This window comes from Mesorhizobium sp. W016 (assembly GCF_054719485.1).
The window spans coordinates 5,527,164-5,581,045 of sequence record NZ_JBTTIF010000002.1 but is presented as its reverse complement, the minus strand read 5'-3'; the positions used below and the strand labels follow the sequence as shown (position 1 = coordinate 5,581,045).

The following is a 53,882-nucleotide window of genomic DNA, read 5'->3' as shown; positions in this document are numbered from 1 at the left end:
GCCAGCCTCGGCCTATCCGGCGCCACGGACCGTGCGGTCAATGCCGACAAGCGCAAGGGCAGGATGTCGGCCAAGGCGCTGTTTTTCTGGCGCACCGTGGTCGAGTTCATCCGCTACCGCTTCCAGGACGTCAGGATCACCGTCGACGATGGCACCCCGGTCGAGGCGCGCATGGCGCTGGTGGCGGTCGCCAACGGAAAGTTCTTCGGCGGCGGCATGATGATCGCCCCGGACGCCGAACTCGCCGACGGCCAGTTCGACATCGTCATCCTGCGCGCGGCCGGCAAGCTGAAGCTGATCTGGGATATTCGGCTGCTCTATGGCGGCCGGCACCGCAACCATCCGGCCATCACCATATTGCGTGGCCGGAAAGTGGTGGTCGAACCTATCGGCGATGTCGAGAAGAACGGCGCGCTGGTCGACATAGATGGCGAGTCGCCGGGGCGTATACCCGCGACGTTTGAGATCCTGCCCGGAGCGCTGACGCTGAGATATTGAATCAAGGCGTTGAGGGATTGATTCAGGTGGTTTGAGCGGCGATTCCGGCGAACCGGCCAAAGGCCTGAAATCGCAGGACATATTTACCCGGCTTAGCTTTCCAGCTTGGCTGGGAAACCGGGCGCGCGCAGATCCATGTCGACGGCATCCTCGAGCAGTTTGACGATCTGGGTCGACCAGGCGCCGCCGCCATATTCCTGTTTGCCCATCAGGAAAATCTCACTCACAAGCGGCGCCAGTTGGAGTGGCAGTCTGAACTCTCTGCCCATCGCAAGCGCAAAGCCGAGGTCCTTCAGTGCCAGGTCCATGGTGAAGCCAATGTCGTAGGAGCCGTTGAGGATGAGCTGGCTTTCGGTCTCATGGACGAAGCTGTTGCCGGAGGAGGCGACGATGGCGTGGTAGGATTGCGCGAGGTCGAGGCCGCCTTGCTTGGCCAACATCAGCGCCTCGCCGGCGGCGACGAGATGGATGAAGGCCAGCATGTTGGTGATCACCTTGATCACCGCCGCGGAGCCGACCGGACCCATCAGGAACGACTTTGCGCACATCGCTTCGATGGCCGGACGATGGCGCTCGTAAAGCGCAGCATCGCCGCCGACAAGCGCGGTGATCTTTCCGACCGCGGCCAGATGCACGCCGCCGGTGACCGGGCACTCCAGCGTCTCGATGCCTTTGGCCGCGGCGAGGGCGGCGAGGCGCAGGATCTCGTCGCGGCCGTTGGTCGACATCTCGATCCAGGAGCCGCCCCTGGGCAGACCCTCGAGCAGGCCGCCGGCATTAGCCAGCACCGCTTCGCTGACCTTGGGCGAGGGCAGGCAAGTGATGGCATTGCCGGCCTGTGCCGCCGCTTCGGCCGGGCTGGTCGCGGCCGTGGCGCCGAGCGCCACGAGGCGCTCGACGGCGGCGGGGTCGCGGTCGAAGACGATGACGACAAAACCGTTGCGCAACAGGCTGGCGGCAAGGTTGCCGCCGAGATGGCCAAGGCCGATGAAGGCGTAGCGTTCGCTCACGGCATCAGCGGCGTTTGCATCATCTGCAAATGCAGGTCCTTGCCGGTGTAGGGATGCGCGTCGCAGACCGCTTCGTCCAGCTCGACGCCGAGGCCCGGCTCCTTCGATGGAATGACATTGCCGTCCTGCCATTCGATCTTCTTCTTGAGCAGTGTCGCGTGGAAGCCGTCCCACTGCTTCAGCGATTCCAGGATGAGGAAATTGGGCAGCGTCACCGCCAGCTGGATGTTGGCGGCCCCAACGATCGGCCCACAATAGCAGTGCGGCGCGATCTGGATGTGGTATGCCTCGGCCATGGCGGCGATCTTCTTGGTTTCGAGAATGCCGCCGGAACGGCCAAGGTCCGGTTGCAGGATGGTGGCGGCGCGGTTCTCGATGATTCGGGCGAATTCGAACTTGGTCGTTAGCCGCTCGCCGGTGGCGATCGGGATCGACGTGCCTCGCGCCACCTGAGCCATCACTTCGGGCATGTCGGGCGGCACCGGCTCTTCGAACCACAAGGGATCGTAGGGCTCGATCGCGCGTGCCATCCGCAGCGCACCCGACGCGGTGAACTGGCCATGCGTGCCGAACAGAATATCGGCGCGGGTGCCGACCGCTTCGCGGATCGCCTTGACCATGCGGGTGGAGACATCGATGTCGATCAGGCGCGGCTGGTGGCCGTCGAAGGCGGTGTAGGGGCCTGCCGGGTCGAGCTTGACGGCGTTGAACCCCTGCTCGACATATTCGAGCGCGCAGGCGGCCGCCAATTCGGGGTCATTGTAGACGTTCCGGCCGTCCGGCGCGTCCTCCGAATGGACGCTGCCGGTGTGCGGATAGAGATAGGTGTAGGAGCGCAGCGTCTCGTGCACCTGGCCGCCGAGCAGTTTGTAGACCGGCTTGTCGGCTTCCTTGCCGACAATGTCCCAGCAGGCCATTTCCAGCGCCGAGAAACAGCCCATGCCGGTAACGTCGGGGCGCTGGGTAAATCCTGAGGAATAGGCGCGGCGGAAGAAGGTCTCGATGTCATGCGGATCGTGGCCGATCAGGTAACGCTCGGCCATGTCCTCGACCAGCTTCGCTGTTATGTGAGCCGAGAAGGTGGCGTTGTAGGCCTCGCCGTAACCGACGACGCCGCCATCGGTGGTCAGCTTGACGAAGATGAAATACTTGCCGCCGATGCCGGGCGGCGGGTTGCCGACTACCCAGGTCTTGACGTCGGTGATCTTCATTTTTGGTCCTCCAGAACCAGTTCGGCGCCCTTCCATCCGGTCATGACCGAGGCGGCGTTGGTGTTGCCGGTGATGTTGGCGGGAAAGATCGAGGCGTCGATTACGCGCAGACCTTCGAGCCCGTGCACTTTCAGGCGCGGGTCGACGACGGCGGCCCCGGCGTCCGGCCCCATGCGGCAGGTCGAGACCGGGTGATAGACGGTGCCTGAGCGCTTCCTGAAATCCTGGATCAGGTCGGCATCCGATTGGATCGATGGGCCTGGCAAAACCTCCTCAGTGATGATCTCGGCCATGGCGGGCATCGAGGCTATCTTGCGCACGAATTTCACCGCCGCCAGCATCTCGTCGACATCGGCGTTGGTGGAATAGGCGTTGGCGACGATCCTGGGATAGTCCAGCGGATTGCTGGAGCGGATCATGATCTCGCCGCGGCTGGACGGGCGGCAGTTGGAGAGGCCGATGGAAAAGCCCGGCCACGGATCTGGCGTCAGGATCGGCCGCTCGCCGCTCTTCGGAATGACGGTCGAGAAAGCCTGGAAATAAAGCTGCATGTTGGGGCGCGAAAACGCCGGGTCGGTTCGGAAGAAGCCGCCGCCATGGTTCATCGACAGCGACAGCGGGCCGGAGCGGGTGAGGATGTACTGCATGCCGACCAGCAGCTTGCCCCACCAGGGCCGCAGGATTTGGTTGAGCGTCGGCACGTTTCCCTTGAAGGTATAGTTGATGCCGACATGGTCCTGCAGATGCGCGCCGACATTTTCGTTGGCGTGGACGACCAGGATGCCAAGCCCCATGAGCAGTGACGAGGGGCCGACGCCGGAAAGTTGCAAGAGCTGCGGCGAGTTGATCGAGCCGGCGGACAGGATGACTTCGCGGCCGGCCCGCGCCGTCTTGGTCTCGCCGTTCTGCAGATATTCGATGCCGACGGCTCGCTTGCCCTCGAACAGGATCCTGCTCGCCAGCGCATTCGTCTCGACGCGGACGTTTTTGCGCTTCATCGCGGGGCGCAGGAAGGCGCGCACGGCCGACATGCGGCGGCCGTTTTTGGTGGAGATCTGGTAGGTGCCGACGCCTTCCTGGGCGGCGCCGTTGAAGTCAGGGTTGAGCGGCAGCCCAGCCTGCTGGCCGGCTGCGAGGTAGCGCCTGGTCAGCGGATGGACGGCGTTCGTCGTGTCGGTGATATGCAGCGGCCCGCCGGTGCCGCGCCATCTGTCGGCGCCGGCCTCATTGTCCTCAAGCGCCTTGAAGCCCGGCAACAGATCGTCATAACCCCAACCGGGATTGCCGGCATCGCGCCAGTCATCAAAATCCTCGCGCGCGCCTCGGATCCAGACCATGGCGTTGATCGAGCTTGAGCCGCCAAGCAGCTTGCCGCGCGGCCAATGGTCGACATTGCCGGCAAGGCCGGGGTCCGGCTCGGGCTTGTAGTTCCAGTTGACCGCGGGGTCGAAGAAAGTCTTGCCGTAGCCAAGCGGCATCTGGACATAGAAGCGGCGGTCGCTGCCGCCGGCTTCCAGCACCAGCACGGAGTAACGGCCGGAAGCCGACAGCCTGTCGGCGAGAACCGAGCCGGCTGAGCCGGAGCCGACGATGATGAAGTCATAGGTCTGCATGATTGGTGTCGGCGGCTCCGCAAAACTGGCTGCAGCCTATCCGCGACGGCTTGGCCGCGCCCCTGCGGCTTCCGGCATGGCTTGTGAAAAAAGCGACCGTGAGACGCCTGGTCGGAAAAGCCACCATGGAAGCGACATTGCGCCGGGAGCCTCGCCCGTCGCGTTGACCTCTTGGGTCCATGACGCTACGGGATCAAGGGCTATCGCTTCAGGGGAATCTCGGATGGTGCATTACGCGGACGGACGGCCGATCGGTGATCTGACCTTGCGTACGCTCGCCATGCCGGCCGATGCAAATGCGGCCGGCGACATCTTTGGCGGTTGGGTGATGGCGCAGATGGATCTTGCCTGCGGCATCCGTGCGGCCGAGCGGGCCAAGGGCCGCGTGGTGACGGCGGCTGTCAAGGAAATGTCCTTCGCCAAAGCGATGAAGATCGGCGACACGCTGTGCATCTACACCCATGTCGAGCGCGTCGGCCGCACCTCCATGACGCTCAAGGTCGAGGCGTGGGCGCAGCGCTACCTCTCCGACCTGATGGAGAAGGTCACCCACGCCGATTTCGTCATGGTGGCGCTGGATAGCGACGGCAAGCCGAAGCCGATTCCAACCGAAAGTTGACATCGTCGATTCTGCCAAGCTTGCGCTTATGTAACATCCCCCGCGCGGGCGACGCGCTACGCGACATCCAACGGTTGCCTTCACATCCGATTCTGCGGGCGGCGGAGGGAAGACAATGCGTCAACATATGCTGAACGTCTGGCTCGTGGCGGCCCTTGTTGCGGTGATCTGCCTGCTTGGCACGACCGCTTATACCGAGATCAGGAAAGAGCTTCCAGGCGTTGCCTGCACGCACGACCGGACCGTCGGCAACGAGCGGACTGCCCAGCGGTCTGCAAGAGTAGAGACGTGCGGCGCGATGTGTTGCAGCAACCCTGCGTCAAAGGCCTGAGGGCCCGTCAGCGGAAGACCTCGTCAGCCTCAAAATGATGATGCGCCGGCGAACGAAACGCTGCAGCTATGTCGCGATGGCGTGACCAACGATGCAAGGGCGGATCCAGTTAAACCCGGGTACGCGTCGTCGACGGCAAAATCCGTAAACTATCGCTGGGCAACGGTTTTCAGGCGTGCACGCCATCGAATCTTTCACGCGCCGCCTGGACCCGCGAGGTGTTTTTCCGCGCCCATTCGCCGAGCGCGCCGACCGGCACCAGCAGCTCATGGCCGAGCTCCGTCAGCTCATAGTCGACGCGTGGCGGGATGGTCGGGAACACGGTTCGGGTGACGAAGCCGTCGCGCTCAAGACCGCGCAAGGTGGTGGTCAGCATCTTCTGCGAAATGCCGCCGACAGCGGCGCGCAACTCATTGAAACGCAGCGGTCCGCCGCCCAGCTTGCCGACGACCAGAACGGTCCATTTGTCGCCGACGCGCTGCAGGATTTCCGAGACGGCGCGGCAGTCTTCGGTGTTGTGCGGGTGCCTCAGTAACATAACGGTGCCTCCTTGCGCTGCCATTTGTCAGTATCTCATATAGCGCCGGTATCCAAACGATACCAGCTTTTGCATATATGGAGAGCCCCATGTCCAAGCCCAAAATCGCCATCGTCGTCGGTTCGACACGCGCCGCGCGTTTCGCCGATGTGCCCGCCCAGTGGATCGCCAAGATCGCGAAATCTCATGCCGACATCGACGTCGAGACCGTCGACCTGCGCGACTGGCCGCTGCCCTTTTTCGACGAGGTCGCCTCGTCCGCCTGGGCGCCGTCGCAGAACGAAGTTGCCCAGCGCTGGCAAAAGAAGGTCGCCGAATTCGACGGCTTCATCTTCACCGCCGCCGAATACAATCATGGCCCGACGGCCGTGCTGAAGAACGCCATCGATTACGCCGCCAATGAATGGAACAAGAAGCCGGCCGGTTTCGTCGGCTATGGCAGCGTCGGCGGTTCGCGCGCTGTCGAACATTTGCGTCTTGCCGCGGTCGAATTGCAGATGGCGCCGGTCAAATCCGCCGTTCACATTGCCTGGAGCGATTTCCTGGCGGTGCGCCAGGGCGAGAAAAAGCTCGAGGAGATCGAGCATCTGAACCAGGCTGCCACGGCGCTGGTCAACGACGTTGCCTGGTGGGCCCGCGTGCTCAAGGCAGCGCGTCAGGCCGACGCGATTGCCGGCGAAGCCCAGGCGGCCTGAGCCTTATCCTCCCAAGGATCGATGATTTTTCCAAAGGGCGGCGTTTGCGCCGCCCTTTTTCATTCACGTGAAGAGGCGCTCTCGGCTCCCTTGGCCGGATGGTGGAGTCGGACCGGCAAGGTCGCGCTGATGCCTTGACGATCCCGCGCGAAGGATCGCCGCCTGTCACAGCCAACCGCCGGAAAACCCGGCCCGGCGCAGTCCTGTGGTGATGGCCGGCACGCGGCGCATCAATCGCCACAGGAAGTCGGACCGGTAGTTCTCGATCATCAGGGCGATCGGCCCCTGGTTGATGCCGACATGGTCCGGCGATACCCAACCGCAGGCGCGACCGTCGTCGGCAGCGATCGTCGGGTTGAAGCTCGCGGTGAAGCCGTAAGGGTTGCCGTCGCGCAGGTCCATCTCGTGGAAATGGCGCAGCGCCGGCAGCACGATTTCCGGCGCAAAAGGCAAGGAGGCGATTGCCGCCCATGGCGACAGCGTGCCGTCATCGGGGCCAAACGGTGCGCCGCGGGCGAGATAACCGAAGAAGCGGCGTCCATCGGCTCGCCGCGCGATCGGACCTGGGCCGTCGCTGGCGGTGACGCCCCAGCAATTCTCGCCATAGCCCGCGAACCCCCTCGGATTGCGGATTGCGTAATCGCGCTGCAGATACGTCGCCTGGCGGCTGTTTTCGAAATAGTCCCGGTCGTGATCGCGCATGAAGGCATCGCGGATGTCGCGAAAATCGATCCAGATATGCGAGAACTGGTGGATGAAAAGCGGGCCGGCATAGACCATCTCGCGGCCGTAGATGGTCTTCCATTTGTAAGTGGACAGCCAGGCCGCGTAGCTCTCGGGAGTTAGCGAGTGGGTCGGCGAACCGAGACCCAGGACGTACAGGATCAGCGCCTCGTCAAATCCTTCCCAGCGGTAGCGGAGAAAGCCTTTTCCAGGCCGCCAGCCATGGGTGACGGTGGCGCCGCCGTTCTGCGCCCAGCGCCAGTCGGCACGGCGGTAGAGCGCATCGGCAAGCTGGCGGATTTCCAGTTCGAGCTCATCGTCCTCGTCGAAATAAGCGCCGGCGGCCAGAACACCGGCAAGCAAAAGGGCGGTATCGATCGTGGACAGTTCGCAATTCCAGACGCGGCGGCCGGTCTTCATGTCGAGGAAATGATAGTAGAAAGCCCTGTAGCCGGTGGCATCGGGCTCCGGCCCGTGCGGGGCGTTCCAGAAGAAGCGAAGCGTGGCGAGCGTCCGCTCGATTGCGGCATCGCGCGTCATGAAACCGCGCTCGACACCGACGGGATAGGACGACAAAGCGAGCCCGACGGCGGCTATGCTGGCAGGCGACGCCTGCGTGTTGCGGTCGGCGACCAGGCCGTTGGCAGGGTTGGCCTCGTTGAGAAAATACTCGAAGGACAGGCGCTGGATATCTTGGAGAAGCTCGTCGTTTAGCGCGTGTTCGTTCGATGCATCCATGACAATCGATATAGAGGCTTTGGCTGCTTTTGCCATTCTTCCAGCGGATCAATCATGGGTGAGGGCAGGCTGGGGCCGATAGCGAAAGGCGCTGCCGACGCACCGAATTCAAATCGAGGGGCTGCGAAGATCGGTTGGACCGCCATATGCACGGCCCTGCCATCTGGCCTGGCCGTCCTCCCCTGATATATCCGGCTGCGATCCATCACATGAGCATGCCCCGTGAAGTCACCCAGCCTGTCAGGCGTCGTTTCCCCCATGACCCCGGTGCTGGTCTGTGCACTTGCGATCTTCCTTCTGTCCGCCATGGATGCGGCGATGAAAATCCTGGTGATCGCCGTCGGTGTCTACAACACGGTGCTATGGCGAAGCATGCTTGCGAGCGTGGTCGCGGGCACGGCTTGGGCGGCGGGGCCGCGTTCCCTTCCCACGCCTTCCGTGCTGCGGCTACACGCGTTGCGCGCCGTGGTCGTGGGCATCGTTCTGCTGTCGTTCTTCTGGGGCCTTGCCAGATTGCCGCTGGCGGATGGGATCGGGCTTAGTTTCGTCGCGCCGCTGTTCGCTCTCCTGCTGGCGGCGCTGCTTTTGGGCGAACGCATACAGCGCCAGGCGATCTGGGCGTCGCTGGCGGGCATCGCCGGCGTCGTCATCATCATGGCCGGACAGTTCGGGCAAGGGAATTATACCGGGGATGCCCTGCTTGGAACGGTGGCGGTGCTCGCATCGACGGTGTTCTACGCCTACAATCTGATCCTCTCGCGGCGGCAGGCGCTGGTGGCCAAGCCAGTCGAGATCATGCTGTTCCAGAACCTGTGCGTTGCCGCCGTCCTTCTCCCCGCCGCTCCCTGGCTCGCGGTTGCCCTGCCGGGCAATCTCTGGCTTCCGCTGGCCGGGGTGACGGCGCTGTCGCTCTCCGGGCAGTTCCTGATGAGCTGGTCCTACGCGCGGGCCGAAGCGCAATATCTGATCCCGACGGAGTATTCTGCCTTCATCTGGGCGATCGTGTTTGGCTGGCTGTTCTTCGACGAGGCGGCGACCTGGACCACGCTGGCTGGAGCGGCCCTGATCGTGGCCAGTTGCCTGATCGCCTCGCGCTCCAATCCGAAGCTTGCCGAACCGATCGAAGCCGCGGTCTGAGGGCGCTATTCGCTTTGACGGCAGAGTGTCAACGCACCACTTCGCGATGGCCGCTGGGCAGCCGGGTGGCGATCAGCTTGTCGATACGGCGGCCATCGAGGTCGACGACCTCGAAACGCCAGCCTTGCGCGTCGACGCATTCGCCGGTCGCCGGCAGATGGTGCATGTGCGACAGCACATAACCGGCGACGGTCTCGTAGTCGCGGTTTTCCGGCAGGTCGATACCGAGAACGTCAGCCATCTCGTCGGCTTGCATGTATCCCGCGAGCAGCCATGAGCCGTCCTCGCGCTTGACGGCGTTTTCCTCGTCGCCGGCATCAAGGTCGGCGCGGAAGACGCCGGTGATGGCCTCGAGAATGTCGGCAGGCGTGACGATCCCTTCGAAATGGCCGTATTCGTCATGCACCAGCGCCATCGGCACGTCGGATTCCTTCAGCTTCTGCAGCACATCCAGCGCGTCGGCCTGATCGTAGACGATGGGGGCGGCGCGCACATGCTTGCGCGGATCGAGTGCGCGGCCGGCGAGCAGGGCGGCCAGCACGTCGCGCGTCTGAACAACGCCAACCATGACGTCGACGCCGCCATCGCCGGCCGGCAGGCGCGAATGCTGGGTCTCCATCAAGAGCTTGCGGATGGCACCCTCATCGGACTGCAAATTGATCCAGTCGACCTCGGTGCGCGGCGTCATCACGGCGCGCACGGCGCGATCGCCGAGCCGCATGACGCCGGCGATCATGCGCCGCTCGTCGGATTCGATGGTGCCGTGGTGCTCGGCCTCGGCGACCAGCATCTTGATCTCTTCGTCGGTGACCTTTTCCTCGCTCTCGCCGCGCTGGCCAAGCAGCCACAATATGGCGCGGCCGGAAATGTCGAGCAGGAACACCAGCGGCGCGGAGACGGTGGCTAGGATGGTCATCGCAGGCGCCGCGCGGGCGGCAACACGCTCGGGATCGCGCAGCGCGATCTGCTTGGGCACCAGCTCGCCGACGATCAGCGAGAAATAGGTGATGATGGCGACGACGATCCCGACGCCGAGCGGGTCGGCGATGTTTTCGCGCATGCCGGTCGTGGCCAGGTACACCGAAAGCCTGTCGCCCAGCGTGGCGCCGGAGAAGGCGCCCGACAGCACGCCGACCAGAGTGATGCCGATCTGCACCGACGACAGGAATTTGCCGGGATTGGAGCCGAGCGTCAGCGCACGCCCGGCGCCATTGACGCCGCGGTCGATCATCGCCTTGAGCCGCGCCGGGCGCGACGACACGATGGCGAGCTCGGACATCGACAGAAGGCCGTTCACACAGATGAGGACGACCACGGTGGCGATTTCGACGTATAGCATCAGGGCTCAATAGCATTGCGGCGGGCCGCAGGAAAATAGTCCGCGATGATTTTTGGAAAATGACAGTGGTTCAGGGGAATTGCCTGAGCACCCCGACAACAGCCTTGCCGTCGGTGAAATAGGGATCGCCGCCGCCGTTGCGTCCGGTCCTGGTGGCGCCGATGCCCGGGATGTCGCTCGCCGAGGTCACCATGCCGGCCGCCGACAGGTCGTGGATCACGAGATCGCGCTCGGCGTCGATGTCAGGGGCGATATGGTGGGTGATGGCGCCGGTATCGTGGCTGAGACCAACGCCGCGGTCGAAGCTGGCCGAGCCCATCCAGAGCGTTCGGCCGTCGTCGCCGGTCGCATCGCTGCGCCAGAAGCGGACATGATGGCGCCGGTCGGCGCTGCCGCCGACCGGCTTTTCGAAGGCGAGATCCTGGGCGCGGCCTTCGAACAGCAGCCGGCTGACCGGGGCGTCAGGATAGGGATGGTCGAACAGCACGCTCTCACCGATTTCGATCGCGGTCTTTAGCGTCACGCCATCGGCCGTATCCCATCCGGCCATGGCGAAGGCATGGACCATCTCTTTTTCGGTACCGACAAGGCCGATATTGATCGGGTCGCCCGGAATGCCTTGCGGCGTGTGTGTCACCATCTCGAAAGTCTGCGTGCGAAAGCCGCGGTCGCGAACCGTCCAGAATTCCGGCGCAGCGACATAGGCGAGGGCCAGCCAGACCGCCAGAAGAGCGGCGAGCCAGGTCAATGCGCGTCGTTGCAGGCTTCGTCGGCTCATGAAAGCGGCTCGATCCGTGCGGTATCTGTGCCTGACGGACCCTGGAAATCAATGGCCAGCGGCGAGCAGCCGTTCTATCGTCGGCCATCGTTTTTGCGGGGGGTGAGCAGCAATGGGTAAGAAGCCGGTGGGTCGCAGCTCGATGGCATTGACCGCGGACCTTGTCGCAAGGGTCGAGCGTGTCGAACCGGATCCGGGTCCCGAGCCCGGAACAACCGAGCATACAGACGCGGAGTTCGATAGTCTTGTCGAGCAACTTCTGTCGGAGCATCGGCCTGAAGCGCTATGGGTCTTTGCCTACGGGTCGCTGATCTGGAACCCCGAATTTGCCCATGTCGAGCAGCGCCCGGCCACGGCGCCAGGATGGCACCGCTCGTTTTGCCTGACGCTGACCCGTTGGCGCGGAACCCGTGATTTGCCGGCGCTGATGCTGGCGCTCGATCGAGGCGGCAGCTGCAACGGCATCGTCTATCGGCTGCCCGCGGAAGACCATGTCGGGCAACTTGGCCAGTTGATGCGCCGCGAGATCGATGCCAATCCGCCGACTAACGTGCCATGCTGGATCAAGGTCAAGACCCAGGATGGGCCGTTGCGGGCCTTGGCTTTCGTCGCCGCGCCAGACGGCAGGGCCTATGCCGGCCGGCTGCCATTGGAGCAGGTTGCCGACACGCTGGCGCGGGCTGCCGGGCATTGGGGCTCGTCGGCTCAATACCTGTTCCGAACCGTCAGCAAGTTGGAAGAGAGCGGTATCCGCGACAGGAACCTTTGGCGCATCCAGGATCTGGTGGCCCAGCAAATCATCGCTTCCACCAGGAACGCCAATCCCGACTGATTTCTGAACGGTGAAACGCCTTAGCGGCAGGCGCGGTAGCCGCTTTTGCGGTTCTTGATGTCGAAATGGAAATGGTTGCGGTGATCGTAATTGTAGCCGGGACCGAGCACGGTGGTGAAATACTGGCAGCCGTCGGCACGCACATTGTTGAGGAAGCCGCGGGTGCGGAAGGCAAACAGGCCGGGCTTGCGCACGTCGATGTCGTCGCCGTTGTTGAGCTCGATGCTCATGACGTCGAGGGCGTTGCCCTTGCCGTGCTCGGACAGGACACCTTCGCCGGCGATGTTGCGGCAGGAATAGCTTGAGCCCTGGTGGATGGTCTTGACGCCCGAGAAATAGCGCCAGCGGGCGGAGGGAACCAGTTCGTTGCTGGTCCAGGCGGCGAAACTTGCGGCCATGTCGCAGGTCAATGTTGCGGCGGGCTTCATCTGGATGCCGCCGATGGCGGATACCTTGACCGGCCAGTCTATGCCGCACTGTCCCTCATGGATCGGCTGGACATCGGTGTAGACGACGCGAAGGCGCTTCAACTCGCCACGGCAATCGGTTTCGCTGGCCGGCATCTGCTGCGGCTCCGACTCCGACATCGGCTCGTCCATGCGCGGATAGGCGGCAGTCATATAGGGATTGGACGGGACGAGCTTCTGCATGCCTTCATATTGCGGCACGGCCGCGGTCTGCGAGCCGACATCGACGGCCGGCTGCAGCGACAGCACGCTGCCAGTGTTGCAAGCCGAAACGGCGGCCAGCGCAAGACCGGCGGCCAGTATCGCTGCGCTTTTTGCCTTCGCGGCGCGAAATATTGCGGCCATGGGCGGAATCCTGTCCTTGATCGGTGGGATTTTAACGATCAAGGGTAAAGGAAAACTCAGCGTCCCCGTTCATGCCTGCGGCCGAAATGCGGCAGCCAGACCATCACCGGCATGACGATCACTGGAGGGCCATCACTGGCAGAAAGTGCCACCATTCCGGCGCGGTTCGAGATCGAGATGGAAATGCAGGGAATGGTCCGGGTCCGCGCCCGGTCCAAGCACGGTCTTGAACGGTCCGCAGGCGGCCTTGCGCACCGCATTGAGGAATTTGCCGTCCTTCTCGGGCGGCGTTGGACCGACTTCGACCTTTCTGCCATCCGACAACGTGAAGCTGGCAATATCGAGCGCGTTGCCGAAGGCATGTTCCGACAGATGGCGCGTGCCGTTGCGCGGCCGGCAGACAAAGGCCGATGCCTGGTTGATCGATTTCAGGTCGGCTCCGAACTCGGCTTTCGCCGCCGGCTGTATGATTTCGGCGGCAAAGCGGGCTGCCGCTTCGGCCATCGGGCAGTTGAGTTCGGTCGCGGGGCCGATGGCGATGGATTTTCCGAGCGACTTCAGCACCAGGGGATAGGGGATCGAGCAGCCGATGTCGGGATTGCTTTCCGCCTTATGCTCCTCGAATTCGACACCAAGGGCCGTCAGCCGCTCGCGACAGGCGACTTCCGCCGCCGGCATTTTTGCATCGGGCACATCGGCCGAGCGCGCATCGGGCAGCATCTTCTTGTCGCCGGCATCGGGTTTTTCAGGTGGTTGCGGAGCAACGGCCAGCGGCTGAGCTTCAGGTTCCGAAGTGTCTGGCTTTTGTGTCGGAATCGGCACCGCGGCCGGCGGCTCGGGCTCGCTTTGCCTATCGGTCGACGGCTTCGGGGCTGACGGTCCGGGCCGCGCCTGCTTTTTAAAACGGGACTTTTCTTCGTTGAATCGATCGTCATTGGACCGGTTGGGCGCGCCAAGGGGGTTCGGACCTTCGGCCTTTTGCTTTTCGATCGGTGCCGCGCCGGTCTTCGGCGCCTCTGAAGGACGCGCCTCGGGCAGCGGGACAACGCGCGAGGGCTGCACCGGAACATCGGCGGGCGAGGGCTCTTTATCCGGGGTCTTTTGTTCCACCTGCTTTGGCGTGATGTGCCGCTGTGGCCTGGGCTTCTGGCGGTGTTTGCTGCGCGGCTTAGGATGCGAGTCGACCCGCGGTGAAAACAGCTGCTCCAACCGCTGTGACAGCGGCGTGTAATGCTTTTTGCGCTGTTTGGCGTCAGCTTGCGTCAGCAGGGGCGCCAGCAGCAGAGCCGTGACGACCATGACCAGTGCAACCCTGCATGTTCGGGAAAGTACAACAGACCCCATCGTCCTCAACGGCGCGAGCGCCCGGAGGTTGCCTGCGGCCCATCACGAACGGTAACCACGCCGTTACGCGCCAATCGCTTCCAGCCCTTCTTCCAGCCAGTCGGCCAAAAGCGGCATGCCGAGCAGGTATTTCGCCGTGCGCTTGTTGGCGCGGTCGCGCGCGGCGGCAACCGCATCGGACCATTCCGCAGCGTCATAGTCGCCGCGGCCGACCCAGGCCAGCGCGATCAACTCGGCCGCTTCGTCAACGTTGAGGTCGTTGATCAGCTCGCGCAGCTCTTCCTCGGTGAGGTCTTCCGCGCTTTCCTCCGCCAGACCGTCATGGTGGTGATTGGCATGTGATTCACCATCGAGCTCGACCTCATGCTCGGCACCGTCGGCATAGTCTTCGTTGACGGCAGCACTCAGTCCCTTTGCCTTGAGAATGAACAGGCGCACGGTGTCCGGGCCGATCGATAGCTCCCATTCCCGCTCACGGCGCTGTTGCACTCTCGGGCACCCCCGCTGATCATTTCCCGAATGATAGCGGATTTGCAGCGCGCGTCACGTCATGTTCTGATCCCTGGCTCCCGCCTTTGACCGAATTCAGGTTAGGCACGGCCGCACAAATAGTTTCGGCGGCTGCGGGTTTCCGGGATGAAAAGTCTGCATCCCGGCGTTAGCTTTTCATTATCGTCATTTTCCCTCAAGATCGTCATTATCCCTCAAGGAGGCTTCGATGCATAAAAGAGTGTTGATCCAGGCGGCTGCGGCGCTTGTGGCGCTGCAGTTCTTTGCGGTTCCGGTGTTTGCGGCCGGCGGCGGTGGCGGTGGTACCGAGACCACCACCCAGTGCAAGAAGGGGCAGGTCTGGGACAAGAAAAAGCAGAAATGCGTCGCGCCGAAGTACGGCATGCTGGACGACGACAACATCTACGATGCTGGTCACGACCTGGCCATGGCCGGGCGTTATGATGAGGCGATTGCCGTGCTCAGCCTTGCCGCCAACAAGCAGGATCCGCGCATCCTCAACTATCTCGGCTATTCGCATCGCCATTCCGGCCGTGTCACCGTCGGCCTCGGCTATTACGAGGAAGCGCTGCGCATCAACCCGGATTACACGCTGGTGCGCGAATATCTCGGCGAGGCCCATCTGCAGATCGGCGACCTGGCCGGCGCCCAGGAGCAGCTGGCCGAGATCGAGAAGCGGACCGGCAAAGGTTCCCGCGAATACGGCATGCTGGCCGAACAGATCTACCATTTCATGAGAAGCTGACCCCACCCCAACGGCTTCTCTGGGCCGGCTGCGAGCAATCGCAGTCGGTTTTTTGTTGTCGCCACTGCAACACGCTGCACGTGCCGTAACGACAATTGGACAATCGGCTCATGATTTTTCAAAAAGCCTGCTTTTTCAGCGTGAAAAACGCGCGAGGATCGCTATATTGGGGAAAATTGCGGTGAAACGGTTCCGTTAGCCCGAGGCTGCCGGACCCGTTTTCTTTTTATACCCATCGACAAGGCTTTCCCCGAAATGCGGGGGTGGCGGCAGGAAAGGTCAGGCATCATGAACAAGGTCCCGATGACAGGCGAGGGGTTCGCGTCATTGAAGGAAGAACTGCGCTGGCGCCAGCAGCAAGAGCGGCCGCGTATCATCGAGGCGATCTCCGAAGCGCGCTCGCATGGCGACCTGTCCGAAAATGCCGAATATCATGCCGCCAAAGAGGCGCAGAGCCTCAATGAGGGCCGTGTCAACGAACTGGAAGACTATATTGCTCGGGCCGAGGTGATCGACGTCACCAAGCTTAGCGGCGACAAGGTCAAGTTCGGCGCCACGGTGGTGCTGGTCGACGAGGACACCGAGGAAAAGAAGACCTACCAGATCGTCGGCGACCAGGAAGCGGACGTGAAATCGGGCCGTATTTCGATCTCCTCGCCGATTGCCCGTGCGCTGATCGGCAAGGAAGTCGGCGACGCGATTGAGGTCAACGCACCTGGCGGCGCCAGGGGTTACGAGATCGTCCAGGTGCAATTTATCTAGCACCTCAGAATTTCTGGAAGGTCCTATGCCGCAGCTTGGAGCTTAAGGGCTAATAGCTTTTCTGCTTCCGACACCACCTGTGCCGGCACGAGGCGCTCCCCCGATGCGGCCAGCAACGTTGAGGCATATTGCCCGCGCGGGCCGGTCAAACCCGGCTCGGTCGCCAGGAACACCGCGACCGTCGGCAGGCCGAAGGCGCTGGCGAGGTGGGTCAGACCGGTGTCGGCGCCGATAACCAGCGTCGAGCGGCCAAGGATCGCGGCGATGTCTGCCAGCGGCGATCTCGGCACCACGATCGTTGACGGCACGGCTTTCGCGATTGCCTCGGCGACCGCCTTCTCACGCTCGTTCGACCAGGTGGTGACCGGCGTCATTCCGGTACCAACCAGCAGGCGAGCGGTTTCGATCCAGTCTTCGGCGGGCCATTTCTTGTCTTCGCGGCTGGTGCCGTGCAGCAGGAAGGCCGTCTTGCCGTCGATGCCGGCCAGGCGGCCCGGAGGCGGCACAATCCCGGATGCCAGGGTCGAAAGGTCGGGCTCGTAGCCGAGCGCCAGCCCGAACAGCCGGCGCGTGCGTTCGATGGCGTGCAGGTTGCGCGGCACGGCGTATTTGCGCTGGTAAAACAACGTTGCCAAGGGCTCCCGCGCGCTCGCGCGGTCGAAACCTGCGATTGGTGCCGCTGCCTGTTTCGCCACCAGGGCCGATTTCAGCAGCCCCTGAGCATCGATGACGAGGTCGTACTCGCCTGCTTGCAGAGCGCGGCGCAAGCTTGTCGCCTCCCGCCATGTGCCGGCGTTGAACAGATGCTTGCGCCAGCGCCGGATGGCGACGGTATGGATCTTTGCTATCGCCGGATGCAGCGCGACGATGGCGGCAAAGGCTTCTTCGACGCACCAGTCGAAGGCGATATCGGGGCGCTTGCGGCGTGCATCTTCGACGGCGGGGAAGGTGTGGGTGACGTCGCCCATCGAGGAGGTCTTGACGATCAAAACCTTCATGCGGCGGCCGGGAGTTCCAGCAACCTGTCCGCCGCCGCTGCCACTTGGGCAACGTCCAGCGTCTTCAGGCAGTTGAGGTGGCCGAGCGGGCAGATCTTCCGGTGGCAGGGCGAACAGGACAGATGCAACCAGATCAGTTCGCGCTGTTCAGCCAACGGCGGCGTGTTTTCCGGCGAGGTCGAACCGTAGACGGCAACGACCGGTGTGCCGACGGCGGCCGCGACATGCATCAGCCCGCTGTCGTTGGACACCGCCAGCCTGGCCGCGGCGATCAGGTCGATGGCGTCCTCCAGCCGCGTCTTTCCTGCCAGATCGACGACACCGGGCGCGAGTGCTGCGATCTCGGCGGTGACGTCGCGATCGTTCTTCGAGCCGAACAACGCGACCTCGAATCCTTTCGCCATCATCTCTCCGGCGAGGCCGGCATAGCTTTCGCTAGGCCAGCGTTTGGCCGGACCGAATTCGGCGCCGGGCATCATGGCGACGAATTTTCCCGGCTGCAGGTCGAAGCGGGCGAGCAACTCTTTCTGATTGCCGCCATCGACGGTCAGGTGCGGCGCCCGGAAATGGCCACCCTGGGCAAGACCGAAATAGGCCTGCGCGGTGCGCCGTTTGACGGCATCGGGCAGCGGCACGATGTCGGTCAGCAGGCCGTAGCGCATTTCCCGGAGATTGCCGAAGCGGTGGGGGATGCGGGCAAAGAACGGGATCAGCGCCGATTTCCAGCTGCCCGGCAGGACGTAGGCCATGTCGTAGCGGCCGCGCAGCAGGCGGCCGAAGCGGCGGCGAATGGTGAATTCGAGCGCGCCCGGTTGCAGCGGGAAATCGATCTGCTGGCGAATCTCGGGCATGCGCTTGACCAGCGGGGCCGCCCAGGCCGGGGCCAGCACGTCGATGGCGGCGTTGGGATGGACGTCCTTCAGCGCTGAAAACAGGCACTGCGCCATGACCATATCGCCCACCCAGCGTGGGCCGATCACGAGGATCGTTGGGCTTTCAGCCATTCGACATAGTCTCTGACGCCGGTTTCCACTGTGCGGAATTGCCCGTTATAGCCGGCTGCACGCAAACGGGACATATCAGCCTGGGTAAAACTCTGGTAGCTGCCCTTGAGGTGATCGGGGAATTCAATGAACTCGATCTCGCCCTTGCCCAGCGTATCGATCACGGTCTCGGCAATGGCGCGGAACGGCTGGGCGCGGCCGGTGCCGCAGTTGAAGATGCCGCTCGAGCCGCGCTTCCACAGCCACAGATTGACGTCGGCGACATCGCCGACATGAATGAAGTCGCGGCTCTGTTCGCCAGGCCCGAAGCCGTCATGGGCGCCGAACAGCTTTGGGTTTTCGCCGCGCCCGACCTGATTGAACAGATGAAAGGCGACCGAGGCCATGGCGCCCTTGTGCGCCTCGCGCGGGCCATAGACGTTGAAGTAGCGCAAGCCGGCGACCTGCGAATGATCGGTGTCGAACACAGTGCGCCTGACATAGTCGTCGAATAGTTTCTTCGAATAGGCGTAGACGTTGAGCGGCCGCTCAAGTGCGGGGTCCTCGCGAAACTCCGAACCGCCGCCGTAGACGGAAGCCGAGGAGGCATAGAGGAACGGTATGCGCAGCGAAAGACAGCCATGCAGCAAGCGCTTTGAGAAGGCGTAGTTCACGTCCATCATGAACTTGCCGTTCCATTCCGTGGTGGTCGAGCAGGCGCCCTGGTGGAAGACGGCCTCGACGCGGCCTAGGTCGCCGGCTTCCAAGGTGGCCAAGAATTCGTCCTTGTCGAGATAGTCGGCTATCTGCAAATCGGCCAGGTTGGCGATCTTGTGGCCGTCGGTGAGGTCGTCGACGACGAGGATGTCATCATGGCCTTCGGCATTGAGTGCGGCGACGATGTTGGAGCCGATCATGCCGGCCCCGCCCGTGACGATGATCATGAATGCCTCTGGTTGCTTGCGATTCCGGTCCTTATAAGGGAGGCCAAGCGTACTGTCGATGAAGCACCACGACGCCACAGTGAGACCGCGAAGCGGCCGCTTTATTCGAGGCCCGCAAGCTAGGGGACAAAAAATGCCGTCGACCGAACTGCTCATTGCGTTTTTCGCCACCACGGCGATCTTTGCCTATATTCCAGGACCGGCGATGCTCTATGCCGCCGCGCAGACCATGGCGCGCGGGCGCTGGTCGGGGCTGACGGCGGCACTTGGCATCCATCTTGGCGGTTATTTCCATGTCTTTGCGGCTGCCGCCGGGCTGTCGGTGCTCTTCCATGCGGTGCCGCCGCTCTACATGGCGGTCAAGCTCATCGGCGCGCTCTATCTGATCTGGCTTGGCGTGTCCTTGTTCCGCAAGCGCGGGGACGGTGACACGGCGCTGCCGGCGATCGAGCGCAAATCGGCGCGCCGGGCATTTTTCGAGAGCATCACCGTCGAAGTGCTCAATCCGAAGACGGCGATCTTCTTCATGGCGTTCCTGCCACAGTTCATCGATGCCTCGGCGGGTTTCCCGGTGTGGCTGCAATTCGTCGTGCTGGGCACCATCGTCAATTTAATGTTCTCTTCGGCAGATATTGTCTGCGTGTTGCTGGCAGGCATGGTGATCGCCCGGCTGAAGCGCTCCAGCCGTGCGCAGCGCATCATGCAGCGGGCGGGCGGGGCGGTGCTGGTCGGACTGGGCGTCCACGTCGCGTTGCAGAAGAGCTGACGGCCGCCCTGACGTTGCGCTGCGCGGATTTGCGGTATATCGGCTTCGCCATGAACGATCCGGCCCGTAAATTGACAATTTTCAGCGTGATTGAGGTCGGCCTTTCCCTCGCATTGCCAGTGACATGATCAAGCACAATCCGCCTTCGCCCGAACCTTTGCACCGCGCCATTGCCCGCTTTGGCGACGTTGCCGTGCTGGTGGTCGGCGACTTCATCCTCGACCGTTTCGTCAACGGCGTCATCGAGCGCATCTCGCCGGAAGCGCCGATCCCGGTGCTGCACGGGCGCGGCGAGACCTCGACGATGGGCGGCGCAGGCAACGTTGTCGCCAACATCGTCTCGCTGGGTGCCAGCGCTATTCCCATATCGGTGATCGGCACCGATGTGGCCGGCGACAATCTGGTGCGCATGCTGCGCGAACTCGGCGCCGATACGGCTGATATGGCGCAGGAGCGCGGTCGCATGACGTCGTCGAAGAGCCGCTTCAGCGCGCTCAATCAGCAGGTGCTGCGCTTCGATGAGGAAGAGATCAAGCCGCTCGACGACAAGGAACGGGCGGACCTGGTCCGGCATTTTCGCGCCGCACTCACGCGCGCCGACATCGTCATTCTGTCCGACTATGGCAAGGGCATCTTGCTCGACGGCGTCGCCGCCGACCTGATCGCCATCTGCCGCGAGGCGGGAAAACCGGTGCTGGTCGATCCCAAGGGCCGCGACTATGCGCGCTATGCCGGCGCGACCGCCATCACGCCCAACCGCAAGGAGCTTGGCGAAGCTGTCGGTCGCCCGGTTTTCGCCGACGACGAGATCGTCGCGGCGGCACGCCAGCTGATTTCGGCACATGGCTTCGACTTCGTCGTCGCCACCCGCAGCGAAAAGGGCATGAGCGTCGTCGGCGCGGATGAGGCGCGCCACATCGCCACCCAGGCGCGCGAAGTGTTCGACGTTTCGGGCGCCGGCGATACGGTAATCGCGAGCTTCGCGCTGGCTCTGGCCGCGGGCGCCGATCGCGTCATGGCCGCCTCCATCGCCAATGCCGCCGGCGGTGTGGTGGTGGGCAAACGCGGCACCGCGCGGCTGACCGTGGAGGAACTCACCGGCGCGCTGTTCCGCTCGCACGGCCCCACCGCCCATAAGGACGCCATCCTCGATGCCGCATCGGCCGCGCGCATGGTGGCGGCGTGGAAGGACGAGGGCCTGAGCGTCGGCTTCACCAATGGCTGCTTCGATATATTGCATGCCGGCCATGTCAGTCTTCTCCACGCGGCGCGCAGCCAGTGCGACCGGCTGGTGCTCGGCCTCAACAGCGATGCCTCGGTGCGTCGGCTGAAAGGCGCAGGGCGCCCGGTCAACGATCAGCATGATCGTGCCTGCGTGCTCGCCGCCCTGGCCTCGGTCGATGCGGTCGTGGTGTTCGAAGAGGATACGCCGCTGGCGCTGATCGAGGCGCTTCTGCCCGACATTCTGGTCAAGGGCGCCGACTACACGGTCGAAACCGTTGTCGGCGCCGATGTGGTGCAGAAGGCGGGCGGGCGCGTCGTCCTGGTCGACCTTGTCGCCGGCAAGAGCACCACCGGCACGATCGGCAAATTGCGCGCCGGCGGCGGTACTAACTGAGGGATTTCATGTCCGGACTGAATGACTATCTGGTCCGCTCGGCGGCCGCGATCACCGCGACAGTCGAGCGTGACCTGACCGCCGAGATGGAACGTGCTGTGAGTGCGGTCGTCGCCGCGCTTTCCTCGGGCAAGGCGCTGCTGGTCTGCGGCAATGGCGGCTCGGCCAGCGACGCCATCCACATTGCCACCGAACTGGTCGGCCGCTTCCTTAAGGAGCGCAAGGCCTACAATGTGATTGCGCTGCCGGCCAACGCGGGCATGCTGACCGCCTGGGGCAATGACTATGGCTTCGACACCGTGTTTTCGCGCCAGGTCGAGGCGCATGGCGCGCCCGGCGGCGTGCTGCTTGCCATCTCGACCAGCGGCAATTCGCCGAGCATTCTGGCTGCCGCCGAACAGGCTCGGATGATGGGCATGACGGTGGTCAGCCTCACCGGCGACAGCGGTGGCAAACTCAAGCCGCTCACCGACATACTGCTCAACGTGCCCTCGACCTCGACGCCGATCATCCAGCAGGGACATCTCTGCCTCTACCACTATCTCTGCGAGGTGGTGGAAGACCGTCTGTCGAATGGCTGACACCGGGGCCTACGGTCCATACCCGCTGGCTGAGCCCGGCCTGTGGGTTGAGCGGGTGGGTTCGCGGGTGTTTCCAGCCAGCGCGCCGGCGCTGTTCCTCGACCGCGACGGCACCATCAATGTCGACACCGGCTATCCCGACGATCCAGCCAAAATGGCGCTGCGCGACGGCATCGTGCCGGTCATCGCGGCGGCCAACCGGGGCAACATCCCGGTGGTCATCGTCACCAACCAGTCCGGCATCGCGCGCGGCTATTTCGGCTGGAAGGAATTTGCCGCGGTCAACGGCCGGGTTCTCAAGCTGCTTGCCGCCGGCGATGCCTTCGTCGACATGGTTCTGGCCTGCGCCTACCACGAGGCGGGCAGCGGGCCACTGGCGGTCGCCGACCATCCAATGCGCAAGCCCAATCCGGGCATGCTGCTACAGGCCCGGCAGCGTCTCGGCCTCGATCTCAAGCGCTCGCTGATAGTCGGCGACAAGGCCGCGGATATGCAGGCCGGACAACGTGCCGGCCTGCCGCGCGGCTGGCTGGTGGATGGCGAGGGAAGTAATGAGCCGGGCTTCGAGGTTCTGCCGCTGCGCAACCCCGATGATCTGGAACGGCTTTTGAGAGCTGTCGAGTCGCTCGGATCGAGACTGATTTAGCTTTCCGGATCTGTTGCGACGCAATCTCAATGGGTTAGCTTGAGCGTTTCACCGTTTCGCAGAAACGGCGAGCCGATCCATTTCTTTGCTTTGACGCTATTCCCCAGGAAAGCACCACGCTCTTTTGCGGAAAAACTGCAGAGATCAGACATCATTCAAGCAAGAAATTTGCAGATGTCATTCCATCGAAGAACGAGGGGAATTCATTGAAGAAAGCAATCTCTGTTGCCGTTGTCTTGTTGATATTGGCTGTGCTTTCAGCCGTGGGGTATGTCTGGCAAAAACACGGCGTGTATGGGCTCAATGCACTTCTTCGCCGCGGCGGAAGCTACTGGATCGCCGTTGCACCCGACGATGCGCGTCTCTCGCCTGCCATGCAGCTTGCGTTGAAATCGGAAATTCCTGATGTGACCGGTGGAGCCAGCTCATGGAATGAAACCGAGCCTGGATTCCAGGTCAGAGAAATCCCCGTCATGGCGGGCGACCGTGAAATTGACCGGCTCTATCTCAACCGTTTCGATCCAGCCAAATTCCGTTTCGTTGCCCGTAACGAGCCCAGTGGTGCCAAGGACATCGACCAGTGGGAAGCGGCACTCAATCCACAAGGCACAGGCGGCACCGTTCTGATCGTCAATGGCAGTTATTTCGGACTGAAGGGCGAAGCCGACACGCCCTTTGTCAGCATGGGTGCGAGGCTCGGGCCGGATGAATACGATGCGAAGGCCGGCGCCTGGTTCGTGAATGCCTCCGGCACGCATGTGGTCGATCTCAATTCACGTGACTGGCGCGCAGTCACGGAGAATGCCGAAAACGCTATGGTTTCCTATCCATTGCTTGTCGGTGAGGACGGCCGCAACAATGTACGCGCCAAGAGCAACTGGTTGGCCAACCGCACCTTTATCGCGGAAGATCGTCAGGGCTGGATCATCGTCGGTTCGACCAAGGACGCTTTCTTCTCGCTGGACCGGCTAGCAAACTTCCTGTTGCAGACCGACCTCGATCTCAAGACGGCGCTAAACCTCGATGGCGGGCCTGTTGCCTGCCTCAGCGTCCGCTCCGGGAACTACCGGTTGAAACACTATGCCAAGTGGGAAGCCCAGGTCGCGGATGGCGACGTCTCACTGCTTCAAGCATCGCTAGATGTGCCCTGGGGATTGCCTGTTGTTCTCACGGTGGAGCGCAGGTAGCAGATCCTGCCCTTGGCAGGGTGGGTCAAAGTACTCCCGATTCCGTAGCTGAAACCGGATGGCATATTCAACCTTGGCCGCTCATGTTCACGCAATCTGACCCGGAATACCCTACGATTTCGGCGCCAGAATTCGCTTTCTGGCTCATATTCGTCGTCAACATGATTGTGATCGGCGCGGCGTTCTCACGTCAAAAAACATTTTCCGTCTCAAATGGTTGCCGCATGTCATCACATTCGTCTGGCTTGCTTGCTCACCTATTTTGCTGGCCTTTTTAGCTTTGCCGGAGATGTCCCCTGGTGAGAGCCCCGGCCCTGGGGACGGCTTCATTCTTTTGCCAGTTGTCAGAGAGGTAGCAGTGTGTCTGTTGGGGTATGTCTTGGTCGGCGTCGCACATGCTTTTTCGAAGTTAATCTCGCTTATCAGGCGCTGAACGCCACCAGCCCTTCGTCCTTGACGCGGCGGATGGTCAGCGCGGTGCGCACCGTGTCGACATTCGGCGCCGAAGCCAGTTCTTCGATGACGAAGGTCTGGAAGGTGCCGAGATCACTCGCCACGCAATGCAGCAGGAAGTCGGATTCGCCCGAGACCATCCAGGCGTCGCGCACGATCGGCCAGCCGCGAGTGCGCTCGGCGAAGGTTTTGAGTTCCGCGTCGGCCTGGTGATGCAGGCCGATCAGGCAGAAGGCGACGACATCCATGCCGAGCGCCGGCGCGTTGAGCAAAGCGCGATAGCCTTTGATGATGCCGGTTTCCTCCAGCCGCCGGACACGGCGCAGGCAGGGCGGCGCGGAAATGCCGACGCGGCTCGACAGTTCGACATTGGTCATGCGCCCGTCGGCCTGAAGCTCGCGCAGAATCTTCCAGTCGATGGCGTCGAGGTCGGCTTTCAGGGGCATGGCGGTCTCTGCTTAGCGCAAGAATCTTTCGCGATCTCGTCATTAAACGACTTTTGTGGCGATGCCAGCCCTTGGTCGGGCGATTTTGCGACCGTAACGGAAGCGGCCATTGCGCGAATAAGCCTGTGGGCCGAAGCTTTCCGGGGACGACGGCCTGATCGTCTTGCTGGTGTGGTTGGCAACCCTTACATTACCAGCACCGTTTCACGTCTTTTTCCAAGGCACACTCGATTGTCCGCCCCGCAGAGGCTTTAGATGACCACCAAGCACGCGCCTGTCCTTATCATCGGTTCCGGCCCGGCCGGCTATACGGCGGCGGTCTACGCCGCGCGCGCCATGCTGAAGCCGATGCTCGTCGCCGGCCTGCAGCAGGGCGGCCAGCTGATGATCACCACCGATGTCGAAAACTATCCGGGCTTCGCCGATCCGATCCAGGGCCCGTGGCTGATGGAGCAGATGCTGAAGCAGGCCGAGCATGTCGGCACTGACATCGTCAACGACATCATCACCGAGGTCGACCTCAATGTGCGGCCGTTCCGCGCCACGGGCGATTCCGGCACCACTTACACGGCCGATGCGCTGATCATCGCCACCGGTGCGCAGGCGAAGTGGCTGGGCATCCCCACCGAACAAACCTTCATGGGCTTCGGCGTGTCGGCCTGCGCCACCTGCGATGGTTTTTTCTATCGCGGCAAGGATGTCGCTGTCATCGGCGGCGGCAATTCGGCGGTGGAGGAGGCGCTCTATCTCTCCAATCTGGCGAAGAGCGTGACCGTCATCCACCGGCGCAACGATTTCCGCGCCGAGCGCATCCTGCGTGAGCGGCTGTTGAAAAAGGACAATGTCCGAGTCATCTGGGACACGATCGTCGACGAGATCACCGGCCGGCCCGGCAAGACGCCGCTGCCGCCTTCGGTCGAAGGGCTGAAGCTCAGAAATGCGATGACCGGCGAGGTCAGCCATCTCCAGGTGGACGGCGTGTTCGTGGCGATCGGCCATGCGCCGGCGGTGGAATTGTTTGTCGGCAAGCTGAAGCAGAAGCCGAACGGCTATCTGTGGACGGCGCCGAATTCGACCCGCACCGATGTGCCCGGCGTGTTCGCCGCCGGTGACGTGACCGACGATATCTACCGTCAGGCGGTGACCGCCGCCGGGCTCGGCTGCATGGCCGCGCTCGAGGCGGAAAAATACCTGGCCGGCATCGAGGTGCACCGCGAAGCGGCGGAATAAAATCTATCAAGACGGCGTCGCAAGCCGTTCAAAAGCCTGATTTTTCATTCAGACGCCAAAAACAGAACGAGGGGAACTCAATGGCGTTGGACTGGGACAAGCTTCGCGTGTTTCACGCAGCGGCGGAGGCTGGGTCGTTTACCCATGCCGCCGAGACTTTGCACCTGTCGCAATCGGCGATTTCACGCCAGGTCAGCGCGCTCGAACATGATGTCGGGGTGCCGCTGTTCAATCGCCATGCCCGCGGCCTGGTGCTGACCGAGCAGGGCGAAATGCTGTTCCGCACGGCGCATGACGTGCTGATGAAGCTGGAGACCATCAAGTCGAAGCTGACCGAGGCCAAGGACCGTCCCTCAGGCGTGCTGAGGGTAACGACCACGGTCGGGCTCGGCGCCGGCTGGCTGACCGAGCGGGTGCAGGAATTCATCGAGCTCTATCCGGAAATCAGCCTGCAGCTGATCCTGGCCAATGAGGAACTCGACCTCACCATGCGCCAGGCCGACTGCGCGATACGGCTGCGCCAGCCGCAGCAGCCCGACCTTATCCAGCGCCGCCTGTTCACCGTGCATTTCCACCTCTATGCCTCGCCGTCCTATGTCGGCAAGCACGGCAAGCCGACCTCGGTCGCCGATCTGAAGAACCATCGCATCGTCACTTTCGGTGTGCCGGTGCCGTCGCATCTGTCGGAGCTGAACTGGCTGGAAACGATCGGCGATTTCGACGGTGGGCAAAGGGTGCCGACGCTGCAGATCAACGACATCTTGTCGATCAAGCGCGCCGTGCAGGGCGGCGCCGGCATCGCCATGCTGCCCGACTACGTGATCTCCAAGGAATCGGATTTGGTGCAGCTTTTGCCGGAGACCGAGGTGCCGTCCTTCGACACCTATTTCGCCTATCCCGATGCAATGAAGAACCAGGCCAAGCTGCACGTCTTCCGCGACTTCATCATCGCCAAAGCGCGCAGCTGGTCATTTTAAACATGCCCTTGGGAGGTGCTGGTCACCCCCGCCAAGGCGTCAGCCGTGGCAGCCAGCCGGGAACATTGCGGCGGTAGGTCTCGTATTCGCCACCGTAGCGGCGGGCGAGAGTCGGCTCCTCATAGAACCTGACGAAAGAGCCCATGACGATCGCGCCGATGGCGGCATAGGCAGCGACGCTCCAGCTTGAAAACAGCAACGCCTGGCCGAGGATGATCGACAGCACGGCGACGTACATCGGGTTGCGGACATGGCGGTAGACGCCGCCGATCACCAGTCTCTCGGTGGGTGCTACAGGCGCCGGCGTGCCCATGCCTTCGAGCGCGAAGCGGGCAAAGGAATGGACGAGCAGGGCGATGGCCGCGACGATTAAGATGGAGCCAGCCGGCACGAAGCCGGGCACCGTCGACAGCGGCAGACGGTAGCGGTCCGTCAGCAGCCAGGGCACCAGCCCGGCCACGACACAAGGTGCGGCGATGAAGAAGACCGCGCTGCCGGCGATCGCCTGGGGTGTCCGCATGTCAGGTCTCCCTTCTTCCGGCCGACCCTTCCCATCCCGCTGCCGCAAAAATAAACGCCTGCTGCCCGATTTAACGTCATTCGGCTTTTTGCCCGCGAGCGCGAGAATCAGCCCGACTTGTGGTTCTGCGAAGGCAACCGCACGGTCGCGCCATTCATTTGGCAACTTTTCGTGGTCCTATGGCCCCTAGACATGGGTTAGACCACAGCCTGTACCTTTTTGCATGCGTGTGTTGCAAAATAGATGCTTGTTTCTTGGGCATGAACAGCACATATATAGATCATCTCCTGGGCGCGTTCTCCTCCCATTAGCGCCCTCGAGTGTTCCCCTCTGGAGGTTAGCCTTAACAGGCACTTCCAATCAAACTCAGCCGGATCTTCATTGATCCGGCTTTTTTGTTTCCGGGCCTGCCGTAGCCAGCGAAAAATCGAGCAAAATCGCCGCGTAACAGTGACATGTAACCTCAGGTAACATGCCGCAGGCGCGATTCATCGTTTAAGCAGATCATAGGACGCGGTGTGGTTCGACCGGGAGATGGGGGCATCACTCGGAAGATCCGGGCTCAGGCGGCTACCGCGTCCGAACCTATTCGTCTGTCAGTGCCGCATGGCGCGGCGGATACGTGCGGCGGACCTGCCGTTTTCCTCCCAAGAAGACGGTCCGCAATAAGAGCGGCGTCCGGGTCATCCGGGCGCCGTTTTTTGTGCGGATCATCCTTCGGCCTGTCAGGCAGCCTTGCCGTTGGCGTTCATCGCCTCGTCGGCCAACCGACCGGTCAGCTCGGCCATGTGATCGAAGGCGCAACGATAGCTGGCGACGCCGGAGGTCGCCGAGCGCAGTTCGATGATCAGGTCGCCGATCTCGGCCTGCGGCATGGTCGCCTCCACGACATCCCATCCCGGCCAGTCAGGCCGCGCGTCGTAGCCAAGGATCTGGCCGCGCCGTTGCGGGATCAGCGCGATGATCTTCGAAGTGGCTTCGGACGGCGTGACGATCTCGACCTTCATGACCGGCTCGAGCAGCACCGGCGAGCAGGCCGCCATGCCTTCCTTCATGGCCAGCTTGGCCGCCATCTGGAAAGCCATGTCGGAGGAATTGACGGCGTGGTAGGAGCCGTCGGAGAGGTTGACGGCGACATCGACGACAGGGAAGCCGAGCGGGCCGGATTTCAGATAATCGCGCACGCCGGTTTCGACCGACTGGATGTAGGTCTTGGGCACGACGCCGCCGGTGATGGTGTCCGAGAACTGAAAGCCGGAGCCGCGCGGCAGCGGCTTGATCTCGATCACCACATCGCCGAACTGGCCATGGCCGCCGGACTGCTTCTTGTGGCGGCCGCGCTGCTGCACCGTCTTTCGGATCGTCTCGCGATAGGGGACGGCAGGCGCATGGCCTTCGACCGGAATCTGATTCTTGCCTTCCAGCCGCTCGCGCACGACCCGCAGATGCATCTCGCCATGGCCGGACAGCACGGTCTCGGCCGAGTCCTGGTTGTGGCGCAAGGTGAGCGAGGGATCTTCCTCGGCCAGGCGCTGGATGGCCGCCGACATTTTGACCTCGTCCTTGCGCTCCTTCGGCCGTAGCGCAAAGGCAAAGACCGGCTGCGGCGGCGTAAGCGTGACCAGCGGCTTGATACCGCCCTTCGTGGAACTCAACGTCTGGCCGGTCTTGACCTCGTCCAGCTTGCCCAACGCCACCGTGTCGCCGGCCTTGGCAGCGGTGAGCTTGGACTGGTCCTTGCCGAGCATCTTGTAGATGCCGGAGACCTTCGCCGTCTCGCCATTCGACAAATAGAGTTCGGCTGCATCGGCGATCTGGCCGGAGAGTACGCGCGACACGGACAGCTTGCCGCCATGCGCGGTGTGGATGGTCTTCATCACCTGGACCACGGTGTGATTGCCGTCGGGGACGCCGAGCCGTTTGCGCGTCGCCTCGACATCCGGTGCGTCATGGCGGATCGCCTTCAAAAGGCGCAGCACGCCGTTGCCTTTTTCGGCGGTGCCGATAAGCACCGGCGTTATGGCGCCGGCGCGCAGGTCGGCGGACAGATCGTCGAAGACCGCGTCTTTCGGCGGCTCGATCTCCTCCAGCAACTGCTCCATCAACTGGTCGTCATGGTCGGCAAGCGTCTCCAGCATGGAGAAGCGAGCCTCCAGTTCGCGCGCCTTGTCGTCAGTTGGAATTTCGGCAACCTGGCTTTCGGCATATTCGCGGTAGATGTAGGCGCGCTCTAGCGCCAGGTCGATGGAACCAATCACCACATTGTCCTTGCGCAGCGGAATCTGGCGCAGCAACAGCGGCGCCGCGCTCGTCGGCTGCAGCATCTTCAGCGTATCGCGTACGCCGGCGATTGCCTTGTCGACCTTGTTGAGGAACAGGATGCGCGGCACGCCGAGATCGTCGAGCTTGCGCATGATGAGCTGCAAGGCTGGGATCTTCTTCTCGTCGGCCTCGGCGACGACCACCGCGAGATCGCAGGCTGCCAGCACCGGCTCGGCCTCGAAGGAGAATTCGATCGATCCGGGACAGTCGACGAAGGTGATCTGCTCGCCCATGAATTCGGTGGTGGCAAAGGTCGCCTCGACGCTCATGGCGTGCGCCCGCGCCTCGGGCGAATGATCGGAAACGGTGCTTCCCGATGAAACGGGATTTTGGCGGGGGATGGCGCCCGTACGGGCGAGGATGGCTTCGAGAAGTGTCGTCTTACCGCTTGCAAAGGGACCGACTATGGCAATGCATTTCGGTCCCGTGCGTCGTCCTCCGGCGCGAGTACCCATGGCTGACCTCCACTCAGGCTTGGCCCTTGGAGTGCGATCAGCAAAAGTGGAAACGGTTTTGCGCCGATCGCACCCTGTCGTGAGCGGCGGCCGGCCTGTTCGACCGTCGCGGGGCGGGGTTGTTTCTCTTAGCCACCTGCCCAAGCCCATCGTCCCACGGGTTAGCCGGCAGGGCAAGGAAAATAGGAATCCGGTGCGCCGTCAGGCGGCCGAGGCAAGACCCCGGGATCAGAACCGTCCGGCGATTTCAGCTTGCCTGGGTGCGGCGCGTGGGCGTGGCGGCTGCACTCTGCTTCACCACCATCTCGGCGTAGCGCGACAGCAACGGGTTGAACAGGTCCGGACGTTCCCAGAAGGGCGCATGGCCGGCGCCTGGTATGACATGGCACTGTTCCCACAGCGAGCTGTAGGCGACGGTCTCGAAATAGCTCAGCCGCACCAGCGGATCATGCTCGCCATTGATCACCGCAACGGGGAACGGGGCGTGCTCGACCACCTGTTTCTGGTCGGCGCCCTTGCCCGCAAACATGGAGCGCGCCACGCCGGCGCGAAGCCGGCCGTCGGTGCGCCTGATGGCTTCGCGGAAAGACGGACTGGCGGTGTCGCCGTAGCACAGAGCCTCAAAACGCTCGATGTCGCGTTCGGAGTAGACCTTCTTGGAGGCGAGCAGCATGTCCCAGTTGGCGTGAAAGCCGCGCAGCATGCCAAGCGGCCCCCGCGACACCGGCGGCGCTCCGGTCAGCACCAGGCCGCTGACCGCATGGTGAAAGCTGGCCAGTTCGACCGCCACATGGCCGCCGAGCGACCAGCCGAAGATGATGGCGTGGCCGATGCCCAAAGCGTCGAGAAGCCGGGCTGTGGTCTGGGCAAGGCCGGTAATCGTATAGGCGGTCACCGGGTCGCGGGCATCGGAGGACTCGCCGTGGCCGGGAAGGTCGAAGGCGATCAGCCGATGGGCGTCGGCAAGCGGGCTATCGAACTGACGGGCAAACACGGCGCGCGAACTGCCCGAGCCATGGATCATGACGATGGGCATGCCGGACCCAGACGACTGGCTGAGGCGCAAGTCGGCCTGCGGCGTGCGGATGGTGCGGTGAGTGATGCTCATGCTGGATTAGACCTTGAGATTTGCCTGACCGCCAACATCGCATCGCTGGCTCTATATGTTCTTTAAACATGTGGTTAAGAAAGGATTTCTAAAGAGATAGCCGGCACGATTGCTGGCTCCATGGCAATCACGCGCGGAATCCCGACAATGGAACCAGTCCTCGATCTTCTTGTCTCGATCTGCAGCATCGCGATGCTTGGCCAATATGTCTGGTCGATGCGGGCGCATTTCCAATCGCAGGCGATGTCTCCAGGCGCCATGGTGATTTCGGCGGCGGTCATCGCCACGGCGCTGTTCTTTCTCGCCACCCTTTGGATCCAATCGCAGCCGGGTTCGGCAAAGCTCACCGGACTTGCCGTCGAACTGGCGAGCTCTGCCCTGTTCTGGTGGGCGATCGTCACGTCGCGCAAGGTGCGGCTGCGCTTCGTCTTCGCACCCGACGATCCGCACAGCCTGCTGACCCACGGCCCCTACGGCCATGTCCGCCACCCCTTCTATACGTCCTACATCGTCTTCTGGATCGGCTGGGGGATCGCGACCTGGTCGGTCTGGGCGTTGGTGCCGGTCGCCGGGATCGCTATCCTCTATGTGTTTGCGGCGCTGGACGAAGAGAAGAAATTTTCGCGCACGCCGCTGGCCGGAGCCTACGCGGACTATCGCGTACGTGCCGGCCTGTTCTGGCCTCGGCTGGGGTGGTAGCGAGCACCGGGGCAGGGTAGGTTCTACTGAACTCAGGGGTCACCAGAGATGAAGATCATTGCCTGCGGCAGCGTGCCGACCATCATCGCACCGGAGAAGTATTTCACCGGCCGCGTGCTGCAGACGCCCATCATCGAGAAGGAAGCGCCGGCGCGGCTGCGGGCCACGCTGGTCAGCTTCGAGCCTGGCGCGCGTACCCACTGGCACACGCATCCGCTCGGCCAAACGCTCTATGTCACGTCGGGCGCCGGCCTTGCGCAGACATGGGGCGGGCCGATCCAGGAGATCAAGGCGGGCGACGTGATCTCGTTCGAGCCGGGCGAGAAGCACTGGCACGGCGCGGGTCCAAAGACGACAATGACCCACGTCGCCATGCAGGAAGCGCTGGACGGCGTCCACGCAGATTGGATGGAAGCGGTCACCAGCGAGCAGTATGGCGGCTGAGGTCTGCTCCTGACAAAAACCCGGCTCGAAGCCGGGTTTCATGTCTCGGTGCCGCCAGTTCAGGTCAGCGATGCCGTGAACCGCTGGATGCGGGTGCAGGCTTCCTCCAGCAGGCTCTCCGACGTGGCGTAGGAGATACGGAAGTTGGGGCCGAGGCCGAAGGCAGAGCCGAACACCACCGCGACACCCTCGGCCTCGAGCAGTTCCGAGCAGAAGGTCTCGTCTGTGTCGATGACCTTGCCGGCCTTGGTCCTCTTGCCGATCAGCTGGGCACAGGACGGATAGACGTAGAAGGCGCCTTCCGGCGACGGGCAGGTTATGCCGCGCGCCTGGTTGAGCATCGACACGACGAGGTCGCGACGGCCCTGAAAGATCGCCTTGTTCCTGGCGACGAAATCCTGCGGGCCGTTGAGCGCCTCGACCGAGGCCCATTGCGCGATGGTGCAGGCGCCCGAGGTCTGCTGGCCCTGGATCATGTCCATCGCCTTGATCAGCTGGACGGGACCCGCGGCATAGCCGATGCGCCAGCCGGTCATGGCATAGGCTTTCGAGACGCCGTTCATGGTCAGCGTGCGCTCGTAGAGTTTCGGCTCGACCTCGGCGATCGTCCTGAAGACGAAGTCGCCATAGGTCAGGTGCTCGTACATGTCGTCGGTCAGTGTCCAGACATGCGGATGCTTCAAGAGCACGTCGGCCAGCGCGCGCAGCTCGGCTTCCGTGTATGCGGCGCCGGACGGGTTCGACGGCGAGTTCATCAGCAGCCATTTGGTCTTCGGCGTGATCGCCTTCTCCAGCGCGGCCGGAGTGAGCTTGAAACCATTGTCGATCGAGGTGTCGGCGAACACCGAGGTGCCGCCGCAGATCGCCACCATTTCGGGATAGCTGACCCAATAGGGGCGGGGGATGATGACCTCGTCGCCTGGGTTCAGCGTCGCCATGAAGGCGTTGAACAGGATCTGCTTGCCGCCGGTGCCGACAATGGTCTGCTCGGGCTTGTAGTCGAGATTGTTCTCGCGCTTGAATTTTTTCGCGATCGCCTCGCGCAGCGGCGCGATGCCCGAAACCGGCGGGTATTTGGTCTCGCCGCGGCGGATCGCCTCGATCGCCGCATTCTTGATGTTGTCGGGCGTGTCGAAATCCGGTTCGCCAGCGCCGAGGCCGATAATGTCGCGGCCGGCATTTTTCAGCTCGCGGGCTTTCTGCGTCACCGCGATGGTGGCGGAAGGCTTTACGCGGGCAAGGGCGTCGGCAAGAAAGGCCATGACCAGATATCTCCAGAGGGGTCGGCGCAACCGCAAACAGCTGCGGCGCTTCTCATGTCGCATCGACCCGGCAAGTGCAAGCATTGTCGGATGAGCCAGGGGTCAAGGACCTGTGAAGATCGGCTTTTGGAGCGCGTGCATGACGGTTTCGCTCTGCGCTGCGGGCTCGGCAATCGATAGGCTTATCCCCGGCAAGAATAAATTCATCAACGGCCGCTAAAACCTTTGACGGCAGGATCGCCAGCCATTTCGCCTGTCTCGCGGAGCGAGGGACCCTTGTCGCGCAGCACCGGGCTTGCCCACATCATCCGTCACGATGACGGCACCGCTTCAGGTGTCTGGGGTCCCTACACGCTGCAGAGCGCCTTTCAGCCGATCTTCGCCTTCAAGGGGGGCAAGCTCTCGATCGCAGCGTTCGAGGGGCTGATCCGGCCGTTTCGTGTCGGCGAGCCGCAATCGCCGATGAACTTCTTCCGCACCTGTCCGGCCGGCGACCGCCTGCACATCGAGGCGCTGACGCGCACGCTGCATTTGCTCAATGCCGGCGCCTGCCTGCCGCAAGAAGCCTCGATCTTCGTCAATTTCGACCCGTCGGTGTTCACCGAGCGCACCGTCGCCGACAACGCGCTGCGCGACATGCGGCTGGTGCTGCACGAGGCGGGGATCGATCCGCGCCGCATCGTGTGCGAGGTGACCGAGCAGAAGTCGGCGTCGCAGGAAACGCTCTACAGCTTTGTCGAGGCGCTGCGGGCCAATGGCTTTCGCATCGCCGTCGACGACTACGGCGCCGATGAATCCGACATCAACCGCATCAAGGAGCTCAAGCCCGACATCGTCAAATTCGATGCGCACTGGATCACGCAGCTCATGGAATCCGGCGCCGGCTTTGCCCTGCTGACTGCCATGGTGACGAACTTCGAACTACAGGGCATCCGCACCGTGTTCGAAGGCATCGAGGAAGGCTGGCAGCTTGAATTGGCCGAGAAATCCGGCGCATCGATGGTGCAGGGCTTCGTGCTGGCGAAGCCGGAACTGGCGCCGACCAGCTTTCGCGCTTTCGGCAGGGATGGGCAGCCGTCTGTCGCGGCGGCCGAGCCTGGCAAGACGCCTGCCGGCCCGACTGCAGCGCCTCCGGCGCGGCCGGGCAGGGTGTTCGGGCGCAGGACCGGGCCATGACCGGGCAGCGCGAGAGGCGTCGCGATATCGGCGAAGCGATCTTTGCCGACGAGGTCGGCATCGAATACGGCGTCTACGGCACGTTCCGGCTGAAGAGCGCCTACCAGCCGATCTTTGCGCCACGCGGCGGCGCGTTGGCCGCGGTTGCAGTCGAGGCGCTGATCGAACCGCAGCGCGCTTCCATGCCGGTTGCACCCGCCATGTTCTTCGACAGTGTTGCGCCGGGCGACCGCCTGTTTGTCGAGACGATGTGCCGGATGCTGCATCTGAAAAACTTCCGCAACATCGGCGTCGACGGGCTCGGCCTGTTCTTCAATTACAACCCGATGATCAACGATCATCTCGGGCGGGCGCTGGCCGAGATCCGGCTGATGACGCGGCATCTCGGCGATCTCGACCTGCATGCCGCCATGCTGGTCTGCGAGATCACCGAACAGGCGGCCGACGATAATGTGCTGGCCCCGCTGGTGCGCGAGATGCGGCGCCACGGCATCCGCATCGCCATCGACGATTTCGGCACCGGCCACTCGACCGCGGAGCGGATGAGCCTGCTTCAACCGGATATTGTGAAGATCGACGGCGGCTGGTTCGCCGAATTCTGCCGCCACGCTGCCGCCGAGCGCTTCTTCCGGCCGCTCGTCTCGTCGCTGCACGATCGCGGCGCCAAGGTGCTGGTGGAAGGCATCGAGCAATCCGTGCATCTGCGCGTCGCGCTGGATGGCGGCGTCGACCTGCTACAGGGGTTCCATCTCGGCCGCCCGGCGCTGGCCGGCACGATCTTCAACCGGGAGCCGCTGTCGATCGAGGCGCTGCTTGGCGCCGACAACAAGGTGGTGCCGCTGCATCTGCGGCGCTGATTTTGTCCTCACGCTTGCCGCCGCTTCGCGGCTCGTTCCGGACGGGACGCCAACGGGCGCGATGCCCGGTTGGGCTTGCGGCCTTCGGCCGTAGCGCGCATTCAAAGAGGGCGAACTCGGCCCGCGTGAAGTTCAGCCAAAGCCTGCTCGGCAAACTTATCCAGCCGGCCAGCCTTGGCGTCCGCCTCGATCTGCATATCCCACACCTCTGCCTGATACGCTGCGAACCATTTGGCAAAGGCCTTTAGTTCTGTGGTGTTCAGGGCTGCGATGGATCTTTCAATCTGTTCGAGCTTGGTCATGGGGCGAAACTAATAGCATGGCCATCGTCCAATTCCAGACAAACAAAAAGGCGGGATAAATCCCGCCTTCCCATTTTCGGTAGCCTGATCGGAGCTTTAAGTCCGGGCCGGCAGCTATCTGCTGATCCAGCTTGTCGGGTCTTTCCGCTCCAGCGCGCTTCTCGCGCGACCGTCAGTACATCCGTGACTTGCCGCGCGCCCCGAACTCTCGTCCGGCGCGCGCTATCGCAAAATCAGGCTGCCTTGCTCAGAGAACCAGCGGACGACTTGCCTGTGCGGCGGTCCTGCTCGATCTCGAAGTTGATTTTCTGGCCTTCGACCAGGGTCGACAGTCCAGCGCGCTCGACAGCGGAGATGTGAACGAAAACGTCCGCACCGCCCGAATCAGGCTGAATGAAGCCGAAGCCCTTGGTGGCATTGAACCACTTGACCGTACCAGTTGCCATATGAATAGTCCTCGCATTTGCTTTGGTTTGACCGAACCGAGGTTCAGCCGGTTTGTATCGAGATTTTGGAGATAGACGTCAGCAAACGCGAAGATCGCGAGGCCCGGATCGATCGGCCGAAATATCAATGGAGCTGATATAGGCGGGTTTCGCACCAAAAACAAGATGGCTCGAAAAATGGCGTTGCGGTGGCGCCGCCCAAAGGCCGCCCCAATCGCATGAAAGCGTCGAGCAATCGGGAAGACCGGGACGCCCGACGGCGTTAGTCCGGTTTTGGGAGACTGTCATGAAAACGGTTGTGAAAACCATTCTGCTTGCCGCCTGCCTGACGCTGGCGGCCGCCGAGGCGCAGGCAATTTCGCGCTACGACCCCACTCGTATGAGCTGCGACACGGTGCAAGGCACGATCGCCCGCCAGGGCGCGGTCATCCTGCGCTATCAGTCCAGGCGCGTGCCGGGGCTGCCGCTCTTCGACCGCTATGTGCAGAGCCAGCAATTCTGCAATGTCGGCGAGGTCAGGAAGCGCGCCTATGTACCGAGCGCCGATACCGAATCCTGCCCGGTCTATCTCTGCAAGCGGATCGAGAACGACCATTTTCACCGCCGCTTCCTGCGCCGTCATTAGGGCATATTGATATTCGGGTGAGGCCGGCCTGCGAACGATGGTCTTCTGCGCTTCCGGCGCCCACGTACATTAAGTACGCTCCGCTCCGGTTCTCGAAGACCATAGTTCTCGGTGCGGCCTGACCTGAATCTCAACATACCCAGCCGGCATACCATTCAAGCTCTTAGAACCCGAACGAGACCTGCGCCGCCGGCGGCGGGCCGACGCGCACGCCTTCCATGGCCAGCATCTTTTCCTTGGTGGCCGAGCCGCCGGGCGCCGAGAAGCCGCCGATCTTGCCGCCCGCGGCTAGAATCCGATGGCAGGGGATGACCAGCGGCACCGGGTTGGCGCCCAGCGCTGCCCCGGTTTCGCGCGGCAGGCCGGCTTGGCCAGCGCGCTTGGCCAGTTCGCCATAGGTGGTGGTTTCGCCATAATGCAGTTTCCGCGCCGCCTCGTAGATGGCGAGACGGAAGTCGTCGACGCCGTCGAGATCGACCGGCACGCCGGAGAAATCGACGTCCTCGCCTGACGCATACGCCTTGATCGAGGCGATCAGCTCGACCACCCATTGCGGCTGCCCAATGTTCGCAGTGGTATTGGCGGCAACACCGGCATGCCGCATCAGCCGGCGCTCCACCGCTTCGCGGCTCCTTTCGGGCAGGCAGAGCCGGATCAGGCCCTTTTCGCTCCAGGCGATGCCCATGAAGCCGATCACTGTTTCTAACACTGCGTGGCCGGCTGTGATCGAAGATGCCGTTTCCATGATGCGCTCCTTTCCGCAAAGCGGCGAAAACCGGGATGCCAACCGGTACATATGCAGAACAATATGGCATCTGATCCCGGCTCTCGCCACCCGAAAACCACCAGATGGTCCCGATTGCCCACCAGGAATCGCTGGTGTAAGGACTTCTTAACAACCGACAAATCGGACCCGCGCGGCTTGCCAGCAAAATTCAACCTTTTCGCGATCTCTGTGATCGTCGGCGCAGCTGCCCTCAGCGGCTGCCAATCGACCTCGCAGATGAAGGCCACGCCTGCGCTGACCGAAACCGCGACCGCTGCCGGCAGCGATGCCGGCTTTACCGTGCCGCTGCCCGATACGGTTTCGGTGCTGCCGCAATCCTCGGGCATAACACCCGTCCAGGCGGCCGAAGCGGCGCCGGCCACGCCAGCGCTCGATGCCGCTGCGCAGCCGGTTGCCGCGACCGCGGCCTTTGCCGGCGCGACGCCCACGGCCCCGGCCGTGCCTGCGGTGATGGCCGCCAATGCTTGGCAGGCGCCTGCGCCCGCCAACGCCGGACAGCCGGTCGCGGCGCAATATACGACCGCCAGCCTTGTCATGCCGGCGACCGCCAAGGGCGGCCAGAACGCCATGCCCGGCGTGCAGCAGGTAGCCTATGTCGTGCCGCAGAACCCGGCTTCCTTGGGCCTGTTCCCCGCCGCGCCGCTCGGTCTCCCGGAAGAAGAGCATGCGACCGGCATGCGCGGCGACGTCGACCGGCTGATCCAGAAATACGCCGCTCTCTACGAGGTGCCGGTCGATCTGGTGCGCCACGTCGTCAACCGCGAAAGCACCTACAATCCGAAGGCTTACAATAACGGCCATTGGGGCCTGATGCAGATCAAGCACGCGACGGCGCGCGGCATGGGCTATGACGGGCCGGCCAAGGGCTTGTTCGACGCCGAAACCAATCTGAAATACGCGGTCAAATATCTGCGTGGCGCCTGGCTGGTGGCGGGTGGCAACGCCAAGAAGGCCGATTGGCTCTACCAGACCGGCTATTATTTCGACGCCAAGCGCAAAGGCCTGCTCGAGGCCACCGGCCTCGGTGTCGACCGCAAGCGCCGCCGGCTGCAGCCCGACGCCTGAGCGCGATGCCTGAACCGCGCCCGCCGGCTCCAAACGACATCCGGCTGCGCAAGATCCTCGACGAGACGCTCGTTGCGCCGCACTGGCCGGACGGCTTTGCCATGCGCTGCTTCGAACATGGTGACGCGCAGCCCCTGCACGCGCTTTTGACCGAGGTGTTCGACGACGGCACCGACGGCCCGTTCGACGAATGGTGGCCGCGCATATCCAGCGATGCCGAATTCGACCCGGCGCTGTGTTTCCTGGTCATCGACGCCAAGGGACGGCTGGCGGCGGCAGCGCTGTGCTGGACGAGGGCCTTCGTCAAGGACCTCGCGGTCCATCCCGGAGCGCGCGGCAAAGGAATTGGCGAAGCGCTGATGTGGCAGGCCTTCAACGCCTTTCGCGATCGAGGCGCGGCCCATGTCGACCTCAAGACCAACACGGTCGAGAACGCCGCCGCGCTCCGGCTCTACGAGCGGCTGGGAATGATGCCTGTCGCCTGGGAAGGGTAAGGGCTTTTTTCTTGCCGCAATTCCCTGGGGAAAACGCTACGCGCTTTTCCCGGGAAAACCGGTTCCCACCTTTCCTGGAATTGCTCGAGCGCTGTTGAAAACCTCCGGATTGTGAACTGCTTCACATTGGCCGCCGCAACCGGATGCTACCTCACCATCCATGCCTTTCGACCGATGGCGGATCGACGACTGGCAGATGTGGAGGGGCTGCACCGGCATGTGTTCAGCCGCTCCTTGGCGGGTCCCAGGCGGGGGTTTGGGGCCCGCCAGTCGTTTTACGGTCGCCCTCAGATATCGGGCGCATTGCCGATCTTCTTTTTGAGCTCAATCGCCCAGGCGCGGCCCTCGTCGCCGCCCCACAACAGCCAGGCGATATGGCCGGCCGAAGGATTGTCTTCATTGCCGTAATTCTTGCCGCGCTTGTCGACCTCGTGGCGGGCGAAGTAGCTGACCATGCGGCGGATGGTGGATGGCGCCAGCTTTTCGCGGTTCTTGAGTTCCGTCGCCCGCGCGACGCCGATCTCGGTGCCGCCACGGCCGAACTGCTTGCGCAGCCTCAACCCCTTGGCGGCATTGTCGGCCACCACTTGCGGGCAGCGCAGATCGATCTCTTCATCCTCTTGCATGTGTCTCCCCAGCTCCGGAAGCCTAGCCTGCGGACCCAATGCGGGAAAAGCAACCGGTTCCCAATGCCGCGCCGTCCATCAGGACCAGGATCCGCGCGCCATCGGCGCGTGCGAGATCCTGTGGAACCTTATGGATGTCACGCCTGAGGTCGGCCGAACTGGACCGAACAGCTGCAATATGGCGAGGCGTGCTGTCCTGAGGTTTGTCCGCCAGGGGCTCGGGACGGCTCTTCGGCAGATGGTCGCTGACGAATAGTTCTCCGGACGCAACCCTGCCGCCAATGCCGCGTTTGATTAGCCGAGGGAAATTTTCAAATCGGAGAACTCAGATGAAAACGCTTCTCACCATTGCCGCCGTCGCCTTGTTCGCCGGTGCCCCTGCCGCCTTTGCGGCCAACTCGACTGCGGTCGCGCCTGCCATGGCCGCCAGCAAGGTCGATACCCCAACCTTCGTCAAGACGGTGCCTAGCTCCAACGAATTCGAAATCCAGTCGAGCAAGCTCGCCGAGGAAAAATCCAAGGCGGCTGACGTCAGGAAATTCGCCAAGCAGATGGTCAAGGACCACACCAAAGCCGGCAAGGAGTTCAAGGCGGCGCTGAGCCAGGGCCAGACCACCGGTTCGACCAAAGCCGCGGGGCCGGCCCTGCAGCCGAAGGAGCAGGCAATGCTCGACGAGTTGAAGAGCGCAAGCGGCAAGGATTTTGACGCCAAGTACATCCAGATGCAGACGGACGCGCACAAGGAGGCCGTAGCCCTGTTCAGCAGCTATGCCAACTCGGGCGACGACCCGGCGATGAAGGAATTCGCCAAGAAGACGCTGCCGACGCTGCAGATGCACGAGAAGCACGTGAAGGAACTCGCGGCCGCGCATCAGGGTTGAGGACGGGTGACTGGCCAGCAATAGCATTCTACGGCGCCCCCCTCTGTCCTGCCGGACATCTCCCCCACGAGTGGGGAGATCAGCAGCGTCGGCGCCGTGCTTTTCTTGCGACGGTGAAAATTGGCGAAGGCTGAGGCGACAGCCAATCTCCCTTCTTGTGGGGGAGATGTCCGGCAGGACAGAGGGGGGCGCCGTAGAGTGCGACGGCCGATGCCTGCCGTTGGCAAGGCATTGCGGCAAAGTGGCTCTGTGGCTGCGCCGGCAGTGACATACACTGCCGCCACCAATTCAATGGAGCTCCCATGCCCAAGATCGACCTGTCCACCGTGCCTGTCCGCAAGGGCTCCGGCTACCCCGCGCCCTTCGACGCCCCTTGCGCCGAGCGCACACGCCACCGCCTCGGCGATGCCGGCGGCCTCACCGATTTCGGCGTCAACCTGATGACATTGCCATCAGGCGGCTGGTCGAGCCAGCGGCACTGGCACAGCCATGAGGACGAGCTCGTCTATGTGCTGGAAGGCGAACTGGTGCTGGTCGAGGATGGCGGCGAGACGCTGCTCAAGGCCGGCGACTGCGCGACCTTTGCCAAGAACAGTGGCAACGGCCACCACATGATCAACCGCTCGTCCACAACGGCGCGCTATCTCGAGGTCGGCTCGCGCAATCCGGATGATCTCATCACTTGCTCCGACATCGACATGATGAGCCCGAGTTCGGATGGCAGGTTTCTGCACAAGGACGGGACGCTGTATCCGGGGCAGGGGTGAGGGCTGGACCATGCTTCGGCGCTGGTGTTCGCTGGGTGGGGGGATAAGTTCCTCACGATTAAAGGTGGCGCCGGCCCCCTCATCCGACCGCTTCGCGGCCACCTTCTCCCCGCTGGGGAGAAGAGGGAAGCGCTGGCGCTGACCGGCTCCTCTCCCCTCGGGGAGAGGTCAGCCGAGCGAAGCGGAGGCTGGTGAGGGGGCCTTGGCGCCAGCTTGGCAAACAAAGGGAGCATCACCGTGAAAAAAGAAGTCATCGAAGTGCCCGTCATGTCGGCCAAGGTGCGGGCGCTCGGGCTGCCCTGCTCGACGGCGGTGAGGGCCAATGGCTTCGTGTTCATCTCGGCGACGCCGCCTGTGGACATGGTGACCGGCGAGATGGTGCGCGGCGACATCGAAACCCAGACCGAGGCGTGGCTGAAGGCGCTGAAGCATTGCCTGGAAGCGGCCGGCACTTCGCTGGACAATGTGGTGATGGTGCGCATCTACGCAGTCAATTCCGGCTTCTACAACGCCATCAACCGGGTCTATGCCAGGTATTTCAGCGTCAACCCGCCGGCGCGGAGTTTCGTGCCGGTGGCGTCATGGCCGATGGAGTTCGACATCGAGATCGAGTGTGTGGCAGTGGGGTGAGGTTTCCTCCTCCCTTGTGAGGGAAGCTGGATCGGCGCATCGTCAGCCTTTGCCTTCCGCCGCCCTCATCAAGCCAACTGGGGTCGCTGTACAGAAATCGGTCCCAGATTTTGTAGGTGTTATTGAATCACTTAAGCAAATTCACCAGCCTACATTTTTGGAGTTTTCTAAGCAGGTTGAAATTGTAGGTTGATCTGGAGAATCAGGTGTTGCCAGGCGCCGATGGACGCGTGGGCTGGGCGCAAGGTTTCCACAGAGGCGCGATGTTTGCTGGACCTGTGCCGTCCTTCGGCCTACCTTTTGTCTCCTCACAGTGAGAGATAGGCATATCGCCTACGCAAAATACTCTTGCAGCGGCCTGACCTCCAGGCTCCCCGCCTTCAGCGCCGCAATCGCTTCCGCCACAGCCGCAGCGCCCGACAGCGTCGTGTAATACGGCACCTTCTGCATCAGCGTGGCGCGGCGCAGCGACTTTGAGTCTGACACCGCCTTCTGGCCGTCCGTGGTGTTGAAGACGATCTGGACCTGGCGGTTGCGGATGGCGTCTTCGATGTGGGGGCGGCCCTCCAGCACCTTGTTGATCTTCTGCGCGTCGACGCCGTTTTCGGCGAGGAAGCGGGCCGTGCCGGATGTCGCCAACACCTTGAAGCCCTGGCCGGCGAGGCGCTTGACCGCCGGCAGGATGCCGGCCTTGTCCTCGTCGCGCACCGAGACGAACAGCGTACCGGAGCGGGGGAGATCAACGCCGGCGCCGAGCTGGCTCTTGGCGAAGGCGAGCGCGAAGTCGCGGTCGAGGCCCATGACTTCGCCGGTCGAGCGCATTTCCGGGCCAAGCAATATGTCGACGCCGGGGAAGCGGGCGAAGGGGAAGACGGCTTCCTTGACCGCTATGTGGCCGGGGTTCCTGGGGTCGGGCATGGCGCCGTAATGGGCGAAGGCATCTTCAAGTGTCTCGCCGGCCATGATGCGGGCGGCGATCTTGGCGATGGGACGGCCGATGGTCTTGGCGACGAAGGGCACGGTGCGCGATGCCCGCGGATTGACCTCCAGCACATAGACCGTGCCGTCCTTGATCGCATACTGCACGTTCATCAGGCCGCCGACATTGAGCGCGCGGGCAAGGGCCGCCGTCTGGCGCTCCAGCTCGTCGACCAGCTCGGAAGGCAGCGAGTGAACGGGGAGCGAGCAGGCGCTGTCGCCGGAGTGGATGCCGGCCTCCTCGATGTGTTCCAGAATGCCTGAGACGAATGTCGACTTGCCGTCGCAGAGGCAGTCGACATCGACCTCGATGGCGCCGGAGAGATAGGTGTCGAACAGAAGCGGGTTCTTGCCCAGCAGCGTGTTGATCTGGCCTGTCTTGTCGTTGGGGTATTTCTGCTTGATGTCCTCCGGCACCAGGCCGGGCACGGTGTCGAGCAGGTAGCTCTGCAGCATGCCTTCGTCATGGATGATCTGCATGGCGCGGCCGCCGAGCACATAGGAGGGGCGCACCACCAGCGGGAAGCCGAGCTCGCCGGCGACTAGGCGCGCCTGCTCGACCGAATAGGCGATGCCGTTCTTCGGCTGGCTGAGGTTGAGCTTATGAAGCAGCTTCTGGAAGCGGTCGCGGTCTTCGGCGAGATCGATCATGTCGGGCGACGTACCGAGGATCGGGATGCCGGCCTTCTCCAGCGCATCGGCCAACTTCAGCGGCGTCTGGCCGCCGAACTGGACGATAACGCCGACCAGTTCGCCCGAGGCCTGTTCGGCGCGCAGGATCTCCAGCACGTCCTCCGCCGTCAGCGGTTCGAAGTAGAGCCGGTCGGAGGTGTCGTAGTCGGTCGAGACGGTCTCGGGGTTGCAGTTGATCATGATCGCTTCATAGCCGGCGTCGCGCAGCGCGAAGGCGGCATGGCAGCAGCAATAGTCGAACTCGATGCCCTGGCCGATGCGGTTCGGACCGCCGCCAAGGATGACGACTTTTTTCCGCGCTGACACTTGCGCTTCATTGGCCAGCGCGCCGGCGAAGGGCACTTCGTAGGTCGAGTACATGTAGGCGGTGGGCGAGGCGAACTCGGCCGCGCAAGTGTCGATGCGCTTATAAACCGGATGAACGTCGAGCTTTTCACGAATCTTCGCAATCACTTCGGCGTCGGTCTTCGTCAGCGAGGCGAGGCGGGCATCGGAGAAGCCCATCGCCTTCAGCATGCGCAGATTGACGGCGTCTTGCGGAATGCCGTGCTCGCGGATGCGGGCTTCCATGGAAACGATGCCGGCGATCTGTTCGAGGAACCACGGGTCGATCTTGCACATGGCGTGCACGTCTTCCAGCGAGGTGCCCATGCGGATCGCCTGCGCCACCATGCGCAGCCGGTCGGGCGTCGGCGTGCCGAGCGCGGCGCGGATGGCGTTGCGGTCGTCGGCGTGGTTGGCAGCCACGGCACCGTGGCCGAGGCCGGGGATCTCGATCTCGTCTAGGCCGGTGAGGCCGGTTTCCAATCCACGCAAAGCCTTCTGCAGGGACTCCTGGAAGGTGCGGCCGATGGCCATGACTTCACCGACAGACTTCATGGCGGTGGTCAGCACCGGCTCGGCGCCGGGGAATTTCTCGAAGGCAAAGCGCGGGATTTTGGTGACGACGTAATCGATGCTCGGCTCGAAGGAGGCGGGCGTGGCGCCGCCGGTGATGTCGTTCTCCAGCTCGTCCAGCGTGTAGCCGACGGCGAGTTTTGCCGCGATCTTGGCGATGGGGAAGCCGGTCGCCTTCGAAGCCAAGGCGGAACTGCGCGAGACGCGCGGGTTCATCTCGATGACGACGAGGCGGCCATCGGCCGGGTTGACGGCGAACTGCACGTTGGAGCCGCCGGTCTCGACGCCGATCTCGCGCAGCACCGCGATCGAGGCGTTGCGCATCATCTGGTATTCCTTGTCGGTCAAGGTCAGCGCGGGCGCGACGGTGATCGAGTCACCGGTGTGTACGCCCATCGGGTCGATATTCTCGATCGAGCAGACGATGATGCAATTGTCCGCCTTGTCGCGGACGACCTCCATCTCATATTCCTTCCAGCCGAGCACGCTTTCCTCGATCAGCACTTCGGTGGTCGGCGAGGCGTCGAGGCCGGACTGGACAATGTCGTAGAATTCGGCGCGGTTGTAGGCGATGCCGCCGCCGGTGCCGCCCATGGTGAAAGACGGGCGGATGATGGCGGGCAGGCCGACATGGTCGAGCGCCTGGGCGGCAATCGCCATGCCATGGCTGATGTAGCGCTGCTTGCGGTCGCCTTCGCCGAGGTTCCAGCGGGTTTCCAGCGCGTCGAGCGCGGCATCGAGGTCGGCAGGCGCCTCGGCCTTTACGGCGGCGCGCTCGGCCTCGTGCGTCTTGCGGTCGGCGTTCTTGACATCGGTGGCATTGGCAAGCATCGACTTCGGCGTTTCCAGGCCGATCTTCTTCATCGCCTCGCGAAACAGCGCCCGGTCCTCGGCCTTGTCGATCGCCGTGGCGTCGGCGCCGATCATCTCGACATTGTAGCGTTCGAGCACGCCCATGCGGCGCAGCGACAGAGCAGTATTGAGCGCGGTCTGGCCGCCCATGGTCGGCAGCAGCGCGTCGGGCCGCTCCTTGGCGATGATCTTGGCGACGACTTCAGGCGTGATCGGCTCGATATAGGTGGCGTCGGCCAGTTCCGGGTCGGTCATTATGGTGGCCGGGTTGGAATTGACCAGGATGACGCGAAAGCCCTCTTCCTTCAGCGCCTTGCAGGCCTGTGTGCCGGAATAATCGAACTCACAGGCCTGGCCGATGACGATGGGGCCGGCCCCGATGATCAGGATCGACTTGATGTCGGTGCGTCTTGGCATCGTTGTGAGTTCCGTTCGGCGAGCGGCTTGCACGAAAAACCGGGACGGGAAGACCCGGCCGGTTGTGCTTGCGATTCTGGTATCAGGCTAGGAGGGCCTTATAGGGAAGAGTTTTGGGAGATGTAACCCCGAAAATGAGGCTAGGCAGTAGGGATTAGGCAGTAGGGATTAGGCAGTAGGGATCAGGCAGTGGGGATTAGGCAGGAGCGAGGTTAAGGCGCCTATTGCCCATTCCCTACTGCCTGACACCTAACCCCCCAGCGCGAGCTGATCCGTAATCTCAAACCGCTCGGATACCCCGACGCGGATCATGTTGAGGCTGCCTTCCCTTGTGAAGCGGAAGTCCTTGCCCAAATCCGAGCCGGCCGGCATGCCGGCATTGAAGGAGATGACGCGCGTGCCGCCATCGGGCCAGGTCACGGTGATGTCTGCCTTGCCGGCGCCATTGTGGACGATGTTGACGGCGCAGCGGGTCATCGGCTGGCCGACATAACGGGCGCAGGGGATATCGGCGGCGGCGCCGAGGGCGGGCGGGGGTTCCAGCCGTGCATCGGTTTGCGTAGCGGTCGCAGCTTTGGCCTGGTCCGGCCGTGGCGTCGGGGATGGTACCCCCGGCGCGGACGTCGCATCTGGTGCGACTTCCGCATTCGCGGCGGAATCCTGTACCGGCTTCCCTGTGGTCTCCGTCGCCGGAGCCTCCGTGGCAGCGATCTCGCCCGTCGTCGGGCTTTCATTGGCTGCGAAGGCGAGGCCATAAGCATCCTGCATGGCGGTCCTGCCGATCTCGGCGGCGGATTTCGGTGCGCCTGGATCCGTGCCGCCAAGGCGCTCCGTCAGGTCGAGTGGGGCCGGCTCGGGTGCAGCCGGGGTGGGTGGAGGCTGAGTGGGTGCAGCCGGAGCGGCAGAGGCGGCGGGTGCAGTTGTCGGGGGCGCTGCGGCCACGTCGGCCGGCTGCGTCGGCATGTCGGGCGCGAGCGCCGGGCCGCCGGCTTCAGCGCTGGCGGTCACCTGGGGCGGCGCGGCGTCAACTTCGACCACGGTCGGGTTGTCGGGGATAAGATAGCGCGCGGGCGCCCAGCCTTTGACCAGTGGATTGTCAATCTCCTCGACCTTGCACCAGCGGTGGCCGTCCACTTCGTTGCAGCCGAAATTCCTGACGCTCGAGCCGATCGGCAGACGCGCCTGGGTTCTGCCGACCGGCGACGGCGTGGCGCGGATGTTGAGGAGATCGCCTGGGCCGAGCTCGGTCACTATGGAAACGATGTCAGCAGGCGCGTCCTCGGCATTGGCCGGCAAGCTCACCAACAACGGGCCCACCACCAACGGACCCGCCAACAACCGGGCTGCCCGCAGGAGCGGAGCGCCAGTCAGTCGATGCAAAATGGTTCGGATTGTGCGCCTCATCATTTGGCCGTGCGCCGATTACCCTTGCGGCAGCAGTCCTGCCGTATGCCAAGGCGGTTTTATAAGGGACGATACGCGGCCATGTAAGTCTGAAAATGCGTCCGATGTTTGGTGCCGCGAGGCGGAAGCAGGGCGCAGCCATGCGGTCAAGCGGAGCCTTGCCAAGAGGGTTTCGGCATGAAGCCGGTCCTCAGCGCATGCGCCCATTCCGGTCGGCCCGCCTGTGCGGCCTGTCTCGCCGCCGCTTCGTGGTCGTAGTCGACGGCGATGGTCTCGAAACGGTCTGGACCATCGCCATCCAAGGTGAGGATGCCGTAGCGCGCATGCGGGCTGCCTTGCTCCGAAACATGCGCCGGGGGCGTGTCATCTTCATAGGCGGGGGCGCCGACGCTGCCGGGATTGAAGAGCAAGGGGCCGCCGGGGATACGGACCAGTTCCGCGCGGTGGCTGTGGCCGCACAGCACGATGCGGCAGGCCGGGTCCAGCGCCTGCAACCGCCGCTGAATAGCGGCAAGCGGCGCGCGCACCAGTTGGCCATCGACGATCGCGTCGAGCAGGTATTTCTCGTCATGGTCGGGCCGCGCATGGAAAGCGACCACGCCGGGAACAATCTCCAGCGTGAAAGGCAGGGCGAACAGCGCCTCGCGCTGCGTCTCCGTCAGCCGCTCCTGGGCGTACCGGTCAGAAGCCCACATCGTATCGTCGGCCGGATCGACGGCGACGCGGCGGTCATGGTTGCCGCGCACAGTCGGCAGGTCGAGCGCTTCGAGCCGCTCGAACGTCTCGCGCGGCCAAAGCGGACCGGAGACGCAGTCGCCCAGGTTGACGGTTAGATCGGCGCCGCCGCGCCGCGCCAGATCGGCGAGCACGGCATCCAGCGCCAGCACATTGCCATGGATGTCGGCGAGAACGGCAATGCGCATGCGGCGGGCTCCTTGGTGCAGCCCCGTTGGAGGCTTGCGGCCCGTCTTCCTATCAAGGCGCTGCCTTCATTATCAAGCCTTTGAGATCGTTCGAGACAGCCGGGAGCTGGCTATCGCGGAAGCACTCCATCTGCTAGCGTCCACGCCGTTCCAGAGTTCATCTGGGGAGGGACCAGGCGATGACCCGCGACCAGATGGTTGCCCACCTCCGCGCCGCCAATGACGTCGCGCGCGAGACTGCCGCGCATGGGCACCATCCTTTCGGCTGCGTGCTCGTCGGCCCCGACGATCGCATCCTGATGCGGCAAGGAAACATCAACACCGTGCGCCACGCCGAAACCGAGCTCTCCCGGCGTGCCGCGGACGCCTATCCGCCGGAATTCCTCTGGTCCTGCACGCTGGTCACAACCGGCGAGCCCTGTGCGATGTGCACGGGAACGCTGTACTGGGCCAATATCGGCCGGCTGGTCTACGGCTTCGAGGAGACCAAGCTTCTCGCGCTGACCGGCAACCACGCCGAGAACCCGACGATGAACCTCTCGTCGCGCACAGTCCTCGGCTCCGGGCAGAAACCGGTCGAGGTCCACGGACCCTTCCCCGAGATGGACGAGGAGCTCCTCGCCCCGCATATCGGTTTTTGGCAGCGCTAGGACCTTGACCTCTGAACCGGTTAGCCCGGCATTTCGATGTCGTGGCCACCGACGATGGGCAGTGCCGGATCATCTCCGGCCGCCGCAATCACGCTATCGAGCAGGCCGGGGAAGCGGGCGTCGAGGTCGGCGCGGCGCAGCGTGATCATCCGGTTGGTGCCGGCCACCTCGGCGCGGGTGACGCCGGCCTCGCGCAGTTTGGCCAGGTGATAGCTGAGATTGGTCTTGGAGCCGAGGTCGAGGAACCGGCTGCAGTTCAGCGGCACGCCTTCCTTGCTGGCGAGATAGCGCACGATGGCGAGCCGGGTCGGGTCGCCAAGCACGCCGAGCACAACCGGCAGGCTGATCTGGTCTGTATTGGGGTGCGGCAAAGTCATGGCCCGAAACTAAGCACAGTCGGTGGCGATTTCAACGCGTCGATCTTTCGCGGGCATGCACAGTCCGTTTTCGCGATTGGCCCAATGGCTGTCCTGACACAGGGCTGTCAGCAGGCTTCAGCTATTTTCACCTGGCTTCATTGACATCATGTCCTGTTATGTCCAATTGTTCAATAAGTTTTGAACTAAGGACACGCCCTATGGACAAGCGCCTCTTCTGGCTTGCGCTCGGATCGTTCACGATCTCGACCGAAGGCTTCGTCATCTCCAGCCTGCTGCCTGATATCGCCACCGACGCCCGCATTTCCATTCCGCTCGCCGGCACGCTGATCACCGCCTTCGCGCTGGCTTACGCCATCGGCACGCCGATCCTGGCAACGCTGACCGGCGAATGGGACCGGCGCCGCGTCATCTTGTGGACGCTGGCGTTCTTCGTCATCGGCAATGTGGTGGCGGCGCTGAGCTCGTCCTTCGAACTGCTGCTCATTGCCCGCATCATCATGGCGCTGTCGTCAGGCTTGTTTGCCGCGACCGCTCAAGGCACGGCGGTGGCGCTGGTCGATGACCACCACCGGGCGCGGGCCATTGCCGTCGTCGTCGGCGGAACCACGGTGGCGGTTGCGCTCGGTGCACCGCTCGGCGCGCTGGTTGCCACGATAGCCGGCTGGCGCGGGACCTTCTTTGCCATTGCCGGGCTCGGCGCGCTGGTCGGCGCCATCCTGTGGTACCGGCTGCCGCGCGGCATTGTCGGTACCAAGCTGCCGCTCAGGCGGCGGCTGGCTGCGGCGCTGCGCCCCGGCGTCATGCCGATCCTGCTGACCACCGCTCTTGCCCTGATCGGCGCCTTCTCGGTGTTTTCCTATATCGCGCCGCTGGCCATCCAGAGCGGCGGCCTCAGCCCGATTGCGCTGCCCGGCATGCTGCTCGCCTTCGGTGTCGGCGCCGTCATCGGCAACATAGCCGGCGGCCAGGCGGCCGACCGTTTTGGTGCGACGCGCACCGTCGGCTGGTCTCTGGCGCTGAGCGCCGTCATGCTGGTGATGCTCTCGGTCATCCCGACCTTCCTGCCGCAGCATCTCGCCGGGCCGGCATTGATGGCCATGATGGTGCCGTGGGGCATGGTCGGCTGGGCATTTCCGCCGGCGCAGGCCAGCCGCATCATCAAGCTGGCGCCCGACGCCGCCCCGATCGTGCTGTCGCTCAACGCTTCGGCCCTCTATCTCGGCGTGGCGCTGGGTGCTGTGGTCGGCGGCGCCGTGCTGCGCTACGGCGTGCCGGCCGATCTCGGCCTGGTCGCCGCCATCTTCCCGCTGATCGGGCTTGGCGTGGTGCTGGCCGGCCGCTGGGCGGCCCGGCCGGTCGCCATGCCGGCCGAATAGATCTTTGCAAAGGACCGGCGGCCGCTCTTTCAGCTTGAAGGGGCGGCCGCCGGCACGTCGTACTCCAGCGCCGCGACTTCATCCAGCATAGCGCGCAGATCTGCCGCTCGCTGCTGGCCGACCAGCGCCTCGAAGCGCTGCTGGGCAATGGTCCACAATTTCGTCGTCTCCTCGAGCTTGGCCTGGCCTTGCGGCGTCAGCCGCACCCGCTTGACGCGGCGGTCGTCCTTGTCGGCGAAGGTGTCGACATAGCCGTCGCGGATCAGCGGCTTCAGCGTATGGCCGAGCGCCGACAGGTCCATGACCATCGCTTCGGCTATCGTGCCCATCGCCGGCTCGTTGCTGACATGGATCTGGTAGAGCAGGCCGTACTGTGTGCCCTTCAGACCCGAAGGCGAGATTACATCGTCATAAAAGCGGCCGAGCTTGCGCGCGGCGCGCCGCAGCGTGGCGTTGTTGCAAAGGCTGAATCCCGGCAGCGCGGTCTTGCTCATCACGACTCCTTGCCGGCAAAACCGCTGCCGGCCTGTCGCAGAAATAGTTTCTGCCGCCTCCGTTGACAAGATGGTGGTATATGCCTACTTCCCGGAAAGTGGTATATGCCACTAATTGGAGATCAGGGCGGGACAAGGGTTCATCGACCTGTCTCGCCGGGCAGAAAAAAGGAACAGGACAATGAGTGGACAGGACAACAAGGGTACCGCAGTCGTCACCGGCGCATCGGCCGGCATCGGCGCGGTCTATGCCGACCGGCTGGCCGGGCAAGGCTACGATCTGGTGCTGGTAGCGCGGCGCGCCGACCGGCTGGAGGAACTGGCTGAAAAGCTGCGATATGCTTACAAGCGCAAGGTCAGCGTGATATCAGCCGATCTTGCCGACGACAATGATGTGCGCCGCGTCGAGCAGGCGATCGCAGCCGACGACAGCGTCACGCTGCTGGTCAACAATGCCGGCATTGGTGGCCAGGCCGTGGTGGCAACGGCCGACGCCGACGAGGCCGAGCGCATGATCAAGGTCAACGTCATCGCCTTGACCCGCCTGACCCGCGCCGTTCTGCCGGGGCTTCTTGCGCGCAACCGCGGCGCCATCGTCAACATCGCCTCTGTGCTCGCCTATGATACCTCGTTCGGCGGCATCTACAGCGGCACCAAGGCCTATGTCGTCAACTTCACCGAGGCCCTGCACCGCGAAGTCGCCGGCACCAATGTGAAGGTCCAGGCGGTGCTGCCGGGCGCGACCCGCACCGATTTCTGGGAGCTCGCCGGTGGCGATATCGACAATCTGCCGAAGGAGATCATCATGTCCGCCGACGATATGGTCGATGCCGCGCTTGTGGGCCTATCCAGGGGCGAAGCCGTCACCGTGCCGGCACTTGCCGATGCGACCAAGCTCGACGCCTTCCTCGGCGCAAGGCAAGTCTTCTACGGCAGCCTGCACGCCGACAAGCCTGCTGCCCGCTACGCGGTCTGAGGAGAGAGCTGGTTCGCTTCGCGAACCAGGACCCCCACCCCGCTCACTTCGTTCGCGGCCCTCCCCACAAGGGGGAGGGTAAAGTGCGCGCTCCCCTACCTCCCCTTTGTGGGGAGGTCGGACCGCAGGTCCGGGTGGGGGTACTGGCGCCGACCTCTGCGTTTACGCTCCCCGCCACATCGGTATGATCGATGCAGCCAGCACCAGCGCCAGCACGATGTTGAGCGCGCGCCATTGCCATTCGGTCTCGAGCAGCCGTGCCAGCACCATGCCCGCCACGCACCAGATCGACAGCGAGACGGCTGCAGTGAGGCCGAAGGTCGAGCCGAGCAGCAGCGCGAGTTGTCCCGGCCCGTCGGCAAGGGCCGCGAACGAGGCCGCCGCCCCCAGTCCCATCGCCCAGCCCTTCGGGTTCATCCATTGAATGCCGGCGCCGCCGAAGAAGCTGTTGGGTTTTGCCATCGCCACATCGAGATTGGGCGGCCCGGCGCGGCCGATCTTGATTGCCAGCCAGATGAGATAGAGCGAGCCGATGATTTTCATCGCCAGTTGCAGCGAAGGCATGGCCAGCAGCAGACCGGCGAGCCCGGCGGCGGCAGCAGCGGTCACGGTGGCGAGACCGGCGGCGCTGCCGACCAATAGGGGAACGGAACGGCGAAAACCGAACTGTGCACCTGAGGCAGTCGACAGGGTGGTGGCGATGCCGGGCGTGACGGTGGCCACGAAGGCAAACAGGATGAGCGGAAAGATGGGCTGCAACATGAGGCGTCCTTCATCAAAAGCCCAATGGTAGACTTCCGCATACTTCAGTAAATGCAATGTTTGCGATGGTTGGCATTAGCAGATATAATGCCAACCATGATCCGCAACCTCGACACAGCGCTGATCCGCACCTTCGTCACTGTCGCCGACAAGGCCAGCATGACGGCGGCGGCGAACGCGCTGCATCTGACGCAAGGCGCCGTAAGCCAGCAGATCAAGCGGCTGGAAGAAGCGCTCGGCTGCAGCCTGTTCGAGCGCGACCGGCGTGGCTTGCGGCTGACGCGGCCCGGCGAGCGGCTGTTCGGCAAGGGCAAACGGTTGCTTGGCCTCAATGACGAGATCTGGGCCGAGATGGCGGGCACCGAGGTCGCCGGCCAGGTGCGGCTCGGTGTTCCCTATGACCTTGTCGGCACTTTGCTGGCGCCGGTGCTGAAGGCCTATGCCGAGACCTATCCGCAGGTCGAGATTTCACTGCTCTGTGCGGCTTCGCCGGACCTTGCCGCGGCCCTCGCGGCCGGCACCATCGACCTTGCCGTCATCGAGGAACGGG

The 53,882-nt window shown here is 63.5% G+C and carries 56 protein-coding genes (2 of these 56 cut by a window edge); 28 read left to right on the top strand and 28 right to left on the bottom strand.

Features of this window, described 5'->3' with window-relative positions; translation table 11 throughout:
- Window positions 1–498: the 3' portion of a diacylglycerol/lipid kinase family protein gene (locus ACYG9V_RS27325; RefSeq protein WP_023683740.1), read on the top strand. Its footprint begins 441 nt before the window's first position; the window shows 498 of its 939 coding nt (coding positions 442–939); its start codon lies beyond the left edge, outside the window; its stop codon occupies window positions 496–498.
- A gap of 92 nt (window positions 499–590) precedes the next feature.
- On the opposite strand, the gene ACYG9V_RS27320 is transcribed toward ACYG9V_RS27325, so the two are convergent.
- From ACYG9V_RS27320 to ACYG9V_RS27310, 3 genes are read right to left on the bottom strand one after another with little or no spacing between them, the layout of a single operon-like run.
- Window positions 591–1,508: an NAD(P)-dependent oxidoreductase gene (locus ACYG9V_RS27320; RefSeq protein ID WP_023683741.1), complete on the bottom strand. Its 918-nt coding sequence runs from the start codon at window positions 1,506–1,508 to the stop codon at window positions 591–593.
- Window positions 1,505–2,719: a mandelate racemase/muconate lactonizing enzyme family protein gene (locus tag ACYG9V_RS27315; protein ID WP_023671997.1), complete on the bottom strand. Its 1,215-nt coding sequence runs from the start codon at window positions 2,717–2,719 to the stop codon at window positions 1,505–1,507. Before ACYG9V_RS27315 ends, ACYG9V_RS27320 begins: the two co-directional genes overlap by 4 nt.
- Complete coding sequence (locus tag ACYG9V_RS27310) at window positions 2,716–4,332, bottom strand: GMC family oxidoreductase (protein ID WP_352762310.1); 1,617 nt, start codon at window positions 4,330–4,332, stop codon at window positions 2,716–2,718. Before ACYG9V_RS27310 ends, ACYG9V_RS27315 begins: the two co-directional genes overlap by 4 nt.
- 223 nt (window positions 4,333–4,555) lie before the next feature.
- Here ACYG9V_RS27310 and ACYG9V_RS27305 point away from each other — a divergent pair, with 223 nt between their 5' ends.
- Entirely contained in the window at window positions 4,556–4,951 is a 396-nt protein-coding gene (locus ACYG9V_RS27305; RefSeq protein ID WP_023671995.1) for an acyl-CoA thioesterase, read from the top strand.
- A 500-nt stretch (window positions 4,952–5,451) separates the two neighbouring features.
- Here ACYG9V_RS27305 and ACYG9V_RS27300 read toward each other — a convergent pair whose 3' ends face one another.
- Entirely contained in the window at window positions 5,452–5,820 is a 369-nt protein-coding gene (locus tag ACYG9V_RS27300) for a winged helix-turn-helix transcriptional regulator (protein ID WP_023683744.1), read from the bottom strand.
- An 89-nt stretch (window positions 5,821–5,909) separates the two neighbouring features.
- Here ACYG9V_RS27300 and ACYG9V_RS27295 point away from each other — a divergent pair, with 89 nt between their 5' ends.
- Entirely contained in the window at window positions 5,910–6,515 is a 606-nt protein-coding gene (locus ACYG9V_RS27295; protein WP_023671992.1) for an NADPH-dependent FMN reductase, read from the top strand.
- Between the two features lie 165 nt (window positions 6,516–6,680).
- Here ACYG9V_RS27295 and ACYG9V_RS27290 read toward each other — a convergent pair whose 3' ends face one another.
- The gene (locus ACYG9V_RS27290; protein WP_352762731.1) at window positions 6,681–7,976 is read right to left on the bottom strand and encodes a glucoamylase family protein; all 1,296 of its coding nucleotides are present in this window, start codon (window positions 7,974–7,976) and stop codon (window positions 6,681–6,683) included.
- Window positions 7,977–8,234: 258 nt separating this feature from the next.
- Here ACYG9V_RS27290 and ACYG9V_RS27285 point away from each other — a divergent pair, with 258 nt between their 5' ends.
- Entirely contained in the window at window positions 8,235–9,113 is an 879-nt protein-coding gene (locus ACYG9V_RS27285; RefSeq protein WP_050588054.1) for a DMT family transporter, read from the top strand.
- 28 nt (window positions 9,114–9,141) lie between these two features.
- Here the strand turns inward: ACYG9V_RS27285 and ACYG9V_RS27280 are convergent, their stop codons facing one another.
- Window positions 9,142–10,452 (bottom strand): hemolysin family protein, encoded by a 1,311-nt coding sequence (locus ACYG9V_RS27280; RefSeq protein WP_023689708.1) that lies wholly within the window; start codon window positions 10,450–10,452, stop codon window positions 9,142–9,144.
- 70 nt (window positions 10,453–10,522) lie between these two features.
- Window positions 10,523–11,230, bottom strand: a complete 708-nt coding sequence (locus ACYG9V_RS27275) for an LssY C-terminal domain-containing protein (protein WP_023728212.1) — start codon at window positions 11,228–11,230, stop codon at window positions 10,523–10,525.
- Window positions 11,231–11,342: 112 nt separating this feature from the next.
- On the opposite strand from ACYG9V_RS27275, the gene ACYG9V_RS27270 reads away from it, so the two are divergent.
- On the top strand, window positions 11,343–12,062 hold the full coding sequence (locus ACYG9V_RS27270) for a gamma-glutamylcyclotransferase (protein WP_023831410.1): 720 nt from the start codon (window positions 11,343–11,345) through the stop codon (window positions 12,060–12,062).
- A 20-nt stretch (window positions 12,063–12,082) separates the two neighbouring features.
- Here ACYG9V_RS27270 and ACYG9V_RS27265 read toward each other — a convergent pair whose 3' ends face one another.
- From ACYG9V_RS27265 to ACYG9V_RS27255, 3 genes are all read right to left on the bottom strand, one after another.
- Complete coding sequence (locus ACYG9V_RS27265; protein WP_023733327.1) at window positions 12,083–12,874, bottom strand: extensin-like domain-containing protein; 792 nt, start codon at window positions 12,872–12,874, stop codon at window positions 12,083–12,085.
- Window positions 12,875–13,006: 132 nt separating this feature from the next.
- Window positions 13,007–14,083, bottom strand: coding sequence for an extensin-like domain-containing protein (locus ACYG9V_RS27260; protein ID WP_023728209.1), 1,077 nt, complete (start codon window positions 14,081–14,083; stop codon window positions 13,007–13,009).
- Between the two features lie 198 nt (window positions 14,084–14,281).
- Window positions 14,282–14,707 carry a DUF3775 domain-containing protein gene (locus ACYG9V_RS27255; RefSeq protein WP_023683751.1) on the bottom strand — a complete coding sequence of 142 codons (426 nt, stop codon included), beginning with the start codon at window positions 14,705–14,707 and terminating at the stop codon, window positions 14,282–14,284.
- 229 nt (window positions 14,708–14,936) lie between these two features.
- Here ACYG9V_RS27255 and ACYG9V_RS27250 point away from each other — a divergent pair, with 229 nt between their 5' ends.
- Both ACYG9V_RS27250 and greA read left to right on the top strand, forming a co-directional pair.
- Window positions 14,937–15,473 (top strand): tetratricopeptide repeat protein, encoded by a 537-nt coding sequence (locus ACYG9V_RS27250; RefSeq protein ID WP_023695764.1) that lies wholly within the window; start codon window positions 14,937–14,939, stop codon window positions 15,471–15,473.
- A 288-nt stretch (window positions 15,474–15,761) separates the two neighbouring features.
- Window positions 15,762–16,235, top strand: coding sequence for a transcription elongation factor GreA (gene greA / locus ACYG9V_RS27245; protein ID WP_023683753.1), 474 nt, complete (start codon window positions 15,762–15,764; stop codon window positions 16,233–16,235).
- 23 nt (window positions 16,236–16,258) lie between these two features.
- On the opposite strand, the gene waaC is transcribed toward greA, so the two are convergent.
- From waaC to rfaD, 3 genes are read right to left on the bottom strand one after another with little or no spacing between them, the layout of a single operon-like run.
- Window positions 16,259–17,233 carry a lipopolysaccharide heptosyltransferase I gene (gene waaC / locus ACYG9V_RS27240; protein WP_023828099.1) on the bottom strand — a complete coding sequence of 325 codons (975 nt, stop codon included), beginning with the start codon at window positions 17,231–17,233 and terminating at the stop codon, window positions 16,259–16,261.
- A complete protein-coding gene (waaF, locus tag ACYG9V_RS27235) occupies window positions 17,230–18,237 on the bottom strand; it encodes a lipopolysaccharide heptosyltransferase II (RefSeq protein WP_027049929.1) in 1,008 nt (335 codons plus the stop codon). The genes waaC and waaF overlap by 4 nt, the downstream gene beginning before the upstream one ends.
- Window positions 18,210–19,160 (bottom strand): ADP-glyceromanno-heptose 6-epimerase, encoded by a 951-nt coding sequence (gene rfaD / locus ACYG9V_RS27230; RefSeq protein ID WP_023671978.1) that lies wholly within the window; start codon window positions 19,158–19,160, stop codon window positions 18,210–18,212. Before rfaD ends, waaF begins: the two co-directional genes overlap by 28 nt.
- A 133-nt stretch (window positions 19,161–19,293) precedes the next feature.
- On the opposite strand from rfaD, the gene ACYG9V_RS27225 reads away from it, so the two are divergent.
- From ACYG9V_RS27225 to ACYG9V_RS27205, 5 genes are all read left to right on the top strand, one after another.
- Complete coding sequence (locus ACYG9V_RS27225) at window positions 19,294–19,926, top strand: LysE family translocator (protein WP_023671977.1); 633 nt, start codon at window positions 19,294–19,296, stop codon at window positions 19,924–19,926.
- Window positions 19,927–20,050: 124 nt separating this feature from the next.
- Complete coding sequence (gene rfaE1 / locus ACYG9V_RS27220) at window positions 20,051–21,544, top strand: D-glycero-beta-D-manno-heptose-7-phosphate kinase (protein ID WP_023671976.1); 1,494 nt, start codon at window positions 20,051–20,053, stop codon at window positions 21,542–21,544.
- A gap of 8 nt (window positions 21,545–21,552) precedes the next feature.
- Window positions 21,553–22,125, top strand: a complete 573-nt coding sequence (locus ACYG9V_RS27215; RefSeq protein WP_023671975.1) for a D-sedoheptulose-7-phosphate isomerase — start codon at window positions 21,553–21,555, stop codon at window positions 22,123–22,125.
- Window positions 22,118–22,771: a D-glycero-alpha-D-manno-heptose-1,7-bisphosphate 7-phosphatase gene (locus tag ACYG9V_RS27210; protein ID WP_023724926.1), complete on the top strand. Its 654-nt coding sequence runs from the start codon at window positions 22,118–22,120 to the stop codon at window positions 22,769–22,771. Before ACYG9V_RS27215 ends, ACYG9V_RS27210 begins: the two co-directional genes overlap by 8 nt.
- A gap of 206 nt (window positions 22,772–22,977) precedes the next feature.
- Entirely contained in the window at window positions 22,978–23,958 is a 981-nt protein-coding gene (locus tag ACYG9V_RS27205) for a phosphodiester glycosidase family protein (protein ID WP_245260365.1), read from the top strand.
- Window positions 23,959–24,380: 422 nt separating this feature from the next.
- On the opposite strand, the gene ACYG9V_RS27200 is transcribed toward ACYG9V_RS27205, so the two are convergent.
- The gene (locus ACYG9V_RS27200) at window positions 24,381–24,857 is read right to left on the bottom strand and encodes an Lrp/AsnC family transcriptional regulator (protein ID WP_023671972.1); all 477 of its coding nucleotides are present in this window, start codon (window positions 24,855–24,857) and stop codon (window positions 24,381–24,383) included.
- 255 nt (window positions 24,858–25,112) lie between these two features.
- Here ACYG9V_RS27200 and trxB point away from each other — a divergent pair, with 255 nt between their 5' ends.
- Window positions 25,113–26,087, top strand: coding sequence for a thioredoxin-disulfide reductase (gene trxB / locus ACYG9V_RS27195; RefSeq protein WP_023671971.1), 975 nt, complete (start codon window positions 25,113–25,115; stop codon window positions 26,085–26,087).
- Between the two features lie 80 nt (window positions 26,088–26,167).
- Window positions 26,168–27,064 (top strand): LysR family transcriptional regulator, encoded by an 897-nt coding sequence (locus ACYG9V_RS27190; protein WP_023671970.1) that lies wholly within the window; start codon window positions 26,168–26,170, stop codon window positions 27,062–27,064.
- A 22-nt stretch (window positions 27,065–27,086) separates the two neighbouring features.
- Here the strand turns inward: ACYG9V_RS27190 and ACYG9V_RS27185 are convergent, their stop codons facing one another.
- From ACYG9V_RS27185 to ACYG9V_RS27175, 3 genes are all read right to left on the bottom strand, one after another.
- Entirely contained in the window at window positions 27,087–27,584 is a 498-nt protein-coding gene (locus ACYG9V_RS27185) for a methyltransferase family protein (protein WP_023671969.1), read from the bottom strand.
- A gap of 725 nt (window positions 27,585–28,309) precedes the next feature.
- On the bottom strand, window positions 28,310–30,361 hold the full coding sequence (locus ACYG9V_RS27180; protein ID WP_460222044.1) for an elongation factor G: 2,052 nt from the start codon (window positions 30,359–30,361) through the stop codon (window positions 28,310–28,312).
- Between the two features lie 247 nt (window positions 30,362–30,608).
- Window positions 30,609–31,469, bottom strand: a complete 861-nt coding sequence (locus ACYG9V_RS27175; RefSeq protein WP_352762308.1) for an alpha/beta fold hydrolase — start codon at window positions 31,467–31,469, stop codon at window positions 30,609–30,611.
- Between the two features lie 147 nt (window positions 31,470–31,616).
- Here ACYG9V_RS27175 and ACYG9V_RS27170 point away from each other — a divergent pair, with 147 nt between their 5' ends.
- Window positions 31,617–32,168: a methyltransferase family protein gene (locus tag ACYG9V_RS27170; protein WP_023683763.1), complete on the top strand. Its 552-nt coding sequence runs from the start codon at window positions 31,617–31,619 to the stop codon at window positions 32,166–32,168.
- Between the two features lie 48 nt (window positions 32,169–32,216).
- On the top strand, window positions 32,217–32,612 hold the full coding sequence (locus ACYG9V_RS27165; protein ID WP_023683764.1) for a (R)-mandelonitrile lyase: 396 nt from the start codon (window positions 32,217–32,219) through the stop codon (window positions 32,610–32,612).
- A 59-nt stretch (window positions 32,613–32,671) separates the two neighbouring features.
- Here the strand turns inward: ACYG9V_RS27165 and ACYG9V_RS27160 are convergent, their stop codons facing one another.
- Window positions 32,672–33,874, bottom strand: coding sequence for a pyridoxal phosphate-dependent aminotransferase (locus ACYG9V_RS27160; protein ID WP_352762306.1), 1,203 nt, complete (start codon window positions 33,872–33,874; stop codon window positions 32,672–32,674).
- A gap of 276 nt (window positions 33,875–34,150) precedes the next feature.
- On the opposite strand from ACYG9V_RS27160, the gene ACYG9V_RS27155 reads away from it, so the two are divergent.
- Together ACYG9V_RS27155 and ACYG9V_RS27150 are read left to right on the top strand one after the other, a co-directional pair.
- Window positions 34,151–35,050, top strand: a complete 900-nt coding sequence (locus tag ACYG9V_RS27155; protein WP_352762304.1) for an EAL domain-containing protein — start codon at window positions 34,151–34,153, stop codon at window positions 35,048–35,050.
- Entirely contained in the window at window positions 35,047–35,907 is an 861-nt protein-coding gene (locus ACYG9V_RS27150) for an EAL domain-containing protein (RefSeq protein WP_023671962.1), read from the top strand. The genes ACYG9V_RS27155 and ACYG9V_RS27150 overlap by 4 nt, the downstream gene beginning before the upstream one ends.
- Before the next feature lie 101 nt (window positions 35,908–36,008).
- Here the strand turns inward: ACYG9V_RS27150 and ACYG9V_RS27145 are convergent, their stop codons facing one another.
- On the bottom strand, window positions 36,009–36,209 hold the full coding sequence (locus tag ACYG9V_RS27145) for a hypothetical protein (protein WP_023748189.1): 201 nt from the start codon (window positions 36,207–36,209) through the stop codon (window positions 36,009–36,011).
- 233 nt (window positions 36,210–36,442) lie between these two features.
- A complete protein-coding gene (locus ACYG9V_RS27140; RefSeq protein WP_015316174.1) occupies window positions 36,443–36,655 on the bottom strand; it encodes a cold-shock protein in 213 nt (70 codons plus the stop codon).
- 298 nt (window positions 36,656–36,953) lie between these two features.
- Between ACYG9V_RS27140 and ACYG9V_RS27135 the strand changes: the two genes are divergently transcribed.
- Entirely contained in the window at window positions 36,954–37,280 is a 327-nt protein-coding gene (locus ACYG9V_RS27135) for a hypothetical protein (protein WP_023748190.1), read from the top strand.
- 163 nt (window positions 37,281–37,443) lie between these two features.
- Here ACYG9V_RS27135 and ACYG9V_RS27130 read toward each other — a convergent pair whose 3' ends face one another.
- A complete protein-coding gene (locus tag ACYG9V_RS27130) occupies window positions 37,444–38,025 on the bottom strand; it encodes a methylated-DNA--[protein]-cysteine S-methyltransferase (protein ID WP_023828092.1) in 582 nt (193 codons plus the stop codon).
- Between the two features lie 177 nt (window positions 38,026–38,202).
- On the opposite strand from ACYG9V_RS27130, the gene ACYG9V_RS27125 reads away from it, so the two are divergent.
- Together ACYG9V_RS27125 and ACYG9V_RS27120 are read left to right on the top strand one after the other, a co-directional pair.
- Window positions 38,203–39,132 (top strand): lytic transglycosylase domain-containing protein, encoded by a 930-nt coding sequence (locus ACYG9V_RS27125; RefSeq protein WP_023748191.1) that lies wholly within the window; start codon window positions 38,203–38,205, stop codon window positions 39,130–39,132.
- Window positions 39,133–39,137: 5 nt separating this feature from the next.
- The gene (locus ACYG9V_RS27120; RefSeq protein WP_023705860.1) at window positions 39,138–39,626 is read left to right on the top strand and encodes a GNAT family N-acetyltransferase; all 489 of its coding nucleotides are present in this window, start codon (window positions 39,138–39,140) and stop codon (window positions 39,624–39,626) included.
- Window positions 39,627–39,913: 287 nt separating this feature from the next.
- On the opposite strand, the gene ACYG9V_RS27115 is transcribed toward ACYG9V_RS27120, so the two are convergent.
- Window positions 39,914–40,252 (bottom strand): hypothetical protein, encoded by a 339-nt coding sequence (locus ACYG9V_RS27115; RefSeq protein WP_023672415.1) that lies wholly within the window; start codon window positions 40,250–40,252, stop codon window positions 39,914–39,916.
- A gap of 329 nt (window positions 40,253–40,581) precedes the next feature.
- Here ACYG9V_RS27115 and ACYG9V_RS27110 point away from each other — a divergent pair, with 329 nt between their 5' ends.
- The 3 genes from ACYG9V_RS27110 (at window position 40,582) to ACYG9V_RS27100 (ending at window position 42,530) form a co-directional block, all read left to right on the top strand.
- Entirely contained in the window at window positions 40,582–41,133 is a 552-nt protein-coding gene (locus ACYG9V_RS27110) for a DUF4142 domain-containing protein (protein WP_023672417.1), read from the top strand.
- Window positions 41,134–41,435: 302 nt separating this feature from the next.
- The gene (locus ACYG9V_RS27105; RefSeq protein WP_352762302.1) at window positions 41,436–41,900 is read left to right on the top strand and encodes a cupin domain-containing protein; all 465 of its coding nucleotides are present in this window, start codon (window positions 41,436–41,438) and stop codon (window positions 41,898–41,900) included.
- Between the two features lie 237 nt (window positions 41,901–42,137).
- Window positions 42,138–42,530, top strand: coding sequence for a RidA family protein (locus ACYG9V_RS27100; RefSeq protein ID WP_352762301.1), 393 nt, complete (start codon window positions 42,138–42,140; stop codon window positions 42,528–42,530).
- 333 nt (window positions 42,531–42,863) lie between these two features.
- Here ACYG9V_RS27100 and carB read toward each other — a convergent pair whose 3' ends face one another.
- The 3 genes from carB to ACYG9V_RS27085 all read right to left on the bottom strand — a co-directional run bounded on the left by carB (window position 42,864) and on the right by ACYG9V_RS27085 (window position 48,694).
- The gene (gene carB / locus ACYG9V_RS27095) at window positions 42,864–46,367 is read right to left on the bottom strand and encodes a carbamoyl-phosphate synthase large subunit (protein WP_023705856.1); all 3,504 of its coding nucleotides are present in this window, start codon (window positions 46,365–46,367) and stop codon (window positions 42,864–42,866) included.
- Window positions 46,368–46,616: 249 nt separating this feature from the next.
- Window positions 46,617–47,669 carry an SH3 domain-containing protein gene (locus ACYG9V_RS27090; RefSeq protein WP_352762729.1) on the bottom strand — a complete coding sequence of 351 codons (1,053 nt, stop codon included), beginning with the start codon at window positions 47,667–47,669 and terminating at the stop codon, window positions 46,617–46,619.
- Window positions 47,670–47,917: 248 nt separating this feature from the next.
- The gene (locus tag ACYG9V_RS27085) at window positions 47,918–48,694 is read right to left on the bottom strand and encodes a metallophosphoesterase family protein (protein WP_023705854.1); all 777 of its coding nucleotides are present in this window, start codon (window positions 48,692–48,694) and stop codon (window positions 47,918–47,920) included.
- A gap of 179 nt (window positions 48,695–48,873) precedes the next feature.
- On the opposite strand from ACYG9V_RS27085, the gene ACYG9V_RS27080 reads away from it, so the two are divergent.
- Entirely contained in the window at window positions 48,874–49,344 is a 471-nt protein-coding gene (locus ACYG9V_RS27080) for a nucleoside deaminase (protein ID WP_023691527.1), read from the top strand.
- 20 nt (window positions 49,345–49,364) lie between these two features.
- Here the strand turns inward: ACYG9V_RS27080 and ACYG9V_RS27075 are convergent, their stop codons facing one another.
- On the bottom strand, window positions 49,365–49,721 hold the full coding sequence (locus ACYG9V_RS27075; RefSeq protein WP_023689740.1) for an ArsR/SmtB family transcription factor: 357 nt from the start codon (window positions 49,719–49,721) through the stop codon (window positions 49,365–49,367).
- A 200-nt stretch (window positions 49,722–49,921) separates the two neighbouring features.
- Here ACYG9V_RS27075 and ACYG9V_RS27070 point away from each other — a divergent pair, with 200 nt between their 5' ends.
- A complete protein-coding gene (locus tag ACYG9V_RS27070; RefSeq protein ID WP_023683782.1) occupies window positions 49,922–51,100 on the top strand; it encodes an MFS transporter in 1,179 nt (392 codons plus the stop codon).
- 29 nt (window positions 51,101–51,129) lie between these two features.
- Here the strand turns inward: ACYG9V_RS27070 and ACYG9V_RS27065 are convergent, their stop codons facing one another.
- Entirely contained in the window at window positions 51,130–51,594 is a 465-nt protein-coding gene (locus tag ACYG9V_RS27065; RefSeq protein ID WP_023689742.1) for a MarR family winged helix-turn-helix transcriptional regulator, read from the bottom strand.
- 181 nt (window positions 51,595–51,775) lie between these two features.
- Between ACYG9V_RS27065 and ACYG9V_RS27060 the strand changes: the two genes are divergently transcribed.
- Entirely contained in the window at window positions 51,776–52,570 is a 795-nt protein-coding gene (locus tag ACYG9V_RS27060; RefSeq protein WP_023689743.1) for an SDR family NAD(P)-dependent oxidoreductase, read from the top strand.
- A gap of 162 nt (window positions 52,571–52,732) precedes the next feature.
- On the opposite strand, the gene ACYG9V_RS27055 is transcribed toward ACYG9V_RS27060, so the two are convergent.
- Window positions 52,733–53,332, bottom strand: coding sequence for a LysE family translocator (locus ACYG9V_RS27055; RefSeq protein ID WP_023689744.1), 600 nt, complete (start codon window positions 53,330–53,332; stop codon window positions 52,733–52,735).
- A gap of 87 nt (window positions 53,333–53,419) precedes the next feature.
- On the opposite strand from ACYG9V_RS27055, the gene ACYG9V_RS27050 reads away from it, so the two are divergent.
- On the top strand, window positions 53,420–53,882 hold the 5' portion of the coding sequence (locus ACYG9V_RS27050; RefSeq protein WP_373420136.1) for a LysR family transcriptional regulator. It continues 416 nt past the right edge of the window; 463 of the gene's 879 nt are visible here — the first part of the coding sequence; its start codon is at window positions 53,420–53,422; its stop codon lies off the right edge, out of view.

What these genes read in the sequence shown, in the direction of transcription:
- ACYG9V_RS27085 (WP_023705854.1), bottom strand. Translation starts at nt 48,694, where the DNA reads ATGCGCATTGCCGTTCTCGCCGACATCCATGGCAATGTGCTGGCGCTG.
- ACYG9V_RS27110 (WP_023672417.1), top strand. Translation starts at nt 40,582, where the DNA reads ATGAAAACGCTTCTCACCATTGCCGCCGTCGCCTTGTTCGCCGGTGCC.
- ACYG9V_RS27295 (WP_023671992.1), top strand. Translation starts at nt 5,910, where the DNA reads ATGTCCAAGCCCAAAATCGCCATCGTCGTCGGTTCGACACGCGCCGCG.
- ACYG9V_RS27170 (WP_023683763.1), top strand. Translation starts at nt 31,617, where the DNA reads ATGGAACCAGTCCTCGATCTTCTTGTCTCGATCTGCAGCATCGCGATG.
- ACYG9V_RS27055 (WP_023689744.1), bottom strand. Translation starts at nt 53,332, where the DNA reads ATGTTGCAGCCCATCTTTCCGCTCATCCTGTTTGCCTTCGTGGCCACC.
- rfaE1 (WP_023671976.1), top strand. Translation starts at nt 20,051, where the DNA reads ATGATCAAGCACAATCCGCCTTCGCCCGAACCTTTGCACCGCGCCATT.
- ACYG9V_RS27065 (WP_023689742.1), bottom strand. Translation starts at nt 51,594, where the DNA reads ATGAGCAAGACCGCGCTGCCGGGATTCAGCCTTTGCAACAACGCCACG.
- ACYG9V_RS27250 (WP_023695764.1), top strand. Translation starts at nt 14,937, where the DNA reads ATGCATAAAAGAGTGTTGATCCAGGCGGCTGCGGCGCTTGTGGCGCTG.
- trxB (WP_023671971.1), top strand. Translation starts at nt 25,113, where the DNA reads ATGACCACCAAGCACGCGCCTGTCCTTATCATCGGTTCCGGCCCGGCC.
- ACYG9V_RS27265 (WP_023733327.1), bottom strand. Translation starts at nt 12,874, where the DNA reads ATGGCCGCAATATTTCGCGCCGCGAAGGCAAAAAGCGCAGCGATACTG.
- ACYG9V_RS27070 (WP_023683782.1), top strand. Translation starts at nt 49,922, where the DNA reads ATGGACAAGCGCCTCTTCTGGCTTGCGCTCGGATCGTTCACGATCTCG.
- ACYG9V_RS27285 (WP_050588054.1), top strand. Translation starts at nt 8,235, where the DNA reads ATGACCCCGGTGCTGGTCTGTGCACTTGCGATCTTCCTTCTGTCCGCC.
- ACYG9V_RS27215 (WP_023671975.1), top strand. Translation starts at nt 21,553, where the DNA reads ATGTCCGGACTGAATGACTATCTGGTCCGCTCGGCGGCCGCGATCACC.
- carB (WP_023705856.1), bottom strand. Translation starts at nt 46,367, where the DNA reads ATGCCAAGACGCACCGACATCAAGTCGATCCTGATCATCGGGGCCGGC.
- ACYG9V_RS27200 (WP_023671972.1), bottom strand. Translation starts at nt 24,857, where the DNA reads ATGCCCCTGAAAGCCGACCTCGACGCCATCGACTGGAAGATTCTGCGC.
- ACYG9V_RS27275 (WP_023728212.1), bottom strand. Translation starts at nt 11,230, where the DNA reads ATGAGCCGACGAAGCCTGCAACGACGCGCATTGACCTGGCTCGCCGCT.
- ACYG9V_RS27225 (WP_023671977.1), top strand. Translation starts at nt 19,294, where the DNA reads ATGCCGTCGACCGAACTGCTCATTGCGTTTTTCGCCACCACGGCGATC.
- ACYG9V_RS27180 (WP_460222044.1), bottom strand. Translation starts at nt 30,361, where the DNA reads ATGGGTACTCGCGCCGGAGGACGACGCACGGGACCGAAATGCATTGCC.
- ACYG9V_RS27145 (WP_023748189.1), bottom strand. Translation starts at nt 36,209, where the DNA reads ATGACCAAGCTCGAACAGATTGAAAGATCCATCGCAGCCCTGAACACC.
- ACYG9V_RS27175 (WP_352762308.1), bottom strand. Translation starts at nt 31,469, where the DNA reads ATGAGCATCACTCACCGCACCATCCGCACGCCGCAGGCCGACTTGCGC.
- ACYG9V_RS27305 (WP_023671995.1), top strand. Translation starts at nt 4,556, where the DNA reads ATGGTGCATTACGCGGACGGACGGCCGATCGGTGATCTGACCTTGCGT.
- ACYG9V_RS27270 (WP_023831410.1), top strand. Translation starts at nt 11,343, where the DNA reads ATGGGTAAGAAGCCGGTGGGTCGCAGCTCGATGGCATTGACCGCGGAC.
- ACYG9V_RS27280 (WP_023689708.1), bottom strand. Translation starts at nt 10,452, where the DNA reads ATGCTATACGTCGAAATCGCCACCGTGGTCGTCCTCATCTGTGTGAAC.
- rfaD (WP_023671978.1), bottom strand. Translation starts at nt 19,160, where the DNA reads ATGATCATCGTCACGGGCGGGGCCGGCATGATCGGCTCCAACATCGTC.
- greA (WP_023683753.1), top strand. Translation starts at nt 15,762, where the DNA reads ATGAACAAGGTCCCGATGACAGGCGAGGGGTTCGCGTCATTGAAGGAA.
- ACYG9V_RS27115 (WP_023672415.1), bottom strand. Translation starts at nt 40,252, where the DNA reads ATGCAAGAGGATGAAGAGATCGATCTGCGCTGCCCGCAAGTGGTGGCC.
- ACYG9V_RS27165 (WP_023683764.1), top strand. Translation starts at nt 32,217, where the DNA reads ATGAAGATCATTGCCTGCGGCAGCGTGCCGACCATCATCGCACCGGAG.
- ACYG9V_RS27190 (WP_023671970.1), top strand. Translation starts at nt 26,168, where the DNA reads ATGGCGTTGGACTGGGACAAGCTTCGCGTGTTTCACGCAGCGGCGGAG.
- waaC (WP_023828099.1), bottom strand. Translation starts at nt 17,233, where the DNA reads ATGAAGGTTTTGATCGTCAAGACCTCCTCGATGGGCGACGTCACCCAC.
- ACYG9V_RS27120 (WP_023705860.1), top strand. Translation starts at nt 39,138, where the DNA reads ATGCCTGAACCGCGCCCGCCGGCTCCAAACGACATCCGGCTGCGCAAG.
- ACYG9V_RS27310 (WP_352762310.1), bottom strand. Translation starts at nt 4,332, where the DNA reads ATGCAGACCTATGACTTCATCATCGTCGGCTCCGGCTCAGCCGGCTCG.
- ACYG9V_RS27210 (WP_023724926.1), top strand. Translation starts at nt 22,118, where the DNA reads ATGGCTGACACCGGGGCCTACGGTCCATACCCGCTGGCTGAGCCCGGC.
- ACYG9V_RS27140 (WP_015316174.1), bottom strand. Translation starts at nt 36,655, where the DNA reads ATGGCAACTGGTACGGTCAAGTGGTTCAATGCCACCAAGGGCTTCGGC.
- ACYG9V_RS27105 (WP_352762302.1), top strand. Translation starts at nt 41,436, where the DNA reads ATGCCCAAGATCGACCTGTCCACCGTGCCTGTCCGCAAGGGCTCCGGC.
- ACYG9V_RS27160 (WP_352762306.1), bottom strand. Translation starts at nt 33,874, where the DNA reads ATGGCCTTTCTTGCCGACGCCCTTGCCCGCGTAAAGCCTTCCGCCACC.
- waaF (WP_027049929.1), bottom strand. Translation starts at nt 18,237, where the DNA reads ATGGCTGAAAGCCCAACGATCCTCGTGATCGGCCCACGCTGGGTGGGC.
- ACYG9V_RS27080 (WP_023691527.1), top strand. Translation starts at nt 48,874, where the DNA reads ATGACCCGCGACCAGATGGTTGCCCACCTCCGCGCCGCCAATGACGTC.
- ACYG9V_RS27315 (WP_023671997.1), bottom strand. Translation starts at nt 2,719, where the DNA reads ATGAAGATCACCGACGTCAAGACCTGGGTAGTCGGCAACCCGCCGCCC.
- ACYG9V_RS27060 (WP_023689743.1), top strand. Translation starts at nt 51,776, where the DNA reads ATGAGTGGACAGGACAACAAGGGTACCGCAGTCGTCACCGGCGCATCG.
- ACYG9V_RS27185 (WP_023671969.1), bottom strand. Translation starts at nt 27,584, where the DNA reads ATGCGGACACCCCAGGCGATCGCCGGCAGCGCGGTCTTCTTCATCGCC.
- ACYG9V_RS27075 (WP_023689740.1), bottom strand. Translation starts at nt 49,721, where the DNA reads ATGACTTTGCCGCACCCCAATACAGACCAGATCAGCCTGCCGGTTGTG.
- ACYG9V_RS27290 (WP_352762731.1), bottom strand. Translation starts at nt 7,976, where the DNA reads ATGGATGCATCGAACGAACACGCGCTAAACGACGAGCTTCTCCAAGAT.
- ACYG9V_RS27300 (WP_023683744.1), bottom strand. Translation starts at nt 5,820, where the DNA reads ATGTTACTGAGGCACCCGCACAACACCGAAGACTGCCGCGCCGTCTCG.
- ACYG9V_RS27130 (WP_023828092.1), bottom strand. Translation starts at nt 38,025, where the DNA reads ATGGAAACGGCATCTTCGATCACAGCCGGCCACGCAGTGTTAGAAACA.
- ACYG9V_RS27150 (WP_023671962.1), top strand. Translation starts at nt 35,047, where the DNA reads ATGACCGGGCAGCGCGAGAGGCGTCGCGATATCGGCGAAGCGATCTTT.